This window comes from Comamonas sp. A7-5 (assembly GCF_039581385.1).
Classification (GTDB): Bacteria; Pseudomonadota; Gammaproteobacteria; order Burkholderiales; family Burkholderiaceae_C; genus Comamonas; species Comamonas thiooxydans.
This window is the reverse complement of record NZ_JBCPWO010000004.1, coordinates 113,826-170,571: the sequence shown is the minus strand read 5'-3', so window position 1 is coordinate 170,571 and position 56,746 is coordinate 113,826. Positions and strand designations below refer to the sequence as shown.

Below are 56,746 nucleotides of genomic sequence, written 5' to 3'. Positions count from 1 at the left end.
GCGGAAACGCCGCTGTCCAGGAACTCGATGCTGAAGGTGTGCTCGGTAACGACTCCGGATTGGCGCACCAGCTGGTAAAGCCGCTGGCCGGTGACAGTGCCGCTGCCATCGGCGGCCACGTCCACGCCGTGGGCGGTGCCGGGTGGTTTGCCGTCAATGCGGACCTTGAAGCGCACGGGCTTTCCGTCAGGGCCGGGGCTCAGCACCAGGTGCAGGTCCCGCGCCTTGAACCGGTAGACGATGCTGCCTGATGGACCGGTCAGCAAGGCGCTTTCGGGTCCAACCATCCATTGCCCGGCAAGGCCCCAGGTGTTCAGCCTGGGCCGTTCCGGTTCTCGATACGTTGCCGTCCTGTCGGGAACGGCTTTGGGCGTGGAGAGAAAGTTCTCGGCACGCTCATAACCCAGATAGGTTTCGGGGGACGCGACCTCATCCATGTTGGCGGCCAGTTGAACGCCCCCGGCATCTACCTCCGTCAGGCCCATGGTTGACTGGGAGCTGCCCGCCTCTTGGAGAAGCTGTTGTATCACTCGCTCCGACTCGGCGTAGCCGCCTTCGCCAAAGTGATGGTGGCGGATGCGTCCCGTGGCATCGATGAAGTAGTGAGCAGGCCAATACTGGTTCTTGAATGCGCGCCAGATTGCATACTGGTTGTCAACGGCCACCGGATAGTTGATGCCCAGGTCTTTCATGGCCTTGCTCACGTTGCCTATGTCGCGCTCAAAAGCAAACTCGGGGGCGTGCACACCGACCACGATCAGGCCTTGATCACGGTATTTTTCTGCCCATGCCTTCACATAGGGAAGGGTGCGCAGGCAGTTGATGCAGGAGTAGGTCCAGAAATCCACCAGCACCACCTTGCCACGCAGGTCTTGCCCGCTCAGAGGCCTGGAGTTGAGCCATTGGGTTGCCCCGCCCAGCGATGGTGCGATGCCTTCATCGGGCAGTGCAGGGGCTTTATTCGATGGTCCGCTCATGCGCATTGCGGCTCCTGCAGACATCATGGCGGCTCCCTCAGCGGGTGCCTGGGATGCTCCCCGCATCATCGTGCCCGGATTGCCGCGCATGGTCGTGGGGTCTTCTCCATGAGGCTGGTTCAGGCGCTCGACCAGTTTCTGCTCCAGGCCGCCGGTGGATGCCGTTGACAGTCGAGCCAGTACGCCGGTATCGATCCCCAGGGCGATGGCGGCCACGCCCGCGAGCATGGCTGCACCGAGGCCGCGACGTACCCATTCACCGGCACCCAGCGAACGCTTGAGCGCGGCAAATACCCGTCCGCCGAGCAGCAAAGCCGCAGCCATGGAAGTCGCAGCCCCGGCGGCATAGGCCAGAAGTAGCAGGGTCGAGGTGGTGTTGGCGCCCTGCAGGGCTGCACCGGTCAATATCAGTCCCAGGATGGGCCCGGCACATGGAGCCCATAGCAGCCCTGTTGCGATTCCCAGCAACACCGAGGAAGCCATCTTCGGTGTACCGTCTTGCTGCACCGACTCGGACAGGCGCGATCCGGCAGTCACCAATGGGCGGGTCAGCCTCTCCGACAGATGCGGTAGCAGCAGTGTCAGCCCGAAAACGGCCACCAGAGCCAGTGCCAGCCAGCGGCCATACTGATTGGCAGCCACCACCCAGCCGCCGCCGACGGCGGCGAGAGAGGCAACGATCGCAAAGGTCAATGCCATGCCTGCCAGCAATGGCAGGCCGTTGCGCACAAAGGGCTGGTTCGCGCGAGAGAACACAAAAGGCAGCACGGGCAGGATGCAGGGACTGACGATGGTCAGCACACCACCCAGATAGGCAAGGACGATCAGCAGCATGGCCTGTTTCTCCTCAGGCCGGCCTGGGCGTGAAAGCCAAGGCCAGGCCGTTCATGCAATAGCGCAGACCTGTGGGAGGCGGCCCGTCTTCGAAGACATGGCCGAGATGGCCGCCACAGCGCCGGCAGTGCGCTTCGACACGCACCATGCCGTAGCTTCGGTCCTTGCGGGTGGCGACGGCGTTGTCCAGCGGCTTCCAGAAGCTGGGCCAGCCGGTGCCGCTGTCGAACTTGGTGGAGGAGGCAAACAAGGGCAAGGAACAGCCTGCGCAGGAAAATGTTCCAGGACGATGCTCCTTGTTGAGCGGGCTGCTGCCGGGCGGCTCCGTCGCCTCCTGGCGCAGCACCGCATATTGCTGAGGGCTGAGCCGTGCACGCCACTGGGCGTCGGTATAGCTGACTTCGAAGGTCTCTGTCGCTGCAGTCGCGTGGCGCTGGAAGATTCCGGTGGCAAGCGCTGCAGCGGAGGCTGCTGCGCCCAGCAGCATATGGCGTCGGGTGGTCATGGCATCGGCTTTCTGGGTTCGATGACATTGAGCTTATGGAGTGGCGATCCCGAAGTCCTCACGCAAAGTTAAAAAAAACGTGATAACTCCCCGCGAGCAGTTTGAGCACAATATGAAAGTACGCGGTTCTGCATCGACCGTCCCTCCCGGAGACCTGATTACCCATGACTAACGTCCGTCGCATTCTGCTGGTCGAGGACGATGCCCACATCGCCGATCTGCTTTCGCTCCACCTTCGGGACGAGGGGCTGGAGGTCGTGCATTGCGCCCGCGGCGACGACGGCCTCGCGCATCTGGAGCGCGGTGGCTGGGATGCGCTGGTGCTGGATCTGATGTTGCCTGGCGTGGATGGCTTGGAGATATGCAGGCGTGCGCGTGCCATGACCCGCTACACGCCGATCATCATCATCAGTGCCCGCTCCAGTGAGGTGCATCGCATTCTGGGGCTGGAGATCGGCGCGGACGACTATCTGGCCAAGCCGTTTTCCGTTCTGGAACTCGTGGCACGGGTGAAGGCTCTGCTGCGCCGGGTCGATGCTCTGGCTCAGAGTGCGCGCCTGGAATCCGGCAGCCTGTCGGTCAATGGGCTGGTCATGGACCCGGTGGCGCGGGAGGCCAGTCTGAGCGGGCGTCGTCTCGATCTCACGCCGCGCGAGTTCGATCTTCTGTATTTCTTTGCCCGCCAGTCGGGCAAGGTGTTCTCGCGCATGGACCTGCTCAATGCGGTCTGGGGCTATCAGCACGAGGGCTACGAGCACACCGTCAACACCCATATCAACCGGCTTCGCGCCAAGGTGGAGCTCAATCCAGCACAGCCGACGCGGATCCTCACGGTTTGGGGGCGCGGCTACAAGTTCGCTGAAACTGGAGAGAGCGAATGAACCTGACTCTGACCCAGCGGCTGGCGATCGTGTTTGCCGTGTTGCTACTGGTCTGCAGCGGTACCTCGGCCTGGCTGCAGCTTCGCTCCAACCGCATGCATGAGCTGGAAGTGGTGCAGGCCTTGTCGCGCGATGTCGCCGAGAGTATTGCCCGCGATGCCCAGCTGACCGATGCGAATGGCTTGATGCCTAACGCGGTGCGAAATCTTTTCAACCAGCTGATGATGGTGAACCCGAGTGTGGAGGTCTATCTGCTGGAGCCCGACGGCCGCATCGCCGGCCACGCGGCACCCGAGGGGCGTTTGCGTCGCGACCGGGTCGATCTTGAGCCGGTGCATCGATTCATCGATGGACAGATGCTGCCGATTCTGGGCGATGATCCGCGCAGCCGCGATGGCCGCAAGGTCTTCAGTGCGGCCCCTTTGAGCGTGAGCGGGCGGCAAGTCGGCTTCATCTATGTGGTGTTGCTTGGCGAGGCCCATGATCTTCTTGCTGCCAGAGGCTCGGCAGATGCAGTGTTGAAGACGGCACTGCTGTCGATTGGCATGGTCGGGCTGCTCTGTCTCGCTGCGGGCCTTGTCGCCTTCACCTTGATCACGCGTCCCTTGCGGCGTCTGACCGAGTCGGTTCGGCAGTTTGACATGCATGGCGCTCCCCCCGAGATGCCGGAACGCTCCCCGGATGTGGCCAATCACAGCCGTGACGAGATTGCAGTGCTGGACGCTGCCTATCGGCAGATGGTGCTGCGCATCAGCGAGCAATGGGAAGCACTCACGCGGCAGGATCAGGAGCGCAGGGAGTTGATCGCGAATATTTCCCACGATCTGCGCACACCGCTGTCATCCTTGCATGGGTATCTGGAGACCTTGCTTCTGAAGGATGCAAGCCTGGAGCCTGCAGAGCGCAGGCGCTACCTTGGCATTGCGCTGGACCAGAGTCGCAGAGTAGGGGCCCTGTCCCAAAGCCTGTTCGAGCTGGCCAGACTGGAATACGGCTTTGTGCAACCGGAGCTCGAATCATTCTCTCTGGTTGATCTGGTGCAGGACGTTTTTCAGAAGTTCGAGCTTGCGGCAGAGTCGCGTCATATTGCCCTGCAGGCGGACCTTGCTCCTCAACTTCCGGCAGTTCGTGCGGATCTGGGAATGATAGAGCGCGTCCTGAGCAATCTGCTGGATAACGCCTTGCGCTATGCCCCCGAAGGCGGGGCGATCAGGATCGCCATAAGAGCAGTGGGCCAAGAGCTGGAGGTGACGATCAGCGACTCCGGCCCGGGCATCCCGCCAGAGTTGCGCGAAGGCTTGTTCAGGCGTCCATTTACCGTAGGTGGTGCCCGCCGTGACGGTGGCCTGGGCCTGAGAATCGTGCATCAGATGCTGGAGCTGCATGGAGTCTCCATTCATCTTGTCGAGAGTGGCGGACAGGGCACCACGTTCCGGTTTTCATTGCCACGGGCTCCCGCTTAGATGTTCAGTCCCACAGTGAGATGGTGCGGATGAAGTCTAAAGCGACTTGGATCTTTTTCCCACGCCTCGCACATCGCACGGAATGATGTCTTCCACCTGAGCGCTTTCAAGTGCTTGCCGAAGTTGTAGCTTTGAACAATGCCTGGACATGCTCCCGTAGCTGCTCCAGGCCCTCGTACTCGTACGCCTTGATCGTGGATTCCTTGATGGTCCGGTTCATGCGCTCGACCATGCCGTTAGTCCAAGGGTGGTACGGCTTGGTATGTCGTTTCTCGATTCCATTGAACTTGCAGATGCGTTCAAAGATGTGACCGATGCATGTGTCGGTGACGCCACCTCTGAAGCGTTCTTGCCCTGTGGAGGCCATGCCGTTGTCCGTCAGAACGGTATGTATGCGGTACGGGAAGGCCACAAGCACCTGCCGAAGGAACTGCGCTGCGTTGGCTTTCGTGGCCCTGTCAAAGAACGCAACATGCGTAAACTTTGTGACGCGGTCTATTGCAACAAACATGTGCTGTCTGCCGCTGGAGATTTTCATTTCGGCGCTGTCGATGTACACGAAGCCCTGCGTCGTTTCTTCAAACTTTCCGCGCCTTCGCGGCACCTGCATTGCTGGCTGTCGACTGATTCCGTGACGCTGCAGGCATTGATGCAAGGCGCTGCGGCTGAGCTTGGGTGCCGTCTCCAGGAGCTGCCCTATGAGATCGTCCAGCGACAGATGCCCTTGCTTGCGTAATGCAATTGCCAGATGTTCTTGCTCTTGAGAAAGATGCTGGCTTGCTCTGTCCCGAAGACCCATGGGCTCATCGAGCACCGAGGTGCGCGCACGCACTTGGCCACGGCCAAGCTGCTGAAATCCGCGTCTCCCGACATGCCTTTGGGTGCTCGCCTGTATCTCGACAATTGCGCCGCCTGTCACTTTGTCAGTGGCAAGGGCGCTCCCGAGATCTTCCCCGAGCTGCAAGGCAATGCCATGGTGCTGGGCAAGGATGCCAGCCCGCTGGTATCGGTGATTCTCAAGGGCGCTTCATCGCCCGCTACTGAGCGCCGTGCCATGCATCTGGTGATGCAGGACTATGCCGACCGCCTTACCGACGGTGAGGCGGCCGCACTGGCCACCTTCCTGCGCACGGGCTGGGGCAACCAGGCTTCGGATGTGAGCGAAAGCCTGGTCAGCAAGGTGCGCAAGCATGTACAAGCCGATGCTGCTCCGCAGCGAGCCCTGTAGACAGCATGAGCGTCCGCCAGGTGCCTTGTGCGCCGGGCCGGCTCCCGAAACCCGGCCCGATGGAAATCCGGCCGGGTTTTTTCATGCCGCTGTCGTTTGCCGGGGCGATTGAGCAGTCCAAATATCAACAGGCCGCACCACTGTGCTTAAGTGATGCGGCCTGTTGCATATGCGTATTGCGGATCAACCAACCGGATGCTGACGGTAAACGGCGCGGTATGTTGAATGGTTTTGCTGCGTCGGTAAACGTGCTTCCATGGACTCAAGTGTGCATGTTGCAGTGCAGAAAATGTTGCTTCAAATTCTGTAAATACAGTGTTGCTACAGAAAATTTTTCTGTTTTTGAATTTTTAGCGGTAAATTCCAAGATATGGATACACTGGATAAAAAGATTCTTGCTGCATTGCAGGCTAACGCGCGCGCCAGTCTGCAGGAGATTGGCGCGGCCGTGGGTCTGAGTGCATCACCATGCTGGGCACGCATCAAGAAGATGGAGGAGGCCGGCGTGATCGAGGGCTATACCGTGCGTCTGAACCCGCAGGCGCTGGGACTGGCCGATTCGGTTCTGGTCATGGTCACGCTGGACAGCCACTCGGACAACACGCTGGAGAAGTTCGGCGAGGTGCTGGCCACCATTCCCGAGGTAGTGGAGGCGCATCTGGTTTCGGGCGAGTACGATTATCTGCTGCGTATCGTTGTCAAGGACACGCGCGATTACGAGCGCCTGCTGCGCGAAAAGCTCTACAAGATCAAGGGCATACGCCATAGCCAGTCCAGCTTTGTGCTGCGCACGCTGAAGAAGGCCGACCTGCCCCTGGGAGTGTGAAGCAGCATCGCTCTAAGCGGTGCCAGGTGTGGCTGAAGTCATTCAGGTTTCAACTCTCATCGAGACCTGGATGCAGACCGGATCGCTGGCCGCGTTGGCCCATCTGGGGGGGCTGCGCGGCGGATGTGATGGAGGAACGGATGAAGCTGATTCGGTGCCGGGGCGCCGCGTCAACTGTCTCAACGCATGGCGCGGCGCAGGCCGGCGCTGCTCCAGTCCACGGCAATGCTCAGCAAAAGCATGGCCATGATCACGGTGCTGGCCTGGGCATAGTGGAACAGCGAAAGCTCGAAGTACAGCAGCTGGCCCAGACCGCCGGCACCCACAAAGCCCAGAATCGCCGCCATGCGGATATTCATTTCCCAGCGGTACAGCGTGTATGCCAGCAACTGCGGCGCTGCGCCAGGGAGGGTGCCATAGCAAAATGCCAGCAGGCGATTGCTGCCGCTGAGCTTGAGCGCATTCGCGGGAGCGGCCGGAGCATTCTGCAAGGCCTCGGCAAACAGGCGGCCCAGCACGCCGGTGGTATGCAGGGCCAGGGCCAGCGCACCGGCAAACGGGCCCAGGCCCACGGCCAGCGCGGTGATCGTGGCCCAGACCAGCTCGGGCACGGAGCGCAGCACGTTGAGCACCACATTCCATGGTGCACGCCAGCGCGGCAGGGCCAGCAGCAGGCCCGCGATCGCGGCCAGCAAGGTGCCGACTATGGAGATGGCCAGGGTCTCCCAGATGCCTTGCAGCACCTTGAGCAGCCAGGGCTGGCTCAGATCGGGCGGGAAAAAGCCACGCACGAAGTCGCCCATGCTGGCGGCAGCATCTGCCGTGAACAGCGCAGAGAAATCAATATCCAGAAGCCGCAGACTGGCCCATAGCGCCGCGCAGGCAGCCAGCAGAAATGTGCCGGTTCGCCAGCCGAAGGGCTGGGCGCGCGCAGCAGGCGCGGCGTCGAGCGCGCGACGCAGCCACCAGGAAAGCAGATCGGCCGCCGCCACCAGCAGCATGAAGGCCAGCAAAATGCTGGCGGCTTCGCCGCCGTTGAGCATCTTCATGGCCTGATCCATGAGCTGGCCCAGGCCCCCCGCCCCGACAAAGCCCATGACCACCGAGGCACGGACCGCGCATTCCCAGCGGTAGACGGTGTAGGAGGTCAGCTCCTTGGCAGCCTGGGGCAGCAGGCCATAGAGCAGGGCCTGGATACGGCCGGTGCCGCTGGCACGCAGGGCGCGGGCCGGGGCGGGGTCGGTGGATTCGAGAATTTCCGCATAGACCTTGGCCAGCATGCCGCCATAGGTCAGGCCCAGGGCCAGCACACCGGCTGCCGGGCCCAGGCCGAAGACACGCACGAACACCAGAGCCCAGACCAGCTCGGGAATGCCGCGCAGGATGGTGAGCACGCTGCGGGCGATGGGGTTGAGCGTGACTCTCTCGCGTGCCGCGCCCGTGGACAGATAGGCCATGGGTACGGCAATCACAAAGGCCAGCGCCATGCCGGCCGTGGCGATGGCCAGGGTCTCCAGCGTGGCCTGAGCCAGATAGGCCAGAAACTCCCTACTGGTCTCGGGCGGCAGAAACTGCGCGAGAAAGCCGCCGATGACTTTGAGATTATCGGCATCGAATAGTGGCTTGAGCGAAAAGCCCGAGGTCTGCAGCATGGGCCAGAGCACGACCAGGGTCAGGATCAGGCCGCTCAGGCGGCCGCGAGCAGAGGGGTCGCGGCGTGATGGCCGGGCTTGCTCGAGCATGTCTACCGGCATGCGTTCACCTGGATGGGAGTGGGCGTGATGCTGGCGGGATCGCGCTGAGCCAGGCGGTTGTGCAGCATGGGCAGGTCGGCCGCTCTGCCATCGGTATGGGCATAGAGCGCTTGCAACTGCGCATCGCTGACCTGCGCGGCCGGCAGGTCAAAGGCCAGGCGGCCATCGCGCACGCCGACGATGCGGGCAAAGTTGGCCAGCGCCAGATCGACGGCATGCAGGCTGGCCACCAGCGTGGCCTTGCGCGCGGCGGCTTCCCGCACCAGCAACTGCACCGTGGCCTGCGAGAGTGCAGGGTCCAGGGCCGAGACCGGCTCGTCGGCCAGAATCAGTTCGGCCTGCTGGTAGAGCACGCGGGCAATGCCCACGCGCTGCAGCTGGCCGCCGGAGAGCTGGTCGCAGCGTGCAAACAGCTTGTCCTCGAGCTGCACGCGGGCCAGGGCCTCGCGCGCGCCCGCAATGTCCTGCGGATAGGCCAGCGATGCCAGCGCCTTCCACAGCGGCCACTGGCCGAGCTTGCCGGCCAGCACGGCCGTGACTACGCGCTGACGCAGCGGAATGGGGGCGGCCTGGTGCACGGTGCCGATGCGGCTGCGCAAAGCCTTGAGTTCGCGGGCGGCGGATTGCGCAGACGCGGTCCGGCCCAGCACCTGCATGCGACCTGCCGTGGGCAGGTAGGCTGTGCCTATGGTGCTGAGCAGCGAAGTCTTGCCGGCGCCCGAGGGGCCGATGAGCGCAATGCTCTCGCCCTGGATGGCGGACAAGGAGATATGGGACAGGGCGGTAAAGCCGTTGCTGTGGGTCAGGCCCACATCGTCCAGCATGAAGCTCATGAGACGAATACTCTGAAAACAATAGCTGCCAACGCCTGATAAATAAGCGTTGGCAGTCAAAAAAGCTGAATTTCTTACTTCAGCAGACCGGCGGACTTGGCGGCAGCTTCGATGCCGTCGTAGTTCTTGGAGTCGGTGGCGATGAACTTGGAGGCGCGCTGCAGGTCCATGATGGCCTTGTGCTCTGGCTTGCTGGGGTCCAGTGCCAGGAAGGCAGCAGTCAGTTTCTTGACGATGGCTGGGTCCAGGTCGCCGCGCACCGTCCAGTTGTAGTCAAAGTAGGTGGGCGTCGTGGCGAACACGCGCACCTTGCTCGTGTCCACCTTCTTGGATTCGACCAGCTTGTCCCACACCGAAGTGTTGAGCACGCCGGCCTCGGCCTTGCCTGCGGCCACAAAGGCCACGGTGGCGTCATGCGCGCCCGAGTAGGCCACGGTCTTGAAGTCTTTTTCGGGATTCAGGCCGTCCTGCTGCAGGAAGAAGCGCGGCATCAGGCTGCCCGAGGTGGAGGAGGGGGCGCCGAAGGCAAAGGTCTTGCCCTTGAGGTCGGCCAGCGTCTTGATGGCGGGGTCGGCCGTGATGAACTTGCTGGTGAAGACCGCATCTTCGGCCCGTTGCACGATGGGGATGGCCGTGCCGTTGGTGCGAATCTTGGCCTGCACATAGGTGAAGCCGCCCAGCCAGGCCAGGTCCAGCTTTTTGGTGGCCAGGGACTCGACCACGGCCGCGTAGTCGGAGACGGGGGTGAACACCACCTTCATGCCGGTGGCTTGCGAGAGGTATTCGCCCAAAGGCTTGAACTTGCGCTGCAGCTCGGTCGGTGCCTCGTCGGGAATGGCCGAGACGCGCAGCACGGCGGGGGTGTCTGCATGCGCTGCGGACAGCAGGGAAGAGGAGGCGAGAGCTGCCACGGCCAAGCCGCGCAGCGCCTGGCGGCGAGCGAAAGAGTGCGTCATTAAGTGCTCCGTTCAAAAAGCCACCGCCGTCCGGATACACGGCGGTTTAGTAGGTCGCAAGCGTCTGGCTTGCGGCGAATGGGAACCCATAGGCGGTACACCGACCGCTGGCGCTTATTGTTACGTAATTGAGAAACCCTCGGTGCAGTCTTTGCTTGATTTGAATAGCAAAAAGCCCCGTGGGGACGGGGCTTGGCATGAAAGCGATTGCTTGTCTGCAGGTTTCAATATTGCAGATTGAGCTGGTAGATGGCCGTGGTGCCGCTGACCTCGTTGCCCACCATCAGCAAGGGTTTGCCGTTGGGTGACTTGGCGGCAGAAATGAAGTGCAGGCCTTCGGGGCCCAGATCGCCCACATCGCTGAGTGCAGTGCCTGCCAGCGCGGATTTGCTGTCAATGCTGGCGGTCCAGTTTTCGCGAGTGTTCAGATAGTCGATCTGCTGGGGTGCCTTGGGGTCGGTGATGTCGAACACCAGAATGCCTCCCATGCGTTCCAGGCCCACAAAGACAAAGGTCTTGGTGCCGATCTGGCCCACGGTCAGTCCTTCGGGCTCGGGACCCTTGGCGCTGCTGCGCGCATCGAGCCTGGCCGTTTCGTCATGACCGGTGTTGAAGTAGGTGGCGCAGGCAATGTCACGTCTGGCGCCCAGCTTGCATTCGGGGCTGGCGATGAATTTTTCGATGGCCGCGCCAGAGTCCCAGACCTGCTTGCCCTTGGCATCCCAGATGGAGATGGAGCGGCCACCATAGGCGTATAGCCTGTCATAGGTCAGGTAGCCCTTGCCATCCTTGACGGGGTTGCCGCTACTGTCGGTCTGGTAGCCCATGGTCCAGGTGACCTTGAGGCGGCCCAGTTTGTCATCGTCGCGGCAGGTCTTGGGGTCTGTGCCGACCGCACCGCACCAGGCAAAGTTGCTGGCATTCAGATAGGCGCCGCTGGCCAGCTGAGCCAGATGGGCAGGCAGATCGTCGCCCGCGCGGCGCAGAAAGCCGTCCTTGTGCACCAGGTGCTTGATGCGCCACTCTTCCACAAAGCCCTTGGTCACATCGCCTGCCGCAGCCGGGGCGCCGCTCGTCTTGTCGGCGGCCGTGCCGAAATAGCTCTTGTTGCCTTCACCCCAGGCGCGTGCATCGCCTTCGTTGGCAGTGACCAGATAGGTCGCACCGTCGGCGGCCTTGTAGGCGGCGATGGAGTCGGGCTGGTACATGCCAAACACATTGGCGGCCTGGGTGATGTTGATGACCGGGCTCTTGCCGTCGCTGTCGGCGAAGTCCAGCTCGTTGCCGGCCGCGCCATGATCCTTGTAGCCCAGAGCCACCACATCGGTCACGGTGGCGCTGGCGATGTCCACGATGGCCAGCGCATTGTTTTCCTGCAGCGTCACCCAGGCCGTCTTGCCGTCCGGGGCCACGGCAATGTATTCGGGCTCCAGGTCATTGGCCACGGCGGCCGTTCCCAGGCCGTCTGTGGTCGGGCCGAAGATGCGCACGCCCTTGGCCAGCAACTGCGCCTTCTGGCTGTTGAAGGCCTTGAAGTCGGCAGTGCGCGCCACGGGCTTGGCGGGCGTGCTCACATCGATCACGCTGATCGAGCCTTCGGGGTCGATCTGGTAGTCATCGCTGGGCTCGCCCTCGTTGGCGACCAGAATGGTCTTGCCGTCGGGGGTGAAGGTCAGCATATCGGGCAGGGCGCCCACGGGCACTTCGGCGATCACGCCGAGCTTGTCGGCGTCATAGATGACGACCATGCCCTTGTCCGTCTTGACCGATGCCTGCACGGCTGCAGCCACCAGGCCGCCATGCACGGCCACGCTGTTGATGGAGGCCCCCGCACCCAGCGAGAGCTTTGTGGCATCCAGGCTGGCCAGCATGCGCGGTGCGGCGGGGTTGCTCATGTTCAGCACGTCGAGCGCACCCTTTTGGGCGTTGACCACAAAGCCGCGCTTGGTGACGGGATCGAAAGCCGTAATTTCGGCGGCGCTCTGCAGAAAAATGCCCGACTGATAGCTGCCGATTTTCTCCAGCGTGAGCGAGGTGGGCGTCTTCTCGGGCTCGGGTGCCGGCGCCGGGACTTCAGGAATCGGAGCAGGCGCTGGTGTGGTGTTGTTCGTGTTGTTGTCACCGCCACCACAGGCGGCCAGGGCAGCGGCTGCGATCAGGGAAATCAGAAGAGGTTGGAGCAAGGTCTGTGCAGATGTCATTGAGAGTTTGGCAGGTGCAGGAAGAAAACTACGATTTGTAACCAGCCTCTGTTTCATCTCTGTGAAACCGTTTCGTGTTCTTTGCGCAACAAGTTTCGGTCAAGCGCTTGGCAGTTGGGCTTGCAAGCAAATACACTCGCCAGCCTTGCTCCACCTGCGCTATTCGCTCTCATTTTCGAGGTGCACCATGTCCCGCCGTATTCGTTTGAGCTAAACGACTTCGTCACACGCTGATCTTTCTCGCGTGTGCGCTGCGGTGTGGAACTCCCGCTCTGTGAAGGGCGGCAATCTTCCTGCTTGGCGTCTCTGGCCTGAATTGCATTCGGGCTCCAAGCTCCTCCCACTCTCTGAACTCCAGGCCGGCCCTTTGCTTGGCTGCTTGGGTTCTGTCTTTTTCCGATGGCAGCGGAGAGCGGCGCTGTCCATGTCCTTGATTTGTCTGCCGCGCCTTTTTTGCGCGTGGCTTATTCCCTTTTAGGAAAGCACAACATGACTTCACCACATCTATTCAATCTGGAGATCCTCAAATATCCGCGCACGCCGCATCTGCGTGGCTCGCGGCTGCAGATCGGCGATCAGGCAGATGCCGTGCCTTACGATGCGCTGGCCGGCCGGCATATCGTGGTCGAGGAAAAGCTGGACGGCGCCAATGCGGCACTGAGCTTTGGTGCCGACGGCAGCTTGCTGCTGCAGTCGCGCGGCCACTATCTGCAAGCCGATCAGATGGGCGGGCGCGAGCGTCAGTTCAACGCCTACAAGCAATGGGCCCGAGCTCATGAGAGCGCGCTGATGGCGCTGCTGGACGATCGCTATGTGATGTATGGCGAATGGCTGTATGCCAAGCATTCTCTGTACTACGACGCCTTGCCGCACTGGTTTTGCGAGTTCGACATCTGGGACCGCTCGGCGCAGCAGTTTCTGGACACGCCGCAGCGCCACGCGCTGCTGGACGGTGTGCCCGTGGTGTCCGTGCCCGTGCTCTACGCGGGCATCGCACCGAGGCGCATGCAGGATTTGCTGGCATTGCTGACACCATCTCTGGGGCGCAGCGCAGGCTGGAAGGCTATGTTCGAGGATCAGGTGCAAAGACAGAAGCTGGATCTGCCGTTGGCCTGGCGCCAGACCGACCGATCCGAGCTGGCCGAAGGTCTGTATATCAAGGTCGAGGAAAACGGCCAGACCGTGGAGCGCTACAAGTTCGTGCGCTCCGACTTCGTGCAGGTGATCCTGGAGTCGGGCTCGCACCACAGCGAGCGGCCCATTGTCGCCAACGGTCTGCGCACAGGCGTCGATATTTTTGCCAACAAGATTCAAAAAAGCTGGTGAGGCTTGTCCAACAAGCGTTGATAGCTATCAAAACCGTGGTTTTCATGAGGAGGCTACGGTGAAAGGAGAATTTATGTGGAGCTGGAAACAGATCGCGGCCCTGGTGCCGCATTCCGCTCACCATGCGGTGGACTGGGCGGCCTGCCTGGAGGCTTTTCCGCAACTGGAGCTGGCCAAGACCACGCCGCAAGATCCGATCTACCATGCCGAAGGCGATGTCTGGACGCATACGCAGATGGTGGTGACCGAGCTGCTGCAGGACGGCGACTATGCAGAGCTCACCAACGAGGAGCGCGAGACAGTCTTTCTGGCCGCGCTGCTGCACGATGTCGCCAAGTGCTCGACCACGCAGATAGCCGACGACGGCCGCATCTCGCAGCCCGGCCATTCGCGCCGGGGTGCACTCGATGCGCGGCTCATGCTCTGGGAGGCTGGCGCGCCCGTGGCCCGGCGCGAGGCGGTCTGCCGCCTGATTGCAGTGCATCAGGTGCCGTTCTTCGCCTTTGCCGATTCGCGCCGAGGCGTCTCGCCCGAGTTCATGGTCAGAGAGCTGTCCTGGCAGGTCGATCTGCATTTGCTGGTGCTGCTGGCCCGTGCCGATATTCGCGGACGCATCTGCCCCGATGTGGGCAATGTGCTGGTGAATATCGAGCTGTTCAGGGAGCTTGCGCTGGAAGAGGGCTGTTTGCGCAAGCCGCGCAGCTTTGCTTCGGCCGAGACGGCAGTGCGCTATTTCCGCGGTGCCGAGTTGCACCCGGACTACGCCTTGCACGAAGAGCCGGGCTCGCGCGTCATCGTCATGTGCGGTCTGCCTGCATCGGGCAAGAACCACTGGGTGGCCCGGCATCATGCGGGCCTGCCCGTGGTGTCGTTTGACGATGCGCGCACCGAACTGGGCCTGCGCCACGGCGAGAACGAGGGCGCTGCGGCCCATCATGCGGTGGACAAGGCCAAGAGCCTGCTGCGTGCCAAGGCCGCTTTTGTCTGGAATGCCACGCATCTGTCCAGGCAGATGCGCGGCAAGACGCTGGAGCTGTGCCTGGCCTATGGCGCGCAGGTGGAACTGGTGCATCTGGAGGCAAGCAGGTCCACTTTGCTGGCGCGTAACAGCAAGCGCAACACCACGCTCGGCAATGCCGCATTGCTGGGCATGTTGCACCGATGGGAGGTACCCTTGCCGACCGAGGCGCATGGGCTGCAACTGCTGGTCAACGAGTAGTCCGCGCAAAAACGAAAAGGAAAAAGGGCCTGGAAGTTTCCAGGCCCTTTTTTTGGGGATCGCAATGCCGTGCTCAAGGCTGTTGCATGGCTTGCGGGTAGCCCTGGGGGTTGAAGCGTGTCACCAGCAGGCAGACCAGCGCGGCGACGCCGGCCTGATAAAGCCAGCCCGTCATCCAGCTGTCGCTGATCTGGTGCAGCTGTGCCATGACCAGAGGGGCCAGTGCGGCGAGGATGAAGCCGCCGCCCTGCATCAGCGAGTTGAGGGCACCGGCCTGTGTGGGCGATGGCAGATGGTCCAGCGCCACCAGCATGAAGAGCGAAAAGCAGCCGCCCAGACCCAGACCCAGCACGATGGCATTGAGTGTGGGCATGGCATCGGGCCAGAGCCCGAGGCCGGCAAAGCCGATGATCTGCAGCAGCAAGGCCAGCATGAGCCAGCAGCGACGGTCCAGGCTGCGGCGCGCGAGAGCGGGCATGGCCAACGCCGATGCGGCCTGCGCAATCGACAAGATGGCCAGCAGCGAGCCGCTTTGCGTGGCCGTCCAGCCATGGGTTTGATAGAACGGAGCGAGCCAGGCAACGGTGGAGCCATAACCGCCGTTCATCAGGCCGAAGCTGATCAGCAGCAGCCAGGTGCGGCCACGGCGCAGCAGCCAGCCGGTGTCGCTGTCGGCTTGTACCAGCGGCACGGAGGGTGCAGGGGCAACGGGCTCGTGCATCAGCGTCAGCGCATGCCAGGCCAGCGGCAATGCCAGCAGCACTGGGATGGCCCAGATGGCCAGCGAAGCCTGCCAGCTCAGACCCAGCTGCATGGCCATGGGCGAGAGCTGGGCGCTGAGTGCACCGCCGCCCATGAGCGCGGCTGAATACAGGCCCATCATGGGCGCCACGTTGTGGGGAGACTGGCGCTTGATCAGCCCCGGCAGAATGCTTTGTGCCAGCGCCACGCCTGCGCCGCAGAGGCCGGCCGTGACGATCAGCAGACTGCCGGTCGCAGCTCCTGCAGGCGTCAGGCGCAGGGCGCAGCCTAGCGCAATCAGCAGCAACGAGGCGCAAATGGCGGCGCGCGCGCCCCAGCGTCGCAATGCCGTGGGAGCAAGCCAGCCACCAATGCCCATCAGCGCCATGGGCAGCAGCGTGAGCCAGGAAAAGCTGCGCAAATCCATGCCCGTGGCCTGCTGTATGGTCGGTGCCAAGGGGCCCGGAGCCGTCAGAAAGGGGCGCAGATTGATGGTGACTAGTATCACCACGGCCAGCCACAGCAATGGTGGCACGCGGTGTGTTCGGGAAGATGTCGATGTCATGAAGCTCAGGGGCTGGCCGCGCTGCGGCGCGCCGGTGTGCGCGCCGCTCGTCCTGGGCAGCCCGGTTTGTTGTTATGGTTTTGGCGGCAACGAGGATCAGGCGACGGGCCAGGCCTCATCCCCATAGAGCTGGGCCGCGCGGATGCCGGTGTCGATGCGGGTGATGGGCAGCGGCTGCGGCGTCAGCGACAGGCGCAGGCGCTGGTATGTCCCCTCGCTGGACAAGCCGTAAGGCGCGGCGTCTTGGTTGTCGAAGGCGAAGAACACCTGTTCGGCGCCATTCATGACCAGGGCGGCCAGGCACATGGGGCAGGGGTGGCCGCTGGCATAGATGGACAGGCCTGCCAGGCTGGGGTTGGCGCGTTTTTGCGTGCCCGCGCGTATGGCCTGCATTTCGGCATGGGTGCTGGGGTCGTGGCTGGCAATGATTTCGTTGACGCCGGTGGCAACGACTTCATTTCCCTGGGCGAGCACGGCGCCGAACGGGCGGCCGCCCTTGAGGCGGTTGGCATGGGCCAGGTCCACGGCCAGGCGCATCAGTTGTTGTGGGGTGGCGGAAGTTGGACTCATGACTAAGAAAGATATGGCGGTGAGCGTCGGATGCTTGATGCATCAGTGTCGAGGTACTGTGTTTGAAAGGCGCGGGGCGGCGCCCGGCGCCGTGCAGCGTACACCTGCACGGCCGTGCCGCTACCCGTCTGGAGAGCAAAGCTTATTTGCTCTGAGGACGTTGGCGGCCTATTAGTTCCGCCCAGGCCGAGCAGGCGAGCTCGACCTGCTGGCGCGCCGCCGGGCTGGCAGCCAGCATGCGCGCAAAGCCGTGGACCATGGCCGGCGCGCGCAAAAGCTGCAGCGGTGCGCCCAGGGCCTGGGCTGCATGGGCAAAGGCTTCGGCCTCGTCGCGCAGAATATCGTGGCTGGCCGTCATCAGCAGCGTGGGCGGCAAAGCAGCGATGGCTGCGCTGCAGCAGCCCGGCGTCAGCCATTGCGAGGCCTGGCCCTCGGGCCTGCCCAGTTCCTGCCAGTAGCGCTGCATGGCGGCGGGCGTGAGCCCGAAGCCCGTGGCAAAGCAGCGCATGCTGTCATTGTCCTGATCGGGCTCAAGCGGCGGGTAGAGCAGCAGCAGGCCCGCGATGCGGGAGGCATCGGTGGGTTGCTGAATCTGGCGCACCGCCGCAGCCAGTGCCAGATGGGCGCCAGCGCTATCGCCTCCGAGCAGGACCTGCTCAGCCGCAAAAGGCAGCAGTCCGCGCATATCGCTCAGCCACTGCAGCACGGCCATCACATCGTCCAGCGGCGCGGGAAAGCGGCTCTCGGGGGTGCGGCGGTAATGCACGGACAGCACGGTATGGCCGCTAAATTGGGCCAGATGCTCGCATAGGTCGTCATGGGTGTTGAGATCGCCCACCATCCAGCCGCCGCCATGCAGCCAGACCAGCGTCCGGCCGCTGCCCGCACCTTGCTTGCGATAGCTGCGCACGCAGATCTCGCGGCCCTCGGCCGCCACGAAATGCTCGGCCCTGGAAATGCCGGGCAGGGCGGAGCGAATCAGCCCTGCCTGCAGCTCGCTGAGCAGACGCCGGCGTTGCACATAGTCGAGCTGCGGGGTCGGCGTCTCCGCATCGAGCCGGGCAAAGCGCTGCAGCGTGCGTGCCAGAGCCGGGTCCATGGGCTGCAGAGGCAGGCTGCGGCCCTGATCTGTGCCCTCGCTCATGGCTGCTGGTCCGCCGCCAGCGCAGGAGCGCGATAGACCATGACCTTGAGGCTGCGCTCTTCGTTCACATCGGCAAATACGGCCGGGTTGGCCAGGCGCTCGACGAACTGGAGCTCGGGTGCGATTTCCGCCATCTGCTCGCGCAGAAAGTCGGTGCCGAGTTCGGGGGCGTTCAGGCACAGCAGGACCTGGCCGCCCGGCACCAGCAGATCGGGCAGGCGGCGCATCAGGCGCGCATAGTCCTTGGTGGCGATGAAGCTGCCTTTTTGGTAGCTGGGTGGGTCCACGACGATCAGGTCGTACGGTCCGCTGCGGTTGATCTTGCCCCAGCTGCTGAAAATATCGTGGGCGGCGAAGCTGGCGCCGGCCTTGACGCCGTTGAGCTGATGGTTGTGCTGACCCGTGGCCAGAGCGCCCTTGCTCATGTCCATATTGAGAACCTGGCCCGCGCCGGCCAGCTTGGCCACGACCGAGAACGCGCAGGTATAGGCAAACAGATTGAGCACCTTCATGCGCTCGGGCCGCTCATGGGCCAGTACCTGCCGGCGCACCCAGTCGCGGCCGGCGGCCATGTCGAGGAACAGGCCGTGGTTCTGCCCGCGTGCGATATGGATCAGATAGCGGGCGCCGTTCTCTGTGACCACATGCGGCTCGGGCAGCTCGCCGGCCATGACGCGAGTTTCGACCTTGCCGCCGCTTTCGCGGGTCTGGAAGGCCCAGGTCAGAGGCAGTCCTGCAGGGGCGATCTGCTGCCAGCGCTGCTCCAGCGCCTGACCGATCTGGCTCAGCTGGGCTTCCTCCATGGGGGCAAAGCTGGTCAGCACGATGACGGGCGCAAAAGCATCCAGCGAGATCTGCTCGCAGCCCGGATACCGCCCGCCACGGCCATGAAAGATGCGCTGGGCATCGGTGGGAAAGGGCATCTGGGCAATGGCGGCTAGCAGGGCTTGCATGGAGAGAGAACAGTCACACGGTCAAACAAGCCGCCAGTGTAGGCATTGCAGCGAGCTCCGGTGGCCAGGGCGGCACATGTCCCTTGCAATGGTTGGCGGCCCGGGCCGGCGCTGACGGCCTCGGGACTCGCGTCGCCCGCGTCCGTTCACTCAGTGGTAGATGCGCCGCACATCGAAAAAACAGCTTTCGGTGCCGCCAATGCCTTGCAGGCCGGCCTCGGCCGCGGCGCGGGCCGCTTTCATCCAGCGCTGGAAGGTGAGCTTGGCGTCGTCGGTGATTTCTTCGGGCGGGGTGTCTTCCAGGCCTTGCACCAGCGACAGGGCTTGTCCGACCTGTTCCTCTCCGCCGAGCTGGCGGGCCAGCACACGCGCATAGCGTGCCTCGGCCTGCTGGCGTTTGTCCTCGGGCAGCTCGGGGTAGTCGCAAAGAGAGACGGTGAAATGGGCTTCTTGCATGTCCGTATATCCACAGTGTTTTGACTGTTTAAATATACAGTAATTAACTGTTTTTGTATCCAGTTCTTGGGGAATTTTTAAACAGCCACCTCTGGCTGCGTTTTGTAGACTGTGGCCATGAATCACGCTGCTTCGTTGCCGTTTCCCGGCCATGCCCTGTTTGTCACGCGCATCGGTGTCTGTGGTCTGGCCTGGACTGCCAGTGCCATCTGCGCCGTGCAACTGCCCGAGGCCAGCTGGGGCGAGACCCGGGAGCGCATGCTGCTGGGCCTGTCAAAACGCCATGCGCTGCAGCCGCAGCGCGGGCCTGCGGCCTATGGCGCCGTGACCTCCATCTCCGCGGTTCCGGGCTTTGCGCTGCAGGCCATGGCCGGGGTGCAGTGTCTGCTGGCAGGCCTGAGTTCTCAGGGCGAACAGGCCTGGGCGCAGCCCGGTGCAGAGGCCGCGGCTTTCGGCGTGCTGGGCGATATGCGCCAGGCCTTTGGGCAGGAGTCGGCCGCTGGTCTGCCCGATCTCCAGCAGATCGCGCTGGATGAGTTTGCCGTGCCTGCGTTTCACAGCCGGGTCTATGCCTTCACGCGCGCCCTGGCGCCAGGCCGGACCAGCACTTATGGTGAAGTTGCAGCAGCGCTGGGTGAGGCCGGTGCTGCGCGCGCTGTGGGGCAGGCCCTGGGTGCGAATCCGTTTGCGCCGATTGTTCCCTGTCATCGCGTGCTGGCCGCAGGGCGGGCACCGGGAGGCTTCTCGGGCGGTCAGGGCGCTTTGACCAAGCTGCGCATGCTGGAGATCGAAGGCGGGGCCTGGGGCGGCACGCAGTCGCTGTTTGCCGATTGAAGGCGCCGGATGCGCTTTGCCTTGCTGCAGCTGGCAGACCCTGCAAGCCGCGCCAGCGCGGGCTCTGCCACCTGCGGGACAGCGCCGACACGCAGGTGACAACACAGCGTCTGAGGCGCCCGCACAATTCATGCAGCTTTTGACGGGCAGGCCTTGCAAGGCACTGCGCACCCGGTTTGAACCTTGAAAACAAACAGGAGACATGAGAATGACACGTACGGTGCAGCAACTTTTCGACCTCTCGGGCAAGACGGCCCTGGTGACCGGCGGCTCGCGTGGCCTGGGTCTGCAGATGGCGCATGCGCTGGGCGAGGCCGGCGCGAAGATTCTGCTGAGCTCGCGCAAGGCCAAGGATCTGGAAGAGGCCACAGCCGAGCTCAAGGCCGCAGGCATAGAGGCCGACTGGATTGCTGCCGACTGCTCGGACGAGGCCGATATCACGCGCCTGGCCAAGGAGGCCGTGCAGCGTCTCGGCCATGTGGACATTCTGATCAACAATGCCGGAGCCAGCTGGGGTGCGCCGGCCGAAGACCACCCGACGGCTGCCTGGGACAAGGTGATGAACCTGAATGTGCGCGGCTATTTTCTGCTGAGCCAGCAGATCGCCCGCCTGTCCATGCTGGAGCGCAAGAGCGGCCGCATCATCAATCTGGCCTCGATCGCCGGCCTGGGCGGCAATCCCACGGGCATGAAGACCATTGCCTACAACACCTCCAAGGGTGCAGTCATCAATTTCACGCGCGCGCTGGCCGGCGAGTGGGGCGAGCACGGCATCACCGTCAACGCCATCTGCCCGGGCTTTTTCAAGACCAAGATGGCAGCCGTGCTGATCGAGACATTGGGCGAGGACGAAATGCGCTCCCATGCGCCGCTGCGCCGCCTGGGCGACGATGAGGACCTCAAGGGCCTGACGCTGCTCTATGCCAGCGATGCCGGCAAGCACATCACGGGCCAGTGGATGGCCGTGGATGGCGGCGTGAGCGCTCTGGTCGGTGGTTGATAGTGGCGGATGAAGAGTGAGTCATGTTTTTTGTGCGGTGCAGCATTCTGAGGCTGTCCGCCGCGCTTACATTCACGGTTCAGCAGCTGCAGTCTGCGGCGCATCACTCTTCTGAAAGGTTTCGCGGTGTTGTCATTTGGTCCTGAAATTCCCTTTGTGCATGAGCTGGGCTTCACCCTCCACAAGATGGAGAACGGTGAGTCCGAGCTGCACTTCACACCGCGTCCCGAACATCTGAATTCCTTTGGCATCACCCATGGCGGAGCCTCGATGACGCTGATGGATGTGACCATGGCCGTGGCTGCGCGCAGCGTGGATTTCGATCTGGGCGTGGTCACCATCGAGATGAAAACCTCGTTCATGCAGGCGGCCAATGGCCCGCTGGTGGGCAAGGGCGTGCTGCTGCATCGCACCGGCACCATGGCTTTTACCGAAGGCCGCATCTACGATGCACAGGGCCGACTCTGCGTACATGCCACGGGCACCTTCAAGTACATGAAGCGCAGGCCTGCGGTCGAAGGCGGATTGCAAGCCCTGCCCACGGATTGAGTACGGATCGGTTGCTCTGTTTTTATGAGCGGTCACCGCTTTTCCTATCGTTGTTTTGTGTGTTATCGGCTTCAAGTGTGAGGCATGTCAAGCGCTTGCAGCTATGAAATCTGAAGTTCAAACAGGAGACGAAACATGACGGTCAATCAGCAAATCCTTCTGGACAATCGCCCCCAGGGCGAGGCGGTGGAGAGCAATTTCAAGCTGGTGCAGTCGCCGCTGCCCACGGTGGGCGAGGGCCAGGTGCTGGTGCGCCACCACTATCTGAGCCTGGACCCCTATATGCGCGGCCGCATGAACGACTCCAAGAGCTATGCCCAGCCCCAGCCGCTGGGCGAGGTCATGCAGGGCGGCACGGTAGGCGAGATCGTCGAGAGCCGCCACCCCAAGTTCAAGGCCGGCGACAAGGTGGTCGGCATGGGCGGCTGGCAGGAATACTCGCTGCTCGACCCCAGCGTGCCCGGCGCGCTGCGCAAGGTCGACACCACCCATGTGCCGCTGTCCTACTATCTGGGCGCCGTGGGCATGCCGGGCGTGACGGCCTGGTATGGCCTGGTCAAGATCATCAACCCCAAGGCCGGTGAAACCATGGTCGTCAGCGCTGCCACCGGTGCCGTGGGCAGCGCCTTTGTGGCGCTGGCCAAGGCACGTGGCTGCCGCGTGGTGGGCATTGCGGGCGGTGCCGAGAAATGCCGCTACGCCGTGCATGAGCTGGGCTTTGATGCCTGCATCGATTACCGCGAGCACCCCGATGTCAAGACCATGGCCAAGGCCTTGAAGGATGCCTGCCCCAACGGCATCGACGGCTATTTCGAGAACGTGGGCGGCTATATCTTCGACGCCGTGCTGCTGCGCACCAATGCCTTTGCGCGTGTGGCCCTGTGCGGAATGATTGCCGGCTATGACGGCCAGCCCCTGCCGCTGGCCAACCCGGCGCTGCTGCTGGTCAACCGCATCAAGCTCGAGGGCTTTATCGTCAGCGAGCACATGGAAGTCTGGGGCGAGGCCCTGACCGAGCTGGGCGGTCTGGTGGCAGCCGGCAAGCTCAAGCCGCGCGAGACGATTTCTCAGGGTCTGGCCTCCGCGCCCGGCGCGTTTCTGGGCCTGCTCAAGGGCAAGAACTTCGGCAAGCAGCTGGTGAAGCTGCTCTAACCCCCTGAGGCGCTTTGCGCCTTCCCCTAGCCGGGCGCCCCCTTTCTCTACGCGCTGCGCGCTATGGAAGGGGGGCGACAGCCTCGCTGCGGGGCGGCGCGGCCGGCATAGGCCCTTGCTTGCTGTCCCTTGGTTGTGCCGCACCGGTTTCGAGTGTGGAAGCGCATTTGAGCTGCGTCCAAATAAATACGGAGACAAGAATGATCACGAATTTCGCGGGAAAGACGGCGGTTCTGACTGGTGCGGGCTCGGGCTTCGGGCTGGAGTGCGCGCGCATCGGAGCCGCCAGAGGCATGAATCTGGTGCTGGTCGATGTGCAGCAGGAGGCGCTGGACAAGGCCGAGACCGAGCTCAAGGCTGCCGGTGCCAAGGTGCTGGCGCGCAGGGTCGATGTCTCGGATGCGGCGCAGATGGAGCGACTGGCAGCCGAAGTCAAGGAAACCTTTGGTGCGCCGCACTTTGTCTTCAACAACGCGGGCGTCGGCGCGGGCGGCCTGGTCTGGGAAAACACTGTTGCCGACTGGCAATGGGTGCTGGGCGTCAATGTCTGGGGCGTAATCCATGGCGTACGCCTGTTCACGCCCATGATGCTGGAGGCCGCCAAGGCCGATCCCGCCTTCGAAGGCCATATCGTCAACACCGCCAGCATGGCAGGTCTGCTGGCGCCGCCGAACATGGGCATCTACAACGTCAGCAAGCACGCTGTGGTGTCACTGACCGAGACGCTGTACCAGGACCTGGCCCTGGTCTCGGACCAGGTCAGTGCCAGTCTGCTCTGCCCCTTCTTCGTGCCCACGGGCATAGGTCATAGCGAGCGCAACCGTCCCCAGGGCCTGGAGGCGCAGCCTTTGACGGCCAGCCAGAAGATAGGCCAGGCCATGACCGACAAGGCCGTGGGCTCGGGCAAGGTCACGGCGACCGAGGTGGCGCAGAAGGTGTTCGATGCCATGGCCTCGGGCCAGTTCTATATCTACAGCCACCCGCAGGCCCTGGGTTCGGTGCAGGTGCGTCTGGAAGATGTGGTTCAGGGCCGCAACCCGACGGATCCGTTTGCGCACAAGCCCGAACTGGGCGAGAGCCTCAAGGCAGCGCTGCGCGCTGGCTGAGCCGGCGGGAGTTGAAAAAGCCTTGCCAAAGCGGCAAGGCTTTTTTCATGGTGCGGCCGGAGCCTGGGTGCCGAGTTCGGCCTCGGTGGCAGGGCGCACCAGGCGCAGCAGCAAGGCATTGCCCTTGCCCATATCGGGCACGGCCTGCAGTGTCTCGGTGTTGACCGCCCAGGCCTGCTGGGCCGAGAGGCCGGAGAGGCTGCTGGATTTGTCCACCTGGGCGTAGTTGTAGGTGTTCAGGCGCTGGGCATTCACGGCGGCCGTACCCGTCCAGTGCCAGTCGCGTGGCGCATTGGGAAAGAGTTCCGGGTTCAGGCCCTGGGGCTTGCTGCTGCGGTCCAGCAGGCGTTTGAGTTCATTGACGCGCGGCAGGCGCCAGCGCAGGTTTTCGGCTTTGCTGCGTTCTGCGGCATGGCTCATGGCCTGCTTGTAGCTGAAGACCTCGGCCTGGCCGCTGCAGGCCTTGCCATTCCAGCTCATGCCCTCGGCGCAGCGCGGCCAGGCCAGCCTGGCGCGCGTGTCTATCACCATGCTGGCATCGGGCGAGAGCTGAAAGGCCGGGGCAGCAGGTGCGGGCTGTGCGCCGGTAGGTCCAGCCGCCAAGCATAGTGCAGCGAGCGCGGTGGGCAGCGAAAAGGGCAGACGTGGGAAGAAGCTTGCAGCAGTCACGGCGAGAGCAGGGAAGGGTGGTTGAGCCCATTGTGCTGGTTGTCCATGCGGTCATCGCCTGGATGACCGGGTCTAAAGCCTCGTAATTGAGGGCTTAGGCACAGGCGCTGCCCGGCGGACTGGCGGACTGGCGGACTGGCGTGAGCCTGCAAGGTCATACAGGAAACCGGCAATTGCTCAGCACATAAATCAAGTTACCACGACAATCACACCCCTATGCAAGCTTCTGTCTCCCTGCGTCTGGTTCTGATCCTGGGCCTGTTGTCGGCCATCGGGCCTTTCGCCATCGATATGTATCTGCCGGCCTTGCCCCAGATCGGCGCCAGCCTGGATGCCCAGGTCGGGGCCGTGCAAGCCAGCCTGACCGCGTTCTTTCTCTCCATTGGTGTGGGCCAGCTGCTCTATGGGCCGGTCTCCGACATGCTGGGCCGCAAGCCGCCGCTGTACTTTGGTCTGACGGTTTTTGCCGTCGCCAGCGTGGGATGCGCGCTGGCCCCGAATATCGAGACCCTGGTGGCGTTTCGCTTTGTGCAGGGTCTGGGCGCTGCGGCCTGCATGGCCGTGCCGCGTGCCGTGGTACGCGATCTGCATACCGGCCACGCGGCCGCGCGCATGATGTCGCTGCTGATGCTGGTGTTCAGCGTCTCGCCGATTCTGGCACCCCTGGCCGGCAGCGGCGTGATTGCCCTGGCCGGCTGGCGTGCCGTGTTCTGGGTGGTGGCGGCCGCAGCCGTGCTGGGTCTGATCGCCACGTGGCGTGGCGTGGAAGAGACCCGCACGGCCGAGGCGCGGCTGGACAGCAGCCTGGTCGGTGCGCTCAAGGCCTATCTGGTCCTGCTGCGTGACTGGCACTACCTGGGCCTGGTGTTCATCGGCGGCTGCGCCATGGCGGGCTTTTTCGTCTATCTGGCGGGCTCGCCCTTTGTGCTCATCAACTACTACGGCCTCTCGTCCACTCAGTACAGCATGGCGTTTGCGCTGAACTCCATCGCCTTTATCGGCGCGGCGCAGCTGACGGGGCGGCTGGGCCAGCGCTTTGGCCTGGTCAATGTGGTCAAGGCTGCGGCTTCTGCTTCGGGCCTGACCATGGCCGCATTGCTGCTCTATTACCTGCTGGGCGGCGAGAAGCTGGCGGTGCTGATCGTGCTGTACTTCATTGCCAGCGCCTTCATGGGCCTGGTGATTCCCACGACCTCGGTGCTGGCCCTGGAAGAGCATGGCGAGATTGCGGGCACGGCCTCTGCCTTGCTGGGAACGCTGCAGATGCTGAGCGGCGCTGCGGCCATGCAGATCGTGGGGCATTTTTCCAATGGCAAGCCCCTGCCCATGGTGGTGGGCATGGCGACAGGCGCCCTGGTGGGCGTGGCGCTGACCTGGATCACGCTGGGCCGTGTGCACCGAGTCGTCCATGACTGAGAGCACTGCTCAAGCTTCCCCTGCCTACGACGGCCTGCCTGACGGTGCGCGTGGCCGCGCCATGCTGGTCATCATTCTGGGACTGACGCTGTCGGTGCTGGACAGCAGCATTGTCAATCTGGCCTTGCCCGCCATTGCGCGCGAGCTGCAGGCCAGCTCGGCCCTGACGCTCTGGGTGGTCAACGCCTATCAGCTGGCCGGCCTGGTGCTGCTGCTGCCGCTGGCAGCCCTGGGCGAGCGTCTGGGTTATCGGCGCATCTATCTGCTGGGCATGACGGTGTTTGTCATTGCCTCGGTGGCGGCCACGCTGGCCAGCTCGCTAAGCACGCTGATTGCAGCGCGCGTGTTTCAAGGCATGGGTGCAGCGGGCATCATGAGCGTCAATGCGGCGCTGGTGCGCTTGACTTATCCGCGTGCCATGCTGGGGCGCGGCATGGCCATCAACTCGCTGGTGGTGGCGACCTCGTCCATGGCCGGGCCTTCGGTGGCCGCTGCCATCCTGTCGGTTGCCAGCTGGCCCTGGCTGTTTGCCATCAACGTGCCGCTGGGCTTGATGACCTTGTGGATGGGGCGCAAGGCGCTGCCGGCCAACCCCGTGGTGCTCAAGAATGGCGAGCCGATAGCGGCGCTTGACGTATTGCTCAATATTCTGATGTTCACCCTGCTTTTCCTGGGCGGTGAGCAACTGGGCGTGCGCATGGGGCAGGATCAGGGGGCTGCGGGCAGCCCGCTGATGCCTTCGGGCTGGTGGCTGCTGGGCGCCGGGCTGGTGGTCGGCTATGTCTATCTGCGCCGTCAGTGGCACAAGACAGCTCCGCTGTTCCCCGTCGATCTGATGCGCATTCCCGTGTTCCGGCTGTCGATGTGCGGCTCGGTCTCGGCCTTCTGCGCGCAGATGCTGTCCTATCTGGCCTTGCCGTTCCTGCTGCTGGAGGCGCGCGGTCTGTCACCCATGGAGGCAGGCATGCTGATCACGGCCTGGCCGCTGGCCACCGTGCTGACGGCGCCGGTGGCCGGACGCCTGATCGGCAAGTATCCCGACGGGTTGCTGGGCGGCATCGGCATGGCCATGTTTGCCTGTGGACTGTGGCTGCTGGCGGCCATGCCGGTCGATGTGGCGCACTGGGACATGGTCTGGCGCATGCTGCTGGCGGGCAGCGGCTTCGCGCTCTACCAGTCGCCCAACAATCACACTATCGTCACTTCGGCCCCCATGTCGCGCAGCGGTGCCGCGGGCGGCATGCTCAGTTCTGCCCGCATGACAGGTCAGACACTGGGTGCCGTGGTGCTGGCCACCATCTTTGCCATCTCGGGCGGGCATGGCGGCAATGCTGAACTGCTGGCGCTGGCTGTGGCCGGCGGTTTTGCGGCGCTGGCCGGAGTTTTCAGCATCTTGCGCGTACGTCCGGGCAAGCAGCAGCATTGATTTGGCAGCAAAAGCTGCTTTTGTCCTGATATAGAGAGCGCAGCCAGTTGCCGATTCCGGGGTTTTGCGGGTTCCGACTCTAGTCCGTTATGACGAGGAGCCTTGCTGCCAAGGTTTTCTACAGTGGTGTCTCAAGCCAGAGACCGCTGCGACGCCGCATGCCCGCATGACAGGAGAATGGCAAGCGGGAGATTGCCGGCATGTCATTGCGCCTTTGGCTGCTTTACATTTTATTAATATTGTCGGCGCACAATGTTGACAAGTTCTTTAGTTCAGACCGCTCCACGTATGAAGATTGACCAGCCCGCTTCGCTGAGCCCGCGCCGAGAGGCGCATTTTTCTTGCCTTCCCAGTGCAAGCCAGCAAGGTCATCGCCAGCAGCGCTGGACACTGGCTGTGGGAGCCATGCTGATTGCCGCTGCGCTGGCGGGCTGCTCCAAGCCCGAGGCGGAGCAAAAAGGCCCGCCCAAGTCCGAGCCGAAGGTCGGCGTGGTCACCTTGCAGTCGCAAAGCCAGCAGCTGGATGCCAGCCTGCCGGGGCGCACCCGTGCCTTCATGACGGCCGAAGTGCGTCCCCAGGTCTCGGGCATCATTCAGCAGCGCTTGTTCACCGAAGGTGCTCTGGTCAAACAGGGCCAGCAGCTCTATCAGATCGACGCCGCGTCGTTGAAGGCGGCCGAGGCCAGTGCTGCGGCCGCCGTTGCCAAGGCCGAAGCCAGCCAGCGCACGCTGGCTGCAACGGCACGGCGCAATGCCGAGCTGGTCAAGATCGACGCGATCAGCAAGCAGGCGTTTGACGAAAGCCAGGCGGCAGCGGCCCAGTCCGCATCGGATGTGGCCGTGGCCAAGGCGAATCTGGAAACCGCACGCATCAATCTCAAGTACAGCCGGATCGAAGCCCCTATCGGCGGTCGCATCGCGCTGTCTGCCGTCACGCCCGGTGCGCTGGTCACGGCCAATCAGGCCACGGCGCTCACCACCATCGTGCGGTTGGACCCCATGTATGTGGACTTCACCCAGTCCAGCACCGATCTGATGCAGCTCAAGCGCGATCTGGATTCCGGCCGCTACCAGAAGGTGGAAGGCAACAAGATTCCCGTGCGCATCCAGCTCGACGACGGCAGCGACTACCCGCATCAGGGCAAGCTGGCCTTTGCGGGCGTGATCGTCAACGACACGACTGGCACGCTGACCCTGCGCGCCGAGGTGCCCAATCCCGACGGCATGCTCATGCCCGGCATGTATGTGAAGGCCTTGCTGCCCACGGCCCTGGCACCCGATGCCTTGCTGGTGCCGCAGCAGTCGGTGACCCGCGATCTGACCGGCCGTGCCAATGTCATGGTCGTCAAGGACGGCGATGTGGTTGAAAAGCGGGATGTGGAACTGGACCGCGCCGTAGGCGCTTTCTGGTTGCTCAAGACGGGCCTGAAAGCAGGCGAGCGTGTGATGGTGGATGGCTTTCAGCGCATCAAGCCCGGCGACAAGGTTCAGACCGTGGAGGTGGATCTGAAGGCCAAGGCCGAGCGCAAGAGCCAGCGGGGCGAGCCGCCCGTGCAGGCCGCTGCCGATGCACCTGCCAAGAAGTAAGCAAGGCAGGCGACACACATGGCTCAGTTCTTCATCAACCGGCCCATCTTTGCGTGGGTCATCGCCATCATCATCATGCTGGCCGGGGCTTTGTCGATCAAGCTGCTGCCGCTGGAGCAGTATCCCGAGATCGCTCCACCCCGCGTGACCATAGGCGCCCAGTACACGGGTGCTTCGGCCGAGACGGTCGAAAACTCGGTGACGCAGATCATCGAGCAGCAGATCAAAGGCATCGACAACATGCTCTATATGAGCTCGACCAGCAATGCCTCCGGTCAGGCTCGCATCACGCTGACCTTTGCTCCGGGCACCAATGTCGACGTGGCGCAGGTGCAGGTGCAAAACAAGATCCAGGGCGCGGTCAACCGCCTGCCGGACTCCGTGAAGACGCGTGGCGTCTTCATCAACAAGGGCGGCCAGGATTTTCTGGTCACCTACAGCTTCTATTCGCCCGATGAAGATGTGACCGCAGTGGACATCGGCGACTACATCAACAGCAATCTGGTGGACATCATCGGTCGCATCGAAGGCGTCGGTGACATCAACGTCTTCGGCACGCCCTATGCCATGCGCATCTGGATGGATCCCGCCAAGATGGAGAAGTACGGGCTGATCCCCTCCGATCTGAGCAGCGCGCTCAACGCGCAAAATGCCCAGGTCTCGGCGGGTCAGCTGGGGGCCTTGCCCGCGGTGCAGAACCAGCAGCTGAACGCGACCATTACGGCGCGTACCAAGCTCAAGACCGTGGAGCAGTTCGAGGACATCGTGCTCAAGTCTTCGAATGACGGCTCGGTCGTCACCATCAAGGACGTGGCCCGGGTGGAACTGGGGGCCGACAATCTGTCCATCCAGGCCAAGCTCAATGGTATGCCGGGCGCAGGCATGGGCATCATCCTGGCCGATGGTGCCAACGCCATGGCGGTGTCGGATGCAGTGGCGGCCAAGCTGGCCGAGCTCAAGCCCTTCTTTCCCAATCAGATCGACTATTTCGTGAGTTCGGACTCCACGCCCTTTGTGCGGGCCTCGATCAGCGAAGTGGTGCATGCGCTGGGCGAGGCCATGGTGCTGGTGGTGATCGTGATGTTCGTGTTCCTGCAGAACTTCCGCGCCACGCTGATCCCCGCCATTGCCGTGCCGGTGGTGCTGCTTGGGACCTTCGGCGTGCTGTCCGTCGCGGGCTTCTCCATCAATACCCTGACCATGTTTGCCATGGTGCTGGCCATCGGCCTGCTGGTGGACGATGCCATCGTGGTGGTCGAGAACGTGGAGCGGGTGATGCACGAGACGGGCAAGTCTCCCAAGGAGGCGACGCGCCAGTCCATGAAGGAAATCACGCCTGCGCTGGTCGGCATCGGGGTCACGCTGTCGGCGGTGTTTGTGCCCATGGCCTTCTTTGGCGGCTCCACGGGTGTGATCTATCGCCAGTTCTCCATCACCATCGTGGCGGCCATGGCGCTGTCCGTGTTCGTGGCCCTGACGCTGACACCGGCGCTGTGCGCCACGCTTCTCAAGGCACCGGATCGCAGCCATGGCGACGGCCATGAGCGTCCCATACGCTCCGGGGTGCTGGGCATCAACGACCGGTTCTTCCGCTGGTTCAACCGCAATTTCGATGCCGCCGCCAATCGCTACCAAAGCACCGTGGCCTTCAGCCTGGGCCGGGCCAAGCGCATGATGCTGATCTTCCTGGCCGTGCTGGCCGCGGTCTGGCTGCTGATGGCCAAGCTGCCCACTTCCTTTCTGCCCGATGAGGACCAGGGCTTTGTCTACGTCAACGTGAACCTGCCTTCCGGTGCTTCGAATGCCCGTCTTCAGGAAGTGCTTGACCAGGTGCGCGAGTACCTGGCCAAGCAGCCGGATGTGATCAGCTTCAACCAGGTGTCCGGTCTCAACGGCGACCAGAGTTCGGCGCGCGGCTTCATCCGTCTGAAGCCCTGGAGCATGCGTCCGCTGCCTTCTCAATCAGCCGCGGCCATTGCGAACAAGGCAACCAGGGAGCTGGCCAGCATCCGTGATGCGCGCGTGCAAGTGGTGCTGCCGCCTGCAGTGCGCGGCCTGGGTTCGAGTTCGGGCTACAACTTCATGATCAAGGACATCAATGGTGTGGGCCACGAGGCACTGCTCGCCGCGCGTGATCAGGTGCTTGGCGAAATGCGCGCCAACAATCTGCTGACTGCCGTGCGCACGACCAATCTGGAAGACGCCAGCGAGCTGCGCGTGGATGTGGATGACCGCAAGGCCGCCGCGCTGGGACTGGCGTACAGCGACATCAACAGCGTGCTCTCCAGCGCCATGGGTGGCACCTATGTGAACGACTTCTTGAACAATGGTCGTGTCAAGCGTGTCTACATCATGGGCGATGCCCAGTACCGCATGCTGCCCACCGATATCGCCAAATGGACGGTGCGCAACAACAAGGGCGAGATGGTGCCTTTCGGAGCCTTCTCCAAAAGCTACTGGGCCTACGGCTCACCCCAGCTGCTGCGCTACAACGGCAGCCCGGCCTATGAGTTCGAAGGCCGTGCCGCAGCCGGCATCAGCTCGGGTACTGCCATGGAGACGGTGGAAGATATCTTGAAGAAGCTGCCCAACGGCATTGCCTACGAATGGACGGGCGCTTCTCTGCAGGAGCGCCAGTCCGGTGCGCAGGCGCCCATGCTGTATGCCATCTCGATTCTGTTCGTCTTCCTGTGCCTGGCTGCACTCTATGAAAGCTGGACGGTGCCGCTGTCGGTGATGCTGGCCGTGCCGCTGGGTGTGGTCGGCGCACTGCTGGCGACCTATACGCGTGGCTTGACCAACGATGTGTATTTCCAGGTCGGTCTGCTCACGACCGTGGGTCTTGCGGCAAAGAACGCGATCCTGATCGTGGAGTTTGCGGTGCAGCTGCAGGAGCAGGGCAAGAAGCTGTTCGATGCGACGGTGGAAGCCGTGCGCCTGCGTCTGCGACCCATCCTGATGACTTCTCTGGCCTTTGGTTTCGGCGTGATCCCGCTGGCCATCGGCACCGGCGCTGGCGCGGGTGGTCGCAATGCCATCGGCACGGCCGTGCTGGGCGGCATGGTGGCATCGACGGTGCTGGGTATCTTCCTCGTGCCGGTGTTCTTCCTGCTGGTTCGCAGCTGGTTCAAGAGCCGCTCGCGCAGCGATGAGGCACCTGACGTCAACAAGGAGAGCGCAGCATGAGGCGCCCGAGCATGAAATTTTCTACCATGGCGGCCGCCGCAGTGACGGCCTTGCTGGCGGGCTGCAATCTGGCTCCGGCCTATAAAACGCCTGATCTGCCCGTGCCCGAGACTGTCTCCGGCAACGCCTTGCCGGCCCAGGCGAGCGAGGCGGCGCTGCAACAGGCCGAGGCGCTGCAATGGTTGCAGTCGCCGCAGCTGCGTGAGGTGGTGGCGCTGGCGCTGAGCAACAATCGCGATCTGCGTGTCGCGCTGGAAAACATCGAGAAGGCGCGCGCCCAGTACGGCATCACAAGAGCCGATCTGCTGCCTGGCATCACGGCCCAGGCGCAGAGCAATCGCACGCGCACCGCAGGGGATCTGACGACGGCCGGGCGTTCCAGCATCACCGAGCAATACACGGCTCAGCTGGGTTTCGCCAGCTATGAGCTGGACCTGTGGGGGCGCATCCGCAATCTGAGCGAAGCCTCGCTGCAGCAGTTTCTGCAAAGCCAGGACAACCGGCGCAATGTGCAGATCGGCCTGGTGGCCGATGTCGCCAATGCCTGGCTGACGCTGGCGGCCGATCAGGCGCGCCTGCAGCTGGCCAAGGACACGCTGGACAGCCGCATCAAGGCTTTTGAGCTGACACGGCGCATGCATGAACTGGGCTCGACCTCCGGTTTGGTGCTGGCCCAGAACCAGACCACGGTCGATACGGCGCGCGGCGATGTGGCCAGCTATACCTCCCAGGTCGACAGAGATCGCAATGCCCTGCAACTGCTGGTGGGGGGGGCGGTGCCCGTGCAACTGCTACCTACTGCGCAGACCCTGACGGGTGCGGCAGACACTGCGGCTCTCAAGGTCGTGCCCGTACCCCTGCCATCATCGGTACTGCTCAAGCGTCCCGATGTGCAGGCCGCCGAGCGCAATCTGCAGGCCATGAATGCCAATATCGGCGCAGCCAGAGCGGCGCTGTTTCCCAGCATCACGCTCACTGGCAGTGTCGGTACCGGCAGCAACGAGCTGGACCGTTTGTTCGGCAACAACAACAGCACCTGGAGTTTCATCCCTCTGGTCAAGCTGCCGATTTTTGATGGCGGTCGCAACCGCGCCAATGTACAGGTGGCCGAAAGCAATCAGCGCATTGCGCTGAGTCAGTACGAGAAGTCCGTGCAGACGGCCTTCAAGGAGGTGGCGGATGTGCTGGCCGACCGAGCCCAGTGGGATGAGCGGCTGGCCGCCCAGACAAGCATGGTGGCCAATACCCAAAAAGCCTTCGATTTGTCGAATGCTCGCTTCAAGGCCGGCGTGGACAACTATCTGACGGTGCTGGATGCGCAGCGCAGCCTCTATACCGCGCAGCAGACCCTGATAGGCCTGCGCCTGTCTGAGCAGCTCAACCGTGTGACTCTGTGGAAGGCGCTGGGCGGGGACGAGGCCGCACAGCAGGGTTGATGGGCGGACTCGCTCGATAAAAAAAGCTGCAGCCTGAAAGACTGCGGCTTTGTTTTTTGATAGCTACTAGCGCTTTACCAGAAAGCGATTGAGCCGGATTTCATTGAAATTTCGGCGCGTCAACATCCAAGGTCATGGCATCTTGAATAGCAGAGCCACCTGGAGTCGGAACAGGGTTCCAGCATTCATGGGCACTTCGGGATGGATGACGGTGTTGTTCATCATCGCCAGCCACAGCGGTGCGAGCAGCAATTCCGGGTGCTGCACCAGCTCGGGCGCCTTGAGTTCGCCACGTTTGGCGGCCAGCTGCGCGAGCCGGGTGAAATGCTCGAGCAGGGCATCGTGCACGTAGCGGCGATACATCTGCGCCAGCAGCGGAAACTCCAGGCCTTCGGCGACGACCAGCCTGGCCGTGGCAGAGCGGCCGCTGCTGTCGATGACCTCTGCCGCAGCCCCCACCGTGCGCAGCAGATACTCGCCCACGGATTCATGCTCGTGCATGGGGCTGGACTGCAAGGCCACGGCGGCAGAGGCGATATGTGTCTGGATCACTGCCTCGAACAAGGCTTCCTTGCTGTCGAAATAGCGAAACAGCGTGACCTTGGACAGTCCTGCGCGCTGTGCAACCGAAGCCGTGGTGCCACGCGCATAGCCGTGTTCCAGAAATTCTGCAAACGCAGCCGCCACGATGGAGCGGCGTGTGGCCTGGGTCTTTTGTGGACTGGGGCCGCGTGGCGTGCGCTTGGGGCGTGCGGTGTCTGGTTCAATCATGGACGCAAGAGCTGGTGAAGTCGCAGACTATGCCTGCATGGGAGCGCGCATCGGGGAAAAGCGTGCGCAAGCAATGATGGCACATTTATACAAGCCGATTCGAAGGCTCCATTTTTGCCTTTGTATGGAGCCTGTCCTGCCCGGAATGATGCGGGCAAACCCTTGTTTTTCTAAAAAATGCCCAAGGCCAGTCCCGTGGCCAGTGATTGCCCCAATTCTTCGCAGCGCTGCAAATCGGCGGACGGTATCTGTTTGGGGGCGAGTATGGCCTCCGGCGTCTGGGCATGGGTGCAGATGATGAGCGGCTCTGCCACGGCCTTCAGGCGCCAGCCGGTGGCAATGCGTTCCATCTGCCTGGCTGCGTTATGACCGTCGCTGCCGGCGCAGACCAAACTGGCATAGGGTCGGCCCTGTATCCGGTCGAGCACGCCGTAATAGCTTCGATCGAAGAAGTCCTTCATCAGACCGCTGATGGCGGCCAGATTCTCCGGTGTGGCAAACAGATAGCCCTGAGCTTGCAGCAGGTCTTGCGGGCCGGCCTGGGAGGCATGCAGCACGCGCACCTCGACGGATTCCTCCTGCTGGGCGCCGGTGCTGGCCGCTTCAACCATCTGGAGTGTGCCGCCAGTCAGTGAGTGGTAGACGATCAGCAGGGTCGTGCGTTGTGACATGGTTGCTTTATTGCCGGTGGACAAACCGCAGGCGCTTGCAGGCGGGAATAACCGGGTAGAGCGCTGTGGTTCTGCTTGATTGTTGCTAAAAAGATACGGGTTGCCGTGGTTTGTGATGCGGCCTGAATGGGACTAAGCTCCGACAAATATTGACATTTGTCAATTTTGCGACCTGGGGTTGCTCTTGATTTTGCAGCGCTTTGTATTGGATATACAAGCTTATGCCTATGATTTGATCTAAATCCAGACGCAATCATGCCAAGGCTTTCAGGGTAATCACTTGGTGTGACTGTTCTTTGGATGTAGGTTTGCTCCTACAAACTATGTCGCTCCTCATCTTGGCTCATGGTGCTGCAGCCTTTGCTGCAAGGCGCCACTGCCGACTGGAGCCACCTCGCAACTCAGGAATCTTGTGTTTTTTGCATGTCGCAATTCGCAACTCAGCCAGTGATGAAAATGCGTAAACCCTGGTTGGCGCTGCTGGCATTGGGTTTTGGAATTTCCTGTGGCAGTTTGGGGGGCTGGATGCTCCATCAACGCCAGGAGTCGCGCATGCAACAGCGCTTGCAGCTCAGTGCCGATATGGCGACGCGAGCTATGGAGCAACGCCTGGGCAGCTATGACCGTCTGCTCGTCAAGCTCGCCGAGCAAATGGCCGGCAATGCGGATGCGGGCCAGCAGGTGTTTGCCCAGCATGCCCATGCTCTGCTCAGTCAGGATAGTCTGGTGGGGCTGCAGGCCCTGAGTCTGACCCGTGCAGTGACTGCGGAGCAGCACACCGATCTTGCGCGTGATTCACAGGCCTTCGAGGTTTCCTACGTCTGGCCGTTGATAGGCAACGAGGCGCTGGCGGGAAGCAACGCGCGTCAGCCGGCGGCGGCATTTCATTCCTTGATGCAGGCGTGGAACTCTCGCCAGATGTCGATGTCGGCTCCATTTCGCTTTCTGCAACTGCCCGATAGCCCCAAGGGCGTGGTGTTGCGGGCTCCGCTATGGGCTGCAGAAGAGGGGGGCGGCGGCGCCGCGATCGGGAAATCTTCCGGAAAGCCGCTCGGGACGCTCAATGCCAGGATCCGTCTGGGCGAATTTGCGAGGGGGCTGGTTCCGGCCAACCTCTACCCTCAGGTCGCCTTCAAGCTGGTGGATCTCAGTCCAGCCGATCCATCGCCAAAGGCTGGTGGGGACCACATGAGACTGACCACACCGCTGTCGATGCTTGCTGGCGGTGCGGAGATCTTGTTCACTGGCTCACTGTGGGCGGAGGCGGAAACCCATCCTGAATTTGCCTTGATCAAGCCGCTGGAGCGGCAGATACAGGTGTATGACCGCATCTGGTCGCTGCAGTTCAAGCCTGCGCTCAGCACTCAGAGAAGGTTTGAGAGGTATCTGCCCTGGCTGGTATTGGGCCTGGGTCTGCTGGCGGGGCTGGTGCTGGCTGCCTGGGTCTCGGGCTGGTGGCAGAGCCGCTGGAGCTGGAGCCGGCGCCTCAAGTTCAGTGCGCAGGCAAGGCAGGAGAGTGATGCGCGCTTTCATGCCATGTGCGAGCAGGCGGCCATGGGCGTGCTCGAGCTTGATATCGCCACGCGCAGCGTACTCAAGGCCAACCAGCATTTCTGTCAGTTGCTGGGCTATGAGGCCCAGGAAATTCACAGACGCAGCGTGCTGGAGTTGGTCATGCCCGAAGACCAGGCGCACTGTGCGCAATTGCTTGAAGGACTGGACCTGCAGCAGTTCCAGCACAACGCGGGCGAATTCTGTCTGCGTTCCAAGGAGGGCGCGCCAGTCTGGGTCGAACTCAATGCGTTTCTGACCGGACGTCATGAATCACGGCGCCTGCAGGTGCTGGTGCAGGACATCAGCGGGCGCAAGCGCCTCGAGCAGATGGAGCGGCTGGGTCATCAGCAGTTGCGCAATCTCATGCAGAGACTTCCGGTGGGTCTGGTCATGGAGGATCTGGATGGGCGCCTGGTCTACTGGAACGAAGAGTTTCTGCGTCTGGCCGGCCATGGGGGCAAGCCCGGCGTATCAACCCAGCAGTGGTGGGAGCGCATGTTCCCCGATGCCGCTGAGCGCGAGCGCGTCATCCAGCGATGGGAAGCCGCCAAGGCTCAGGCCCGCCGGACGTTGCAGCTGCGCCAATCCGAGCGTGTCGACGATGTACAGGCTCAGTGGGACGAGCTCGCCACCGAGGCGTCGGCTTGCACGGTGTCTGCGCAGACATTGATGCTCAGTGGGGTAGACGGCCTGCGCCGCCCGGTCGCGGTCAGTGCCGTGTTGCAAGCCGAAGGGTGCTTGATGGTGCTGCAGGATCAGAGCCAGCGCATGGCGGCCGAGCAGGAGGTCCGCCGTCTGGCCTTCTACGACGCCTTGACTGGCCTGCCCAACCGGCGCCTGCTGGCTGATCGGCTGCAACAGGCTCTGGCCGTGGCGCAACGCAAGGCCCATTTTGGTGGTGTGGTGCTGCTGGATATCGACAACTTCAAAGCCTTCAACGAGACCTACGGCCTGGATCAGGGCGATTTGCTGCTGCAGTCGATGAGTCAGCGCATCCGTGGTCTGCTTCCTTCAGGGGCCACGATTGCTCGTCAGGGCGGCGATGATTTTGTGCTGCTGATCGAGGACCTTGGCAGCGATTCCGTGGCGGCAGCCGCCAGGCTGGAGCAGCAGGCCGACCAGTGGCTGAGCCGCTTGCGTGAGCCCATAGAGATCGGCGGCATTCCGCGCTCCATCACCGTCAGCATGGGCCTGAGCCTGTTTGGCGAGCCAGAGCTGACGGGTGAAGAAGTGCAGCGCCGCGCTGAAATGGCCATGTACCAGGCCAAGAGCCAGGGGCGCAATGTCAGTTGCTTCTTTGACCCCCAGCTGCAATCGGCGCTGCAGGAACGCCGCACGCTTGAACAGGACATGCGTGCCGGTCTGCAGGCCGGTGAATTCGAGCTGTTCTATCAACCCCAGGTGGAGATGGGCAAGGTGATTGGCGCCGAAGGTCTGCTGCGCTGGAAGCATCCTGAAAAAGGCTTTGTCCCCCCTGCGCATTTCATTCCGCTGGCCGAGGAAACAGGCGTCATCCTCCCCCTGGGCGACTGGGTGCTGCAAGCCGCCTGCCAGCAACTGGCGAAATGGGCCAAGCACCCCCGTTATGCGCAACTGGTGCTCTCGGTCAACGTCAGTCCCAAGCAGTTCCATCAGAGCGGATTTGTCGAACAGGTGCTCAAGGCGCTGGCCGAGCATGGGGCCGATGCGCGTCGGCTCAAGCTGGAGCTGACCGAAGGCATGCTGGTCTCCGACGTGGACGACACCATCGCCAAGATGATGCGTCTGAAGTCCTACGGCATCGGATTTTCGCTGGACGACTTTGGTACCGGCTACTCCTCGCTGTCCTATCTGAAACGGCTGCCGCTCGATCAGCTCAAGATCGACCGCAGCTTTGTGCGTGACGTACTGACCGATCCCAATGACGCGGCCATTGCCCGCACCATTGTGGCTCTGGCCAAGAGCCTGAGTCTGCATGTGATCGCCGAAGGCGTGGAAACCCAGGCCCAGTGCCGTTTTCTCGAAGGCATACGCTGCTATGCGTGGCAGGGGTATCTGATGAGCCCGCCCGTGCCGGTCAGCGAGTTCGAGAGCCTGGTCACCAATGGCAATGTGCCGGGATCTCCGACGCCAGCTCTCAGTCCGGTGTCCATGCGCTGAGGCGGTTCATGCTCTCTACAATGCCCGCATTTCGCTGTGTGAGAGATTGAATTGCCTGAAATCAAGACCCTGCTGTTATTTGTCCTGACCGCCGTGGCGGAGATTGTGGGCTGCTACCTGCCCTGGCTCTGGCTCAAGCAGGGCGGCAGCGCCTGGCTGTTGCTGCCCGCCGCGGTCAGCCTGGCCTTGTTTGTCTGGCTGCTGACTTTGCATCCCTCGGCCTCGGGTCGTGTCTACGCGGCCTACGGCGGCATCTACATCAGCGTGGCGCTTCTGTGGCTGTGGCAGGTGGATGGCATCAAACCCAGCGTCTGGGATATGGCAGGGGTGGCCGTCTGTCTGCTGGGGGCGGGTTTGATTGCTTTTCAGCCGCGCACCTGAGGCATCCGCTGCTCTCTTATTCGATCTAAATCTGCCCCAATCCCTTGCCGATCCTGCGCAGGCCGCTATGGTTTGCGTATATGCAGCAATCTTGGCTGACGAGGGGGCAGGCCGCGTTATGATTCCCGTCTGTTGACGGTTGCGAGCAAGAACAGGGCTTTTTCAAGTTTTGCGTTTGTGCAACCGCTTTTGCCGTTTTTCTTTCCTAATCACAAGCCTTTGCTGGCCAGCCTCTAGACCGACACCGACACCGTGCGCCTGAATTCCATCAAGCTCTCCGGCTTCAAATCCTTTGCCGAGCCCACCAATTTCATTCTGCCGGGGCAGATGGTCGGCGTGGTGGGGCCCAACGGTTGCGGCAAGTCCAACATCATGGATGCGGTGCGCTGGGTGCTGGGGGAGAGCAAGGCCAGCGAGCTGCGTGGCGAGTCCATGCAGGACGTGATCTTCAACGGCACCACGCATCGCAAGCCGTCCAGCCGTGCCAGTGTGGAGCTGACCTTCGACAACAGCGACCACCGCGCAGGCGGTCAGTGGGGGCAGTTTGGCGAAATCGCCGTCAAGCGCGTGCTCACGCGCGAGGGCAACAGCAGCTACTTCATCAACAACCAGCCCGTGCGTCGTCGCGACGTGCAGGACGTGTTTTTGGGCACGGGTCTGGGACCGCGTGCCTACGCCATCATCGGTCAGGGCACGATCAGCCGCATCATCGAGTCGCGCCCCGAAGAGCTGCGCCTGTTCCTCGAAGAAGCGGCCGGGGTTTCCAAGTACAAGGAGCGTCGTCGTGAGACGGAAAACCGCCTCTCGGCCACGACCGAGAACCTCACCCGTGTGGAAGACATTCTGCGCGAGCTCAATGCCAATCTGGACAAGCTGGAAAAGCAGGCCGAAGTTGCGGCCAAGTACAACGGCCTGAACGCCCAGGTCACGCTCAAGCAGCACCAGCTGTGGTTCATGAAGCGGGCCGATGCCGAGGCCGAGCAGGACCGCGTGCGTGTCGAAGGCCTCAAGGTCGTCAACGAGCTCGAAGAGCGCATGGCCGATATCCGCAACAACGAGAGCGGACTCGAGACCCTGCGCCAGTCGCACTACGACGCCAGCGATCAGGTCAATCAGGCGCAGAGCAAGCTCTACGAAGCCACGGCCGAGGTCGGCAAGCTGGAGGCCGAAATCCGCTATGTGGTCGAAGGCCGCCAGCGCGTGCAACTGCGTCTGCAGCAACTGGCCGAGCAACTGCTGCTGTGGAGTAGCCGCAGCGAAGAGGCCCAGGGCGAGATCGAGAACATCGAGGGTGCGGGCATGGATGCCGAAGAGCAGGCCGAGATGCTGGCTGCCCAGCTCGAGGAGCAAAGCACCCGCCTGCCCGATCTGGAAGATTCTCTGCATAAGGCGCAGAAAGCCGATGCAGACCAGCGCAACTCGGTGGTGCAGGTGCAGCAGCAGATTCAGGTGCTGGCCGCCGAGCAGCGCAGTCTCGATGAGCAGCGCCGTCAGTTTGAAACCCGTTATGAACGTTTGCGGGCCGACCGCAATGCACTGGAAACGCCGGACGAAGCGCGCCTGAACAATTTGCAGGCGCAGCTGGCCGAGGCGCAGGAGCTGGCCGAGATGGCCGATGCCGTCCTCAATGAGTTGCAGGACAGCGTGCCGCAACTCGATGAGGATAGGCGCGCACGCCAGCAGGCCGTGAATGCCGAAAACAGTCGTCACGCCGATCTGTCGGCGCGGCTGGATGCGCTCAAGGCCTTGCAGGAAAAGGTCAAGACCGATGGCAAGCTTCAGCCCTGGCTGGCCAAGCATGGGTTGGACGGCATGCAAGGCCTGTGGAGCCGCATAGCCATCGAGTCGGGTTGGGAAAATGCGCTGGAAGCCGCACTGCGCGAACGTCTGGGTGCGCTGGAAGTCGGTCGCCTCGACATGGTGCGCGGTTTTCTGGGCTCCGGGGGGCTGGACGCTCCGCCGGCCCGGCTGGCCTTTTTCAGCCAGGCTCAGGCAGCGGGAGCACCTGTGGCTGCGCGCTTTGCGCGTCTCAGCGATCTGCTCAAGATCAATGATGCCGGCCTGCGCGCCGTGCTGGTGGACTGGCTGACGGGCTGCTATACCGCGCCCACGCTCGACGAGGCCCTGGCCAAGCGTGCCGATCTGCAGGCTGGCGAGACCATTTATGTGCCCACCGGCCATGCGGTGACCGCGCACAGCGTGACCTTTTATGCGCAGGACTCCGAACAATCGGGGCTGCTGGCGCGGGCGCAGGAAATCGAGCACCTGGAAAAGGAAGTCCGCGCCCAGGCGCTGATCGCCGATGAATCGCGTTCGGCCTTGGTGCGCGCCGAAAGCGCTTATGCCGATGCCTCGCAGCGTCTGGTGTCCGCACGCCGCGAAGCGAGCGAGTCGCAAAGCCGTGCCCATGAGCTGCAGGTCGAGACCTTGCGCCTGTCTCAACTGGCCGAGCAGGCGCGCGCACGCAATGCGCAAATTTCGGCGGATCTGTCCGAAGTCGAAACCCAGCTCTCCGATATCGAAGAGCGCAAGGTCGCCGCCGAGGCCCGCTTTGAAGAGCTGGACATGCAGTTGGCCGACAGCCAGGAGCGCCATGCCCAGCTGGGGGATCGCGTGCTGGAGGCCGAGCGCCGCCTGAACGAATCGCGCGAGCAGTTGCGCAGTCTGGAGCGTCAGGCCCAGGAGGCGACCTTCTCGCAGCGCACGCTGCACGCGCGTCGCGCCGAGCTGTCGCGCACCATCGAAACCGCCAGCCAGCAGGCCAAGTCCCTGGCCGAGGAGCAGCAACGCGCTCAGGACGAACTGGCAAGACTGTCTGATGCCGCAGCGCAGGGCGGCCTGCAGGATGCGCTGGATCTGAAGATGCAGCGCGAAAAAGACGTCGCCGAGCGCCGCAGCGAATATGAGGATCTGACCAATAAGCTGCGTGCCAGCGACGAGCGCCGCCAGAGCCTGGAAAAGGCACTGGACCCGCTGCGTCAGCGCATCACCGAATTCCAGCTCAAGGAACAGGCCGCGCGCCTGGGACTGGAGCAGTACAGCAATCTGCTGACCGAAGCCGAGGCCGATCTGGCTGCTGTGGCTCAGTCGATTGCCGAAGGAAATGTGCGCATGCACGGCCTGCAAGGTGAAATCGACCGCCTGCACCGCGAAATCCAGGCCCTGGGGGCCGTGAATCTGGCCGCGCTGGATGAGTTGACCCTGGCGCGTGAGCGCAAGACCTTCCTCGATGCGCAGATGGATGATCTGACCAAGGCCATGAACACCTTGGAAGAAGCCATTCGCAAGATCGATGCCGAGACGCGGGATTTGCTGACCGGCACCTTCGACATCGTCAATCGCCATTTTGGCCGCATGTTTCCCGAGCTGTTCGGTGGCGGTCAGGCCAAGTTGGTGATCACTGGCGACGAGATTCTCGACGCCGGGGTGCAGGTGATTGCCCAGCCGCCCGGCAAGAAGAACCAGACCATTCACCTGCTCTCGGGCGGCGAGAAGGCGCTGACCGCGATTGCGCTGGTGTTTGCCATCTTCCAGCTCAACCCAGCGCCATTCTGTTTGCTGGACGAGGTGGATGCGCCGCTGGACGACGCCAATACCGAACGTTATGCCAAGCTGGTTTACAGCATGAGCAAGGGAACCCAGTTCCTGTTCATCAGTCACAACAAGATCGCCATGGAGATGGCTGAGCAGCTGATTGGTGTGACCATGCAGGAACAGGGCGTTTCACGAATTGTTGCGGTGGACATGGAGTCCGCCCTCTCCATGGCTGAGCTATCCTGAGCCCGGCCATCCCCTATTGAAGAACCGTTTTCTCACATGAGTAACTTGCAAATCAGTCTGGCCGTCCTGGGTGTGGTGCTGTTGGCGCTGATCGTTGCCTACAACTCCTGGACTGCGCGTCGCAATGCGCCCAAGCGGGCCGAGCCTGAGGAAGAAAGCACAGATCCTCAGCGCCTCGAGCCCGGAATGAACACCGTCGGTCATGGTGCGGACCTGACCAAATACCAGCATGAGCCCGTGCTGGGGGATTTCGGCAAGGCCATTCCCGGTACCGAGCCCCTGCAGATGCCCGAATCCGCAGGTCGCTTTGCCGAAGCCGATGCCGAGCTGGCCCGCCTGGTGGCGCGCGAAGCCCATGAGGAAGCGCAGCGTCAGGAAGCTCTGGCGGCCGCCCAGCACAAAGCCGAGACGACCGAGGCTGCGCATGCTGTGCAAGAGGTGAACGCTCAGGGCACGGATGCAGCCATTGCTGCAGTGACCGAGCAGGCCGCGCAGGCTGTGGAGCCCGTGTTGACGGACGCTCCTCTGGCCGCCTCGATTCCTCCCGCCCCGTCAGTGGAGCGACGCGGCCATCTGGATGCGCTGATCGATGCGATTGCTCCGATCACTGTGGCCCAGATTGTTCCTGGTGAAGTGGCCTTGCAGGCCCAGCCCAGTACCCGCCGTGCCGGCAACAAGCCCTTTGCCATTGAAGGCATGAACCAGGACAGCAAGCAGTGGGAGCCGTTGCAGACCGGCCAGCGCTATCTGGGCTTTCAGGCCGGTGTCCAGCTGGCCAACCGTACCGGTGCACTCAACGAGATCGAGTTTTCGGAGTTCGTCACCAAGGTGCAGCGCTTCGCCGATGCGCTGGGCGCCATGGCCGACGTGCCCAATATGCTCAACGAGGTCTCGCGTGCACGCGAGCTCGATCAGTTCGCCAGCGAGCACGATGCGCAGCTGAGCTTTATGCTGCGTGCGCGTCAGGCGTCCTGGAGTGCTGGTTATGTCCAGCAAAATGCCCAGCGCCTGGGCTTTGTCATCACGCCCATGCCGGGCCGCATGGTGCTTGCCTCCCCCATCCAGGGCCTGCCTCCGGTGCTGGTGTTGAACTACGACCCCCAGGCCGCCATGGGCGATGATCTGGATCAGTCCGTCGTGCGCGAATTCCTGCTCAGCCTGGACGTGGCCCAGGTGCCGCGCGGGCAGCAGCCGTTTGCGCGCCTGCGTCAGGTGGCGGAGCAACTGTGCCAGACCATGGACGGCGTGCTCTGCGACCAGAACGGCTATCTGCTGCCGGTCTCGGCACTGGACCCGATTCAGCATGACCTGGAGCTGCTCTACGACAAGCTCGACAGCGCAGAGCTGTCGGCCGGCTCACTTCTTGCCAGAAGGCTTTTCAGCTAAAACAAACAGGCCAACAATGTTGGCCTTTTTTATCCCGGACTTTGAATTTCCAGCGGGCAGAGCATGACCGAGAATTTAGATCTTTTTTCCGCTGAACCCCAGGGCCAGAAGCCATCGACAGCTATCAATGCAGGCGTGCCCGAAAGCGTGACGAGCAAGGTGGCGGCATTGCGCGCCCAACTCCATCAATGGGCACATGAGTACTATGTACTCGATACGCCCACGGTTCCCGACGGGGAATATGACCGCGTCTATCAGCAACTCGAAGCGCTGGAGGGGGCTTACCCCGCACTCGTTACGCCGGACTCTCCCACGCAGCGCGTGATCGGTGCGGTGCTGGACGGTTTGACTCCGGTTCGCCATGCCGTGCCCATGCTGAGCATCCAGACAGAGACCGATAACGAGGCCACGGGTGCCATTGCCTTCGACCAGCGTGTGCGCAAGGAGCTGGGGCTGGATGAGTCCGCTGCAGCCATCGAATATGTGGCCGAGCCCAAGTTCGACGGCCTGGCCATGAATCTGCGTTATGAAAACGGTCGCCTGGTGCAGGCCACCACGCGTGGCGATGGCGAGGTGGGGGAAGACGTCACGCACAATATCCGTACCATTCGCCAGATTCCACTGACCCTGTCCGCAGGCCGCGATGTCCCCCCCGTGGTGGAGGTGCGAGGCGAGGTGCATATGGCTAAGGCCGATCTGGACAAGCTCAACGCGCGCCAGCAGGCCGCAGGTGCCAAGACCTTTGCCAATCCGCGCAATGCGGCGGCCGGATCGGTCCGTCAGCTCGACTCGAATATCGCGGCCCAGCGTCCGCTGTCGTTCTTCGCCTATGGTCTGGGCGAGATCACGCCGCCGGAGCAGGGCGGGCCGGACTTCGGCACGCATTACGCCATGCTGCAGACTTTGAAATCCTGGGGCTTTCCGGTTGCACCGCAAGTCAGTATTGCGCTGGGCGCTTCTGAACTGGTAGCGTTTCACGAACGCATCGGTGCCGAGCGCGCCAATCTGCCCTATGAAATCGACGGCGTGGTCTACAAGGTCAACAGCCTGGCTCTGCAGCGTCAGCTGGGGTTCAAGTCGCGCGAGCCGCGCTGGGCCGTGGCGCACAAATACCCGGCGCAGGAGATGCCTACGCTCATGGAAGCCATCGATGTGCAGGTGGGGCGCACGGGCAAGCTGACGCCCGTGGCCCGCCTGGCTCCTGTGCAGGTGGGCGGTGTGGTGGTGACCAATGCCACGCTGTCCAATCTGTTCGACATCCGCAAGAAGGGTGTGCGCGTGGGCGATCAGGTCATAGTGCGCCGTGCGGGCGATGTGATCCCCGAGGTGGTGGGACGGGTGCCGGGCGAGCGGCCTGCTTATGTGCCCAACTTCCGCATGCCCAAGACCTGTCCCATCTGCGGCAGCGAGGTAGTGCGTGAAAAAGGCGAGGCCAACCACCGCTGCACGGGCGGCCTGTTCTGTGGCGCACAGCGCAAGGAAGCAATCTTGCACTTTGCTCACCGCCGAGCCATGGACATCGAAGGTCTGGGCGACAAGCTGGTCGATCAGCTCGTGGATGCCCAGGTGGTGCGCGTGCTGCCTGACCTTTACAGGCTGGGCCTGAGCTCGCTGGCGGCGCTGGATCGCATGGCCGAGAAATCCGCCCAGAACGTGCTGGCAGCCCTTGAAAAATCCAAGAGCACCACGCTGCAGCGCTTTCTGTTTGGCTTGGGCATTCGCAATGTGGGCGAATCCACGGCCAGGGATCTGGCCAAGCATTTCGGCAAGCTCGACGCCATCATGGACGCCAGCGTGGAGGAGTTGCTGCAAGTCAAGGATGTCGGGCCGGTGGTGGCCGACAGCATTCACACCTTTTTTGCCCAGCCCCATAACCGCGAGGTGGTGGACCAGCTGCGCGCCTGCGGTGTGCATTGGGAGGAAGGCGAGCCAGCCGAGAAGGCGCCTCAGATTCTGGCCGGCCTGACCGTGGTGCTGACCGGCACCTTGCCCACGTTGGGCCGCGACGCCGCCAAGGATATGCTGGAGGCGGCGGGTGCCAAGGTCTCGGGTTCGGTCAGCAAAAAGACCAGCTATGTGGTCGCAGGGGCCGAGGCGGGCAGCAAGCTGGCCAAGGCCGAGGAGCTGGGCGTGCCCGTGCTGGACGAAGCTGGCATGCTGGCTCTGCTAAGGGGCGAGCAGCCCGGTTGAGTCGACTGTAGAAGCAGCAAGGGGGCTACATGAACAAATTGCGACGCAAACCCGTGGTGGGCCTGGCCCTGGGCAGTGGCTCTGCAAGAGGCTGGGCGCATTTTGGCGTGCTGCGCGCGCTGCGCGAGGCCGGTGTCAGCCCCGACATCATCTGCGGCACCTCCATTGGCTCATTGGTCGGTGCAACCTATGCCGCCGGCGAAATGGATGCCTTCGAGAGCTGGGTGCTGGGCCTGGGCAAGCGAAAGGTCTTCGGCTTCATGGACTTCAATCTGGGCGGTGGATTGCTCAAGGGCGAGAAGATCATCGAGTTCTGGCGCGAGAATTTCGTCCAGGAAACCGTGGAGCAACTGGGCACGCCGTTCGGCTGTGTGGCCACCGATCTGCAGACAGGTGCCGAGGTCTGGCTGCGCAAGGGCTCGATTGCCGAAGCCGTGCGCGCGTCCATCGCCTTGCCCGGCCTGTTCACTCCGGTGATGCGGGAAGGGCGGCTGCTGGTCGATGGCGGTCTGGTCAACCCGGTGCCGGTGTCGCTGGCGCGCGCCATGGGTGCGGACATCGTCATCGCCGTCGATTTGAATGCCGACATCATGCGCAGGCATATGAAGCCCGTTGACATGAGCGAGAGCGAGATCAACCTGCATTCCCGCGAGCTCAGGGTCTCGCAGCTGCATCTGGATGAGGAAGAGCCTCCGGTGCCGCTGGGCCAGATTCCTGAAGCGCTGGCGGCGAATGGCTCACCGCTCGGTTGGGCGGGCGCATGGATGCGCAGTATGACGAGCGTGAAGACATTGTCCTCATCCGTCATGCGCAGGGGGCGCAAGGGGGAGGGAGATGCCGAGGACGGTGCTTCTGTGCCTGTACCCTCGCTGGTCAATGTGGTCATGGCCAGTGTCAACATCATGCAGATGCGCATCACCCGCAGCCGCATGGCGGGTGACCCGGCCGAGGTGCTGATTGCTCCGCGCCTCTCGCATGTCGGGCTGATGGACTTCTACCGGGGGCGCGAGTCCATCGATGAAGGCTATGCCGCAACCCAGCTGGCGTTGCCTGCGCTCAAGGACTGGGGTCTTTAGCCCGGAGTGCGCACGGCTCTGGAGTGCCGAGGACGCAGCCTGCTCAGCTGCGGATATAGGTCCAGCCACCTTGCTGCATGCGGGCGATGGCTTCGACGGCGCCCATGGGCAGCACCTGAATATTGTCCGGTGCGCTGATGCCGGCGTTCCTGAGCGTGTTGGGGCACAGCAGCACATGTGCCAGAGCAGGACCCATGTCGTCCGGCTGGTCCAGCACGGCTTGCACGGCCTGGGCATTGACGACAATCCAGACTTCCAACTCGGGGTTGGCGGCTTTCAGGTTCTTGAAGTTGCCGCGTGCGCGGACCAGTGCTTGCGTGCTGGGTGCGTGCAGCACGATGCGGGTGCTGGGGCGCAGGGCGGGCAGCAGGGTGTTCCAGTCAGGTCGGCTCATGGTGTTGGGGCAGATTTGCTAGCGCGATGATAGCCGCTTGCAAATTCTGTGCAGGGGCTATGCGGTGACTTGAATCCTAATGTGCTGGCGACTTGGCGGGAGCTTTGTCCATCAACTCGTCCAGCAGCCCGGGCGGCATGCCGGTGCGGATCTGCACCAGCCCCTGGGCATTCTTCCAGATCGTCGCGGGTGTGGCACGCAGGCCTGCATTGCTCATCAGCGCGGCGTTGTTGGCTAGTGCATCGCGGGCCGACAGGGGGATGCGCTGCAGCGGTGCAATACCCAGGACATCGGGATTCTTGCCATGAGCGTCGGCATAGGCCATGGCATGGCTGGCAAGAGCCTGCTCGGGTGCCTTGGAGGCCAGAATGGCGGCGGCCTTGCCTTCGCTGCTGGGGCGCAGCATGCCCACCAGAATATGGCGCAACTGCAACTGGCCAGCTTGCACCAGTGGTCTGGCATCGCGCCAGAGCTGGTTGCAATAAGGGCAGTTGGGATCGGTGAACACATAGGCGATGCGGGCGGCATCGGGCTTGCCGTCGCCAATCCAGTGTGTACGCTCCAGATCGATCCAGAACTCCTGGCCCATGGGCTTTTGCACGGCGTTGTGCAAAGCTTTGGCGTTGACATCCTTGCCCTGGGCATCGATGACGGTGCCAATCACCCAGTGCTTGCCGTCAGGCATGCGGTAGATGGGGATGGGCTGCTGGTCGCGGTAGGCGGCCCAGGCCTTGAGGCCGCCGGAGCTTTGCATGGGGCCCACGATCTGCAGGCCTTGTTCGGCGAGAAACTGCGCTGAGGGCAGGTCGCTGCTTGCCGCACCGCTTGCTGCAGCGCCGCTGGCGGCAATCACGTCGCGGGTATAGGCCACGGCCACCACGGTGGCTGCGGCTGCAGCGAAGATGGGGAGAATCAGCGCCATCCATTGGCGTGACAGGGGCTGTAAACGTGGCACGATAAACCTTTGTCCATCTTGAGTCATGGGGCCTGTGTTGGAGGCGCAATGATGCGCAACTGCTCGCTCAGGCTTGCGCGGGAGAGCTCCCCCGTACGCGTGGACCGCAGGCGTCCGTTCGCGTCATAGAAATAGGTCGATGGCAGGGCGCGCTGCTGCCAGTGCTGACCGGCGAGCTGCTCTGGGTCCAGGAGCACCTGGGCTGGGGGGAGAGGCATGGACTGCAAATAGCGCAGCACTGCAGCGGCGTCTTCACCCTGGTTGATCCAGATGAAACGCACACCTGGATGGTCTTTTTGCGCTTGGGCCAGTACCGGCATCTCGCGCTTGCAGGGCGGGCACCAACTGGCCCAGAGGTTGATGACCAGCGGTTGACCGCCGTAGCTGCGCAGATTCGTGGGCTGAGCGGCAGCGCTGACCAGCGTCAGAGAGGGGAGTGAAGACTCTGAAGGCTCAACCCAATTTCGCAATGTGTAAGCTGCCATCAGGATGAATGCACCCACACCCAGGGACTGCAGCACGCCACGTTTCAGGAGTGCATGGCTGCGGCAGCTCCAGGCTGCCCAGAGAACCGCCACCAGCAGTCCGGCCCAAAGGTTCCAGCCACCGTCGCGAATATCCAGAATCTGCAGCACGCTGGCGGGAGATGCGCTCACGGGCCCCCAGTACTCGGGCCACCATTGCACGACGTAGGCCGTGCGCGCCGCTACCAGTCCGGCAAGCGTGGCGTGAAGCAGCACAGTCTCTACAGGCTGATTGCTTTGCCGCTGCCTGAGCCGCGCCCACCACTGGCTGGCAAACAATGCCAGAAATGCGGCAAGAGCCATGGTAGGCAGAGCGAGAGGGCCTATCCGCACACTGGCGGGCAAGGCCAGTGCCTGCAACAAGCCGGGTTGAGCTGCTTCGGTATTGCCTTCGCCAAGGGCTGGAGTCGGGGCATCCGCATTCCCGTCCATGCCTGCTTGAGCGGCGCTGATGCTCTGCTGCTGTACCGGGTAGCAGATGCCTATCTCGGCACAGCCCTGCCATTGCAGCTCCAGCGGCCATTGCGCCGGCCGTTCAGGCAGCGCGGCCTGAATGCGCAACTCCTGGTGAAAGACCTGCACACGGCCAAAGAAGGCATCGCTCAGGGTCCGACCTTCAGGGATCTGCAGTGGTATTGGCTGACCCTGAGCATCGAGCAGGCGCAACTGGTCGCGGTAGAGATAGTGACCAGGAGCAATATTCCAGCGCAGCTCCAGCAGGCGGCGGCCATCAGCCTCTGTTTGGATGGCGCTTTGCTCGGTGTGGACCAGCTCGAAAGCCTGTTCGGCAGTCAGAACTTCGGGTTGCGCAGCGGGCTTGTCGGCACTCAGGCCGGGCAGGGTCAGCGGCTGTGCCCAGGCAGTCATTCCCGTCAGCAGGACTGAAAGCAGAGCTAGGGCTGCGGCAGAGCGAAGAGACATGAAGGGTGGTGGCTGAGTGTCTTGGATGAGGCAGCCCCGCATCTTGGGCGCAAGGGATTAAGCAGGGGTTAACGCTGCGAAAAGACAAATCTGCGATGCTCGACCGCTTCGGATAAACAAGGTGCGTAACGGGTACTCACATCTCCGGATGTGATGGTGAGGGTGGCGGTTGCGCAGTGAAAAAATGCATGTGCTGTTAGTGGAAGATAACGCTTTGGTCGCCAGCGGGGTGAAGGCGGGCCTGCAGCTACAGGGCTTTGGCGTGGACGTGGTGGGTTGCGCCAGCCAGGCTGATGCGGCACTCAAATCCTCCCACTTCGATGTATGTGTGCTGGATCTGGGTCTGCCCGATGAGGACGGTCTGCATCTGCTGGCGCGGTGGCGCCGTCAGGGGCTGGAGCTGCCGGTGCTGGTGCTGACCGCACGTGATGCAGTGGACCAGCGCATCGAAGGCTTGCAGACCGGAGCTGACGACTATCTGGTCAAGCCCTTCGATCTGCACGAGCTGGCGGCGCGGCTGCATGCGCTGCTGCGACGGGCGGCGGGGCGTACCGTGGACTGGATTGTGCTGGGCGATGTCAAAGTGGATCTGGCCGCTGGCCAGGCCATACGGGAGGGCAGCATCGTGGACCTGTCGCGTCGTGAATGGGCGTTGCTGCGCGCGCTGCTGCAGTCGCCCGGGCGAGTGCTGAGCCTGGAGCAACTGCGCGACAGCCTCTATGGCTACAGCCTTGATGTGGAAAGCAACGCGGTCAATGTGCATGTGCACCATCTGCGTCGCAAGCTGGGCTCGGACATGGTGGAGACCGTGCGTGGTGTGGGCTTCAGATTAGGGCGCGTGCAGGGAGGCAGTTGCTGATGCGCAGCCTGCGGGTCCGTTTGCTGGTCTGGCTGTGTCTGGCGCTGTGCACTCTATGGGGCGGTGTGGCGGCATGGATGTTTGCCGACATGAGGCATGAGCTGCGTTCCGTGCTCGACGACCGGCTGATTGCATCGGCCCGCATGGTGGCGGGCATTGTTCACCAGTTCAAGCCGCACAACACCAGTCCCGAGGACTGGGGTCCCATGCTCAATGTGGTGGCACGTGATGGTGTGGCTTGCGAGGTCAGCATGATTCGCAGCGAAGTGCATACCGCACCTACACATGATGCTATGGATGCAGATGCTGTGTCGGACGAGGCGAGCGGCAAGGCGGCTCGCCCAGCCCTGATTCCGGCATCTCCGCTGGATGCACCGCGCGCCAAAACTGCAAAGACCGGCCGCGCCGAGGACTCCGCAGATACGGCCTCCGAGCAGGCGGCCGAGCCTACCGATTCTCAGGTGCTGGCTCGCACTGCGGGTGCGCCCAGCTTCCAGGGGCCGCTGCCGCTGGGCTTCTCGAGCATCACCAAAGGCGGCAAGCCCTGGCGTACCTATGTGCTTGAGGAGCATGGCGTGCGCATTGCCACGGCCGACCGCATCGATGTGCGCGAGGGGCTGATACATGGTTTCGCCTACACCATCATCCTGCCCTTTGTGCTGGCGCTGCTGGCCAGCATGGTGTTGATGTGGTGGGGGGTGACACGCGGCCTGCGCCCCCTTGAGTCGCTGCGCCAGGAGTTGAGCGAGCGTCCGCCCGGAGACGATTCGCCCGTGGCGCAAGGCAGGCAGGTCAAGGAGCTGGCGCCACTGGTGCAGACCATCAATCACCTGCTGCAGCGCGTGCACAAAGCCATTGAGCGCGAACGTCGCTGGAGCGACGATGCCGCCCATGAGCTGCGCACTCCGCTGACTGCCGTCAAAACCCATGTACAGGTGGCGCAGATGGCGGTGGCCAATGCGGGGTCTCAGATGGTCGCTTTGAGGGATCAGCCCGGCACTGGCAAAGAGGATGCTGTGCCCAGGCCGATTTCGGAGACCGCACAGTGGCAGATGACCCGGCAGGCGCTGGAGCAAGCGGGGGAGGGCGTGGAGCATTTGCAGCACACGCTGGAGCAATTGCTGCTCTTGGCCCGGCTGGATTGTCAGCCGGTGGGCGAAGGTGCAGGAGGCTCTCGTGCCATGGCCTGCGGTAGCGAGCCCGCCTGTGCGTGGGAGGCTCTGGAAAAAGCCTGGGGATTGGCCGCCACGGCCATTCCTTCAGGCTCGCTGCGCTTGCGCTGGTTGCCTCGGCAAGCCCTGAATGACGCCAGGCTGCAGGACTTGCGTGTGGCCGTGCCTCAGCCCCTGCTGGTGTCGGCATTGCGCAATCTGATGGAAAACGCCTTGCGCTATGGGCAGCAGGCAAGTGGCGAGCCGGACGACTCTGCGGTGCTGCTCGGCCTGCGCCACATTCCGCAGCTGGCGCAGGTCGGCGGCGACAAGCCACAGACGATGCCTGTCAATCCTGCCGGTTATGTGGAGTTCACAGTGATTGACCATGGGCCCGGGCTGAGTAGCGAGGACTGTGCCGTGGCGACCCAGCGCTTCTGGCGCAAGCAGCATCAGGCCCATGGCAGCGGTCTGGGGCTGGCGATAGTGCAGCGCATTGCACAGTGCAGCGACGGTGAGCTGGAGCTGCTGCCCTTGGCCCAGTGGCAGCAGCATAAGGGCTATGCATTCGAGCAGGTGCACAACGGCCTGGCGCCAGAAGCGGCGACAGGGCTGGTGGTGCGTTTATGCCTGCCGGTGAAATCCTGTGCTGCGCCGCCTGATTACTGATTAGTCAGATTGGGGGGCCAATTGTTTGCAGCATTAATTGGCTCTTAATCTTCTATAAGTATCTTCGGGCAATGTGCTTGCTGTCATTGGGCTGCTTTGGCTCGTGACATTCCAGGTCAGACGTCGGCGTTCAGCACACGCCTGATGTGCGGCAGATCTGAGCCGCTTAAACCTCCATTCCCAAGATGAATCGCTTGAACACAAAGACTCTGCCCCGGTCGTGGGTGGCTGTCGGCATTTCCATGCTGATGGCGACCAGCGCCTGGGCGCAAGAACCTGCTGCCGCCAAGGCTGCATTGAACGGCAATGTCGCTTCCGGTGCAAAGATCGCTCAGTCCGGCTCGGCCGGCGGTGCGGCTGCCTGCGTCACCTGCCATGGTGCCAAGGGCGAGGGCCAGCCTGGCTTCCCCGCACTGGCGGGTCAGCACGCCGGTTACCTGGAGCGTCAGCTGAACCAGCTGGCGGCCGGTGCCCGTCAGTCCGCTGTCATGGCTCCCATGGCCAAGGCCTTGAGCGAGCAGGAACGCGCCGATGTGGCCGTCTATTACGCCAGCCTGCAACTGCCTATCAAGAGCGTGCGTGGTGCCTTGCCCGGCAAGAGCGACGATAGCGGTGCCTGGTTGGTCGAGCGTGGTCGCTGGGCCGACGGCATTCCTGCCTGTGCGCAGTGCCATGGCCCCGGTGGCGTGGGCGTGGGCAAGGACTTTCCGGCTATCGGCCATCTATCTGCCGACTATATGCAAAGTCAGATCGATGCCTGGAACAAGGGGCAGCGCGAGGCCGGCCCACTGGGTCTGATGGGGGCTGTGGCCAAGAAGCTCACGGCTGATGACGTCAAGGCCGTTGCTGCGTACTACCAGCGCCTGCACAACCCCGCTGCTGCCGCAGCAACCGCCAAGCCTTAAGAGTTCGGGAGTTGACAATGTCGGACAAACAACAAACTGCTTCCAAAAGCTCCAATCTCGCTGAATACGCGGTGGTGGCCTGCCTGTTCGCCGGTCTGGGCGGCGCGCTCTGGTATGGCATGAGCATCAGCAGCCCCAAGAAGGCTGAAGAACCAGCCAAGGTGGCCGCGCCTGCTGCAGACGCCAAGGCCGTGACAGTGGCAGCCAAGCCCGGTGAATTCACACCTCCCGGCGTCAGCGACTATCCGGAAGGCCCCATGGGCGAGTGGGTGCGCCGTGGCGAAGCGATCTTCACACGCACGCCGGTCAATGCCGTAGGCTTCTCGGGCAACCCGCTGAGCTGCACCAATTGCCACCTCGACGCAGGTCGTTTGAAGGGCGCAGCCCCCATGTGGGGGGCCTACCCCATGTACCCGGCCTATCGCAAGAAGACCGACCATGTGGACACCTTTGCCGAGCGCGTGCGCGGCTGCTTCATGTACTCCATGAACGGCAAGGCACCGGACGACGGTCATGACGTTCTGGTGGCACTGGAGTCCTATGCCTACTGGATGGCACAGAAGGCTCCCACGGGCGAGAAGCTGCCCGGTGCAGGTTTCAAGAAGGCGGGCAAGCCCGAAGAGACTCCCACCTATGAAGCCGGTGCCAAGGTTTATGAAGCCAAGTGCGCGCTATGCCACGCTGCAGACGGCAAGGGCCAGTTTGTCGGCGATGTGGCCGTGTTCCCGCCGCTGTGGGGCAAGGACTCCTATAACTGGGGGGCCGGCATGCATGACATCGACAAGGCGGCCAACTTCATCAAGAACAACATGCCCTACGGCAATGCAACGCTGAGCGATCAGGAAGCCTGGGATGTGGCGACCTTCATCAACAGCCAGGAGCGTGGCCAGGATCCGCGCTTCAACGGCAATCTGCAGGCCACGGCCGAAAAGCACCATGGAAAGTACTCCATGTACGGCAAGGAAGTGAACGGCAAGCTGCTCAAGGGTCTGTAAATGGACGCTTGATTAGGTCTGCCGGATGCAGGCTCAAGGCCAGCCCTGTAGCCGGGGCCGGCCTTTTTTGGTGATCGGGGTGATCAGAGTGGGTGTCCGGCCAAGCCGCCGTTGAGCCGTCGGCGGTACGTTGCGTCCTGGTCACGGAGCCCGGGGTTTGGCTGGGCTGCACAAGATCCATTCAATCCGCACTCAAACCTAGACTCGGAAAGCACGGGAAGATCACTTTCCGACAGGCGTAGAAAAGCCCGGCGAGCCGGGCTTTTGCAATGGCAGGGCTTGAAAGATCAGGCCATGAACAGGTAGTGATCCACGAGCAGGGCGAGAAACAGCAGGCTCAGGTGAAGCAGTGAAAAACGGAAGGTGCGGCGCGACAGCTCGTCCGAGTAATTGCGGTACAGGGCCACGGCATAGGCGATGAAGCCTGCACCCAGAACGACAGCCGCGAACAGATACAGCCAGCTGCTCATGCCGTACATGAAGGGCAGCAGACCGGCCGCAAACAGCACAACGGTGTAGAGCAGAATCTGCAGGCGCGTGTATTCGCTGCCATGGGTCACGGGCAGCATGGGCAGGCCGGATTGGCGGTAGTCCTCCACGCGGTACAGGGCCAGTGCCCAGAAGTGGGGCGGAGTCCAGAGGAAGATGATGAGGAACAGAATCAGCGCCTCGGGGCCGACATTGCCCGTCATGGCGGCCCAGCCCAGCACGGGTGGCATGGCGCCTGAAGCTCCGCCGATCACGATGTTCTGTGGCGTGGCGGGCTTGAGAACCACGGTGTAGATCACCGCATAGCCGACAAAGGTGGCCAGTGTCAGCCACATCGTCAGCGCATTGGTCCAGACCAGCAAGATCGTGGCGCCAATCATGCAGAGAATGGCCGAGAAGGCCAGTGCCTGCTGACTGGAGAGCTCGCCGCGCGCCGTGGGGCGCCATGATGTGCGCTTCATCTTGGCATCGATATGACGCTCCACCAGGCAGTTGAAGGCCGCAGCGGCAGCCGCCACCAGCCAGATGCCGACGCAGGCGACGCCCATATGGATCCACTGATTGGCCGTGGGCCAGCCGGGTACGGCCAGCACCATGCCGATCAGGGCGCAGAACACGATGAGCTGCACCACGCGCGGCTTGGTCAGCGCGTAGAACTGGCTGATTCGCGAGGTGTTGTTCAACAAGGCTTCACTTTGACTCATGCAATCACTCTTTTGCGCTATGCCTCAGGCAGGGCGGTGCGCCATTTCAGGGTCGGGGGCGGTGACGGCATGGTTACGCGTCACGGCCAGGCTCCAGACCACAATCGTTACCAGGGCCGCAGCTCCACCGGTGTGGAGCACGGCCGCCACCAGGGGCCAGTCCAACACCACATTGGACAGACCCGTCAGAACTTGCAGCACCGCAAAAAATCCCAGCAGCCGGCGCTGCCTGGCCAGTGCAGGGGCATGACGCAATGCCCACCACAGGCTGGCCAGTGCCAGAACCACCACATAGGCTGCCAGCCTGTGGGTGTAGTGGATCGCGGTCAGCGCTTCGAAGCTGATGTGGCTGCCGTCCTTGAGCATGCCCAGCGGGCGCCAGATCTGCAGCGCTTCGGCGAAATTCATGGCCGGCCACCAACTGCCCTGACAGCCGGGG

Annotated in this window: 46 protein-coding genes (2 of these 46 only partly in view); 26 read left to right on the top strand and 20 right to left on the bottom strand. The window is 62.9% G+C overall.

Annotation, left to right across the window (positions count from 1 at the left end):
• Together AAIL67_RS08815 and msrB are read right to left on the bottom strand one after the other, a co-directional pair.
• On the bottom strand, positions 1–1,811 hold the 5' portion of the coding sequence (locus tag AAIL67_RS08815; protein ID WP_343483800.1) for a cytochrome c biogenesis protein DipZ. The gene continues 22 nt to the left of window position 1, outside the view; only the first 1,811 of its 1,833 coding nucleotides appear in the window; it begins with the start codon at positions 1,809–1,811; its stop codon lies beyond the left edge, outside the window.
• A 13-nt stretch (positions 1,812–1,824) separates the two neighbouring features.
• Positions 1,825–2,316 carry a peptide-methionine (R)-S-oxide reductase MsrB gene (msrB, locus tag AAIL67_RS08810; protein ID WP_003067612.1) on the bottom strand — a complete coding sequence of 164 codons (492 nt, stop codon included), beginning with the start codon at positions 2,314–2,316 and terminating at the stop codon, positions 1,825–1,827.
• A gap of 164 nt (positions 2,317–2,480) precedes the next feature.
• Between msrB and AAIL67_RS08805 the strand changes: the two genes are divergently transcribed.
• Positions 2,481–3,197 carry a response regulator transcription factor gene (locus AAIL67_RS08805; protein ID WP_003067613.1) on the top strand — a complete coding sequence of 239 codons (717 nt, stop codon included), beginning with the start codon at positions 2,481–2,483 and terminating at the stop codon, positions 3,195–3,197.
• Complete coding sequence (locus AAIL67_RS08800) at positions 3,194–4,660, top strand: HAMP domain-containing sensor histidine kinase (RefSeq protein WP_343483799.1); 1,467 nt, start codon at positions 3,194–3,196, stop codon at positions 4,658–4,660. Before AAIL67_RS08805 ends, AAIL67_RS08800 begins: the two co-directional genes overlap by 4 nt.
• 106 nt (positions 4,661–4,766) lie before the next feature.
• Here AAIL67_RS08800 and AAIL67_RS08795 read toward each other — a convergent pair whose 3' ends face one another.
• Positions 4,767–5,459 (bottom strand): integrase core domain-containing protein, encoded by a 693-nt coding sequence (locus AAIL67_RS08795; RefSeq protein WP_343483798.1) that lies wholly within the window; start codon positions 5,457–5,459, stop codon positions 4,767–4,769.
• Positions 5,460–5,492: 33 nt separating this feature from the next.
• Between AAIL67_RS08795 and AAIL67_RS08790 the strand changes: the two genes are divergently transcribed.
• Both AAIL67_RS08790 and AAIL67_RS08785 read left to right on the top strand, forming a co-directional pair.
• On the top strand, positions 5,493–5,888 hold the full coding sequence (locus tag AAIL67_RS08790) for a cytochrome c (RefSeq protein WP_343483797.1): 396 nt from the start codon (positions 5,493–5,495) through the stop codon (positions 5,886–5,888).
• A gap of 370 nt (positions 5,889–6,258) precedes the next feature.
• Positions 6,259–6,714, top strand: a complete 456-nt coding sequence (locus AAIL67_RS08785) for an Lrp/AsnC family transcriptional regulator (protein ID WP_003062481.1) — start codon at positions 6,259–6,261, stop codon at positions 6,712–6,714.
• 179 nt (positions 6,715–6,893) lie between these two features.
• Here AAIL67_RS08785 and phnE read toward each other — a convergent pair whose 3' ends face one another.
• From phnE to AAIL67_RS08765, 4 genes are all read right to left on the bottom strand, one after another.
• Positions 6,894–8,468, bottom strand: coding sequence for a phosphonate ABC transporter, permease protein PhnE (phnE, locus tag AAIL67_RS08780; protein WP_343483796.1), 1,575 nt, complete (start codon positions 8,466–8,468; stop codon positions 6,894–6,896).
• On the bottom strand, positions 8,459–9,301 hold the full coding sequence (locus AAIL67_RS08775; protein ID WP_046460238.1) for an ATP-binding cassette domain-containing protein: 843 nt from the start codon (positions 9,299–9,301) through the stop codon (positions 8,459–8,461). The genes phnE and AAIL67_RS08775 overlap by 10 nt, the downstream gene beginning before the upstream one ends.
• 74 nt (positions 9,302–9,375) lie before the next feature.
• The gene (locus tag AAIL67_RS08770; protein WP_034406087.1) at positions 9,376–10,257 is read right to left on the bottom strand and encodes a putative selenate ABC transporter substrate-binding protein; all 882 of its coding nucleotides are present in this window, start codon (positions 10,255–10,257) and stop codon (positions 9,376–9,378) included.
• Between the two features lie 224 nt (positions 10,258–10,481).
• Entirely contained in the window at positions 10,482–12,458 is a 1,977-nt protein-coding gene (locus AAIL67_RS08765) for a choice-of-anchor I family protein (RefSeq protein ID WP_343483795.1), read from the bottom strand.
• Between the two features lie 489 nt (positions 12,459–12,947).
• Between AAIL67_RS08765 and AAIL67_RS08760 the strand changes: the two genes are divergently transcribed.
• Positions 12,948–13,784, top strand: coding sequence for an RNA ligase family protein (locus tag AAIL67_RS08760; protein WP_003062464.1), 837 nt, complete (start codon positions 12,948–12,950; stop codon positions 13,782–13,784).
• 73 nt (positions 13,785–13,857) lie between these two features.
• Positions 13,858–15,003, top strand: coding sequence for an AAA family ATPase (locus tag AAIL67_RS08755; protein ID WP_343483794.1), 1,146 nt, complete (start codon positions 13,858–13,860; stop codon positions 15,001–15,003).
• A gap of 73 nt (positions 15,004–15,076) precedes the next feature.
• Here AAIL67_RS08755 and AAIL67_RS08750 read toward each other — a convergent pair whose 3' ends face one another.
• From AAIL67_RS08750 to AAIL67_RS08730, 5 genes are all read right to left on the bottom strand, one after another.
• Complete coding sequence (locus tag AAIL67_RS08750; RefSeq protein ID WP_041744181.1) at positions 15,077–16,309, bottom strand: cyanate transporter; 1,233 nt, start codon at positions 16,307–16,309, stop codon at positions 15,077–15,079.
• 96 nt (positions 16,310–16,405) lie between these two features.
• Positions 16,406–16,846 (bottom strand): nucleoside deaminase, encoded by a 441-nt coding sequence (locus AAIL67_RS08745; protein WP_034391996.1) that lies wholly within the window; start codon positions 16,844–16,846, stop codon positions 16,406–16,408.
• A 175-nt stretch (positions 16,847–17,021) separates the two neighbouring features.
• Positions 17,022–18,023: an alpha/beta hydrolase gene (locus tag AAIL67_RS08740; RefSeq protein ID WP_343483793.1), complete on the bottom strand. Its 1,002-nt coding sequence runs from the start codon at positions 18,021–18,023 to the stop codon at positions 17,022–17,024.
• Complete coding sequence (locus AAIL67_RS08735) at positions 18,020–18,976, bottom strand: class I SAM-dependent methyltransferase (protein WP_280031519.1); 957 nt, start codon at positions 18,974–18,976, stop codon at positions 18,020–18,022. The genes AAIL67_RS08740 and AAIL67_RS08735 overlap by 4 nt, the downstream gene beginning before the upstream one ends.
• A gap of 150 nt (positions 18,977–19,126) precedes the next feature.
• Entirely contained in the window at positions 19,127–19,432 is a 306-nt protein-coding gene (locus tag AAIL67_RS08730) for a hypothetical protein (RefSeq protein ID WP_012838710.1), read from the bottom strand.
• Between the two features lie 117 nt (positions 19,433–19,549).
• Here AAIL67_RS08730 and AAIL67_RS08725 point away from each other — a divergent pair, with 117 nt between their 5' ends.
• The 5 genes from AAIL67_RS08725 to AAIL67_RS08705 all read left to right on the top strand — a co-directional run bounded on the left by AAIL67_RS08725 (position 19,550) and on the right by AAIL67_RS08705 (position 24,073).
• The gene (locus tag AAIL67_RS08725; protein ID WP_343483792.1) at positions 19,550–20,266 is read left to right on the top strand and encodes a methylated-DNA--[protein]-cysteine S-methyltransferase; all 717 of its coding nucleotides are present in this window, start codon (positions 19,550–19,552) and stop codon (positions 20,264–20,266) included.
• A 208-nt stretch (positions 20,267–20,474) separates the two neighbouring features.
• Positions 20,475–21,266, top strand: a complete 792-nt coding sequence (locus AAIL67_RS08720) for an SDR family oxidoreductase (RefSeq protein WP_280008927.1) — start codon at positions 20,475–20,477, stop codon at positions 21,264–21,266.
• A 126-nt stretch (positions 21,267–21,392) separates the two neighbouring features.
• Positions 21,393–21,815 carry a PaaI family thioesterase gene (locus tag AAIL67_RS08715; RefSeq protein WP_343483791.1) on the top strand — a complete coding sequence of 141 codons (423 nt, stop codon included), beginning with the start codon at positions 21,393–21,395 and terminating at the stop codon, positions 21,813–21,815.
• A gap of 135 nt (positions 21,816–21,950) precedes the next feature.
• Entirely contained in the window at positions 21,951–22,967 is a 1,017-nt protein-coding gene (locus AAIL67_RS08710; protein ID WP_087865417.1) for an NADP-dependent oxidoreductase, read from the top strand.
• A 200-nt stretch (positions 22,968–23,167) separates the two neighbouring features.
• On the top strand, positions 23,168–24,073 hold the full coding sequence (locus AAIL67_RS08705; RefSeq protein ID WP_046460247.1) for an SDR family oxidoreductase: 906 nt from the start codon (positions 23,168–23,170) through the stop codon (positions 24,071–24,073).
• Positions 24,074–24,118: 45 nt separating this feature from the next.
• On the opposite strand, the gene AAIL67_RS08700 is transcribed toward AAIL67_RS08705, so the two are convergent.
• A complete protein-coding gene (locus tag AAIL67_RS08700; RefSeq protein ID WP_003062423.1) occupies positions 24,119–24,676 on the bottom strand; it encodes a DUF1566 domain-containing protein in 558 nt (185 codons plus the stop codon).
• 282 nt (positions 24,677–24,958) lie between these two features.
• Here AAIL67_RS08700 and AAIL67_RS08695 point away from each other — a divergent pair, with 282 nt between their 5' ends.
• The 5 genes from AAIL67_RS08695 to AAIL67_RS08675 all read left to right on the top strand — a co-directional run bounded on the left by AAIL67_RS08695 (position 24,959) and on the right by AAIL67_RS08675 (position 33,793).
• Complete coding sequence (locus AAIL67_RS08695) at positions 24,959–26,158, top strand: multidrug effflux MFS transporter (protein WP_343483790.1); 1,200 nt, start codon at positions 24,959–24,961, stop codon at positions 26,156–26,158.
• Positions 26,151–27,584 (top strand): MFS transporter, encoded by a 1,434-nt coding sequence (locus tag AAIL67_RS08690; RefSeq protein WP_343483789.1) that lies wholly within the window; start codon positions 26,151–26,153, stop codon positions 27,582–27,584. The genes AAIL67_RS08695 and AAIL67_RS08690 overlap by 8 nt, the downstream gene beginning before the upstream one ends.
• Before the next feature lie 288 nt (positions 27,585–27,872).
• A complete protein-coding gene (locus tag AAIL67_RS08685; protein WP_003062415.1) occupies positions 27,873–29,171 on the top strand; it encodes an efflux RND transporter periplasmic adaptor subunit in 1,299 nt (432 codons plus the stop codon).
• 18 nt (positions 29,172–29,189) lie between these two features.
• Positions 29,190–32,357: an efflux RND transporter permease subunit gene (locus tag AAIL67_RS08680; protein WP_003062414.1), complete on the top strand. Its 3,168-nt coding sequence runs from the start codon at positions 29,190–29,192 to the stop codon at positions 32,355–32,357.
• A complete protein-coding gene (locus tag AAIL67_RS08675) occupies positions 32,354–33,793 on the top strand; it encodes an efflux transporter outer membrane subunit (RefSeq protein WP_057092436.1) in 1,440 nt (479 codons plus the stop codon). Before AAIL67_RS08680 ends, AAIL67_RS08675 begins: the two co-directional genes overlap by 4 nt.
• Before the next feature lie 132 nt (positions 33,794–33,925).
• Here the strand turns inward: AAIL67_RS08675 and AAIL67_RS08670 are convergent, their stop codons facing one another.
• Both AAIL67_RS08670 and AAIL67_RS08665 read right to left on the bottom strand, forming a co-directional pair.
• Positions 33,926–34,564, bottom strand: coding sequence for a TetR/AcrR family transcriptional regulator (locus AAIL67_RS08670; protein ID WP_003062413.1), 639 nt, complete (start codon positions 34,562–34,564; stop codon positions 33,926–33,928).
• Positions 34,565–34,734: 170 nt separating this feature from the next.
• Positions 34,735–35,235, bottom strand: a complete 501-nt coding sequence (locus AAIL67_RS08665; RefSeq protein WP_224648310.1) for an NAD(P)H-dependent oxidoreductase — start codon at positions 35,233–35,235, stop codon at positions 34,735–34,737.
• Between the two features lie 552 nt (positions 35,236–35,787).
• Between AAIL67_RS08665 and AAIL67_RS08660 the strand changes: the two genes are divergently transcribed.
• From AAIL67_RS08660 to AAIL67_RS08635, 6 genes are all read left to right on the top strand, one after another.
• The gene (locus AAIL67_RS08660) at positions 35,788–38,928 is read left to right on the top strand and encodes an EAL domain-containing protein (RefSeq protein ID WP_003062405.1); all 3,141 of its coding nucleotides are present in this window, start codon (positions 35,788–35,790) and stop codon (positions 38,926–38,928) included.
• Positions 38,929–38,979: 51 nt separating this feature from the next.
• On the top strand, positions 38,980–39,309 hold the full coding sequence (locus AAIL67_RS08655; protein ID WP_343483787.1) for a YnfA family protein: 330 nt from the start codon (positions 38,980–38,982) through the stop codon (positions 39,307–39,309).
• Between the two features lie 252 nt (positions 39,310–39,561).
• A complete protein-coding gene (smc, locus tag AAIL67_RS08650) occupies positions 39,562–43,089 on the top strand; it encodes a chromosome segregation protein SMC (RefSeq protein ID WP_003062399.1) in 3,528 nt (1,175 codons plus the stop codon).
• 36 nt (positions 43,090–43,125) lie between these two features.
• Positions 43,126–44,475, top strand: coding sequence for a cell division protein FtsZ (locus AAIL67_RS08645; protein WP_039048927.1), 1,350 nt, complete (start codon positions 43,126–43,128; stop codon positions 44,473–44,475).
• Between the two features lie 63 nt (positions 44,476–44,538).
• Positions 44,539–46,665 (top strand): NAD-dependent DNA ligase LigA, encoded by a 2,127-nt coding sequence (ligA, locus tag AAIL67_RS08640; RefSeq protein WP_224648309.1) that lies wholly within the window; start codon positions 44,539–44,541, stop codon positions 46,663–46,665.
• Positions 46,666–46,694: 29 nt separating this feature from the next.
• The gene (locus tag AAIL67_RS08635; protein ID WP_003062395.1) at positions 46,695–47,741 is read left to right on the top strand and encodes a patatin-like phospholipase family protein; all 1,047 of its coding nucleotides are present in this window, start codon (positions 46,695–46,697) and stop codon (positions 47,739–47,741) included.
• 43 nt (positions 47,742–47,784) lie between these two features.
• Here AAIL67_RS08635 and AAIL67_RS08630 read toward each other — a convergent pair whose 3' ends face one another.
• The 3 genes from AAIL67_RS08630 to AAIL67_RS08620 form a co-directional block, all read right to left on the bottom strand.
• Positions 47,785–48,135, bottom strand: a complete 351-nt coding sequence (locus AAIL67_RS08630; protein WP_003062392.1) for a hypothetical protein — start codon at positions 48,133–48,135, stop codon at positions 47,785–47,787.
• Between the two features lie 76 nt (positions 48,136–48,211).
• Positions 48,212–49,057 (bottom strand): thiol:disulfide interchange protein DsbG, encoded by an 846-nt coding sequence (gene dsbG, locus AAIL67_RS08625; RefSeq protein ID WP_003062389.1) that lies wholly within the window; start codon positions 49,055–49,057, stop codon positions 48,212–48,214.
• Positions 49,058–49,113: 56 nt separating this feature from the next.
• Positions 49,114–50,481, bottom strand: a complete 1,368-nt coding sequence (locus AAIL67_RS08620) for a prolipoprotein diacylglyceryl transferase family protein (protein WP_343483786.1) — start codon at positions 50,479–50,481, stop codon at positions 49,114–49,116.
• A 238-nt stretch (positions 50,482–50,719) separates the two neighbouring features.
• On the opposite strand from AAIL67_RS08620, the gene AAIL67_RS08615 reads away from it, so the two are divergent.
• The 4 genes from AAIL67_RS08615 (at position 50,720) to AAIL67_RS08600 (ending at position 55,114) form a co-directional block, all read left to right on the top strand.
• The gene (locus AAIL67_RS08615; protein ID WP_003062385.1) at positions 50,720–51,394 is read left to right on the top strand and encodes a response regulator; all 675 of its coding nucleotides are present in this window, start codon (positions 50,720–50,722) and stop codon (positions 51,392–51,394) included.
• Entirely contained in the window at positions 51,394–53,214 is a 1,821-nt protein-coding gene (locus AAIL67_RS08610) for an ATP-binding protein (RefSeq protein WP_343483785.1), read from the top strand. Before AAIL67_RS08615 ends, AAIL67_RS08610 begins: the two co-directional genes overlap by 1 nt.
• Positions 53,215–53,399: 185 nt before the next feature.
• Positions 53,400–54,119 carry a c-type cytochrome gene (locus tag AAIL67_RS08605; protein WP_034361443.1) on the top strand — a complete coding sequence of 240 codons (720 nt, stop codon included), beginning with the start codon at positions 53,400–53,402 and terminating at the stop codon, positions 54,117–54,119.
• Positions 54,120–54,136: 17 nt separating this feature from the next.
• A complete protein-coding gene (locus AAIL67_RS08600; protein ID WP_003062380.1) occupies positions 54,137–55,114 on the top strand; it encodes a c-type cytochrome in 978 nt (325 codons plus the stop codon).
• 287 nt (positions 55,115–55,401) lie between these two features.
• Here AAIL67_RS08600 and cyoE read toward each other — a convergent pair whose 3' ends face one another.
• Together cyoE and AAIL67_RS08590 are read right to left on the bottom strand one after the other, a co-directional pair.
• Positions 55,402–56,307: a heme o synthase gene (cyoE, locus tag AAIL67_RS08595; protein WP_003062379.1), complete on the bottom strand. Its 906-nt coding sequence runs from the start codon at positions 56,305–56,307 to the stop codon at positions 55,402–55,404.
• 24 nt (positions 56,308–56,331) lie between these two features.
• Positions 56,332–56,746 carry the 3' end of a COX15/CtaA family protein gene (locus AAIL67_RS08590; RefSeq protein WP_343483784.1) on the bottom strand. Its footprint extends 764 nt past the window's final position, so 415 of the gene's 1,179 nt are visible here — the last part of the coding sequence; its start codon lies off the right edge, out of view; it ends in the stop codon at positions 56,332–56,334.

What these genes read in the sequence shown, in the direction of transcription:
- msrB (WP_003067612.1), bottom strand. Translation starts at nt 2,316, where the DNA reads ATGACCACCCGACGCCATATGCTGCTGGGCGCAGCAGCCTCCGCTGCA.
- AAIL67_RS08805 (WP_003067613.1), top strand. Translation starts at nt 2,481, where the DNA reads ATGACTAACGTCCGTCGCATTCTGCTGGTCGAGGACGATGCCCACATC.
- AAIL67_RS08800 (WP_343483799.1), top strand. Translation starts at nt 3,194, where the DNA reads ATGAACCTGACTCTGACCCAGCGGCTGGCGATCGTGTTTGCCGTGTTG.
- AAIL67_RS08795 (WP_343483798.1), bottom strand. Translation starts at nt 5,459, where the DNA reads ATGGGTCTTCGGGACAGAGCAAGCCAGCATCTTTCTCAAGAGCAAGAA.
- AAIL67_RS08785 (WP_003062481.1), top strand. Translation starts at nt 6,259, where the DNA reads ATGGATACACTGGATAAAAAGATTCTTGCTGCATTGCAGGCTAACGCG.
- phnE (WP_343483796.1), bottom strand. Translation starts at nt 8,468, where the DNA reads ATGCCGGTAGACATGCTCGAGCAAGCCCGGCCATCACGCCGCGACCCC.
- AAIL67_RS08775 (WP_046460238.1), bottom strand. Translation starts at nt 9,301, where the DNA reads ATGAGCTTCATGCTGGACGATGTGGGCCTGACCCACAGCAACGGCTTT.
- AAIL67_RS08770 (WP_034406087.1), bottom strand. Translation starts at nt 10,257, where the DNA reads ATGACGCACTCTTTCGCTCGCCGCCAGGCGCTGCGCGGCTTGGCCGTG.
- AAIL67_RS08765 (WP_343483795.1), bottom strand. Translation starts at nt 12,458, where the DNA reads ATGACATCTGCACAGACCTTGCTCCAACCTCTTCTGATTTCCCTGATC.
- AAIL67_RS08760 (WP_003062464.1), top strand. Translation starts at nt 12,948, where the DNA reads ATGACTTCACCACATCTATTCAATCTGGAGATCCTCAAATATCCGCGC.
- AAIL67_RS08755 (WP_343483794.1), top strand. Translation starts at nt 13,858, where the DNA reads ATGTGGAGCTGGAAACAGATCGCGGCCCTGGTGCCGCATTCCGCTCAC.
- AAIL67_RS08750 (WP_041744181.1), bottom strand. Translation starts at nt 16,309, where the DNA reads ATGACATCGACATCTTCCCGAACACACCGCGTGCCACCATTGCTGTGG.
- AAIL67_RS08745 (WP_034391996.1), bottom strand. Translation starts at nt 16,846, where the DNA reads ATGCGCCTGGCCGTGGACCTGGCCCATGCCAACCGCCTCAAGGGCGGC.
- AAIL67_RS08740 (WP_343483793.1), bottom strand. Translation starts at nt 18,023, where the DNA reads ATGAGCGAGGGCACAGATCAGGGCCGCAGCCTGCCTCTGCAGCCCATG.
- AAIL67_RS08735 (WP_280031519.1), bottom strand. Translation starts at nt 18,976, where the DNA reads ATGCAAGCCCTGCTAGCCGCCATTGCCCAGATGCCCTTTCCCACCGAT.
- AAIL67_RS08730 (WP_012838710.1), bottom strand. Translation starts at nt 19,432, where the DNA reads ATGCAAGAAGCCCATTTCACCGTCTCTCTTTGCGACTACCCCGAGCTG.
- AAIL67_RS08725 (WP_343483792.1), top strand. Translation starts at nt 19,550, where the DNA reads ATGAATCACGCTGCTTCGTTGCCGTTTCCCGGCCATGCCCTGTTTGTC.
- AAIL67_RS08720 (WP_280008927.1), top strand. Translation starts at nt 20,475, where the DNA reads ATGACACGTACGGTGCAGCAACTTTTCGACCTCTCGGGCAAGACGGCC.
- AAIL67_RS08710 (WP_087865417.1), top strand. Translation starts at nt 21,951, where the DNA reads ATGACGGTCAATCAGCAAATCCTTCTGGACAATCGCCCCCAGGGCGAG.
- AAIL67_RS08705 (WP_046460247.1), top strand. Translation starts at nt 23,168, where the DNA reads ATGATCACGAATTTCGCGGGAAAGACGGCGGTTCTGACTGGTGCGGGC.
- AAIL67_RS08695 (WP_343483790.1), top strand. Translation starts at nt 24,959, where the DNA reads ATGCAAGCTTCTGTCTCCCTGCGTCTGGTTCTGATCCTGGGCCTGTTG.
- AAIL67_RS08690 (WP_343483789.1), top strand. Translation starts at nt 26,151, where the DNA reads ATGACTGAGAGCACTGCTCAAGCTTCCCCTGCCTACGACGGCCTGCCT.
- AAIL67_RS08685 (WP_003062415.1), top strand. Translation starts at nt 27,873, where the DNA reads ATGAAGATTGACCAGCCCGCTTCGCTGAGCCCGCGCCGAGAGGCGCAT.
- AAIL67_RS08680 (WP_003062414.1), top strand. Translation starts at nt 29,190, where the DNA reads ATGGCTCAGTTCTTCATCAACCGGCCCATCTTTGCGTGGGTCATCGCC.
- AAIL67_RS08675 (WP_057092436.1), top strand. Translation starts at nt 32,354, where the DNA reads ATGAGGCGCCCGAGCATGAAATTTTCTACCATGGCGGCCGCCGCAGTG.
- AAIL67_RS08670 (WP_003062413.1), bottom strand. Translation starts at nt 34,564, where the DNA reads ATGATTGAACCAGACACCGCACGCCCCAAGCGCACGCCACGCGGCCCC.
- AAIL67_RS08665 (WP_224648310.1), bottom strand. Translation starts at nt 35,235, where the DNA reads ATGTCACAACGCACGACCCTGCTGATCGTCTACCACTCACTGACTGGC.
- AAIL67_RS08660 (WP_003062405.1), top strand. Translation starts at nt 35,788, where the DNA reads ATGCAACAGCGCTTGCAGCTCAGTGCCGATATGGCGACGCGAGCTATG.
- AAIL67_RS08645 (WP_039048927.1), top strand. Translation starts at nt 43,126, where the DNA reads ATGAGTAACTTGCAAATCAGTCTGGCCGTCCTGGGTGTGGTGCTGTTG.
- ligA (WP_224648309.1), top strand. Translation starts at nt 44,539, where the DNA reads ATGACCGAGAATTTAGATCTTTTTTCCGCTGAACCCCAGGGCCAGAAG.
- AAIL67_RS08635 (WP_003062395.1), top strand. Translation starts at nt 46,695, where the DNA reads ATGAACAAATTGCGACGCAAACCCGTGGTGGGCCTGGCCCTGGGCAGT.
- AAIL67_RS08630 (WP_003062392.1), bottom strand. Translation starts at nt 48,135, where the DNA reads ATGAGCCGACCTGACTGGAACACCCTGCTGCCCGCCCTGCGCCCCAGC.
- dsbG (WP_003062389.1), bottom strand. Translation starts at nt 49,057, where the DNA reads ATGGCGCTGATTCTCCCCATCTTCGCTGCAGCCGCAGCCACCGTGGTG.
- AAIL67_RS08620 (WP_343483786.1), bottom strand. Translation starts at nt 50,481, where the DNA reads ATGACTGCCTGGGCACAGCCGCTGACCCTGCCCGGCCTGAGTGCCGAC.
- AAIL67_RS08615 (WP_003062385.1), top strand. Translation starts at nt 50,720, where the DNA reads ATGCATGTGCTGTTAGTGGAAGATAACGCTTTGGTCGCCAGCGGGGTG.
- AAIL67_RS08610 (WP_343483785.1), top strand. Translation starts at nt 51,394, where the DNA reads ATGCGCAGCCTGCGGGTCCGTTTGCTGGTCTGGCTGTGTCTGGCGCTG.
- AAIL67_RS08605 (WP_034361443.1), top strand. Translation starts at nt 53,400, where the DNA reads ATGAATCGCTTGAACACAAAGACTCTGCCCCGGTCGTGGGTGGCTGTC.
- AAIL67_RS08600 (WP_003062380.1), top strand. Translation starts at nt 54,137, where the DNA reads ATGTCGGACAAACAACAAACTGCTTCCAAAAGCTCCAATCTCGCTGAA.
- cyoE (WP_003062379.1), bottom strand. Translation starts at nt 56,307, where the DNA reads ATGAGTCAAAGTGAAGCCTTGTTGAACAACACCTCGCGAATCAGCCAG.